The following is a 56,664-nucleotide window of genomic DNA, read 5'->3' as shown; positions in this document are numbered from 1 at the left end:
AGCTGGTACGCCAGCCCCGGATCATGCTCAAGGGCCTTGTTGCCCGCATGCTCCAGTTCCGCAGCCACACGCGGATCGGCCAGGCCGCCCCGGGCCAGTTCCCGGGCGAAATCACCCAACGGCTGGCCCTCATCGGCATAGACGGATACGAGCTCCCGCTGGAGCGCGTGCACCTTGGCGGTGGGAGTCACGGTGAGCAACGCATGCTGCGCCGGCCCCACCACGGTGCCGTCAGCGGTCAGCAAGCCAGCGGATTCTGCCCTTTGCACCAAGGCATCCAGGCCGTCTACCTCGCCGCCGTCAATCCTGCGCTGCAGGTCCGCCGGCAATGGTCCCGGCAGGGCAAAACCCACCGACAGCGCCAGCAGCAGTTCCCGCACTGCGGCGTTCTCGCCCTTGAGCTGCCTGGCCATGAGCTCTGCGGCGTGGGGCAGCTGCCCCTGGTGGTTCAATTCCCCATGGAGGTAGGCAGGCTCCTGGTCTCCGGTCTGATGGCCCACCATGCTAGGCCACCGGTCCCGTCGTCGTGGCCGTCTCCGACGGAGCAGGATCAGCTGGCGGTGCAGGCGCTGGTTGCGGGTCTTGCGTCACTGCCGTCGGCTCCGGCTCAACCACCGGGGGCGGGGTCCCGGTATCCGTCGGCTGCGGCTCAACCACCGGGGGCGGGGTCCCCGTGTCCGTCGGCTGCGGCTCAACCACCGGGGGCGGCGTCCCCGTGTCCGTCGGCTGCGGCTCAACCACCGGGGGCGGCGTCCCCGTATCCGTCGGCTGCGGTTCCACTACAGGCGTCGTCGGGTCGGTGGTGCCCGGCGTCGTCGGCTCGGTGGTTCCGGAGCCCAGGGTCGGGGTTCCGGTGGGATCAGTGGTGCCACCCGCCGCCGCGCCTCCCGTCCCCGTGCCCGGAGCCGCAGCACCCGTGCCGGTGTCAGAACCAGCGGCGCTGCCCGTGGACGTTCCGCCCCCGGCGCTTTTCTCCGCGGTTGCACTGGCCGACGGCCGGCTGGTGGGCGAGGCCTCGACGTCGAGCCCTGCCTTCTGCGACGCTGCCGGCTTCTTCACTCCGGCTTCAATGCCCGCCAGCGGCGCCTGGGCATCGCCTGCTGTTCCTGCTGCTGCGGCCCCGGCTCCGCTTCCTGTGCCCCCGCCCGAGCCGGCCGCAGCTTTGCCGTCGTCAGCGCCCGCCTCCGGGACGAAGATGGACGTCAAGTTGTTGAAACCATCGGGGCTTTGGGCGGCGGTGGCCGTCAGCACGGTGAACATGGCTGCGGCGGCCGCGATGGCAGTCAGCCGCACCGTCGGCCTCGGAGCATGCGCCCCGCCGTGGTGTCCGTGCCCGGGCCCATGGACCCCAGCGGCACCGGCCGCCGTCGAGCCCTTGCGGGACCAGCTGGCCAGCCGGACCGGGACATGCCCGTCCTCCGTGGCAGGATCCGGGACGGAATCCGTGGCTGGGGCAAGAGCCGCCGCGGCGCCGGCGTCCGCCTCCGCAGGAGCATCGTCGGGCTGTGCCAGTACGGCAGACACGGCCGCGCCCAGGCAGATGGATGACTTGGGATCGGCGTCGACGGCGATGGGCCGGTCAAGCTGCTCCGAGATCAGCTGCGCTACCAGGGGGATCCGGGAAGATCCGCCAATGAGCAGGACGGCGGTGAGATCCGCGGGCTCCAGCTCCAGCTGCGCCAGCGACTGTTCCAGGGCGTCCACGGTATCGCGGATGGGTTCCTCGATCAGCGCCTCGAACTCGGAGCGCACCAGGCGGACCTGCTGCTGGATGCCGGGAAGGAGCACAGAGATGCTGGCCTCGCTGTCAGAGGAGAGTGCCTCCTTGGCTTCGACGCACTCCCGCCGCAGCCGGGCCAGCGCCGCAAGGACACCCGGGTCTTCGGCATCAAGGCCTGCCAGTGCTCCGCCGGTGTTCCCGACCACGTAGCGGAACACGGCGGCGTCGAAGTCGGCGCCGCCCAGGTCCTCAATGCCTTCCGGCCGTCCCAGCGCCTCAAACCGGTTGCTGCCTGATTTGCGGAGGACAGCGGTGTCGAACGTTCCGCCTCCGAGGTCGTATACGGCTACCGTGCTGCCATCCTCCACACGGACCTGCGAGGCGTAATGCAGCGCTGCCGCTTCCGGTTCGGTCAGCAGCGTGACGTTCTCCAGCCCTTTGGCGGCGAGGGCGTCCCGGATGACGGACGTCCGGTGGCTGCCCCAGGCGGCGGGGTGCGTCAAGATGATTTCCGACGGCGGCGCCCCCTCGCGCTCTGCCGCGCGGTCCACCACCCAGCGGGCCATGGTGGCGAAGACGTCCTCGGGCGGAAGGGAGAGCGTGCCTACCGAGATGGGCACGGAGTCGCCGACGCGGCGCTTGAACTCACGCACAACGCGCCCGGGGAAATCGAGACCGCGGCGTTCCGCAGCCTCCCCCACCAGGATGGGTCCTTCCTCGGGGTAATACACCACGGAGGGCACGGCTGATCCGCGAAGACCCAGTGGCAGGCACTCCGGGACTGGCTTGACTCCTTGGTGAAAACGGACAACGGCGGCTGCCGTGAAACTGGTCCCGACGTCAACGGCGAGCACGTAGTTCATGGGGTACCTCAGGAAAACTTGCGTTTCGCCTGCAAGCTTCATCACGGGCGAACGTCACCAACGTAGCATCACCGGCGGACCGGGAACACCCCCATTGCTACACCGATTTGTTATTTACCCAAGGCACCCCGGGTGTTCAAGAGAATCCCCTGCTCAGAGGCCCGAGTACGAGTGGAGACCGTTGAAGAACTGGTTCACGATGGTGAAGTTGAAGATGACGCACAGGTATCCGACGATCGAAAGCCAGGCGGCCCGGTTGCCGGTCCAGCCACGGGTTGCCCGGGCATGCAGGTAGCCGGCGTAAACCACCCAAATGACGAAGGTCCAGACTTCCTTGGTGTCCCAGCCCCAGAACCGGCCCCAGGCCTTCTCCGCCCAGATGGCGCCGAACATCAGCGTGAAGGTCCAGCCAATGAAGGCGATCGCGTTGATGCGGTAGGAGAGGTTCTCCAGGCTGAGCGCGGACGGCACCAGGCGCATGAAGCCGAGCTTGTCCGCGCCGCCTGCTGCAACGGTCTTCTGTCGGTGGGACTGGACCAGCTGCAGGGCGGACATGGCGAAGGTCAGCGTGAACAGCGCGGAGGAGAGCACGGCGATGGAGACGTGGATGATCAGCCAGTAGCTCTGCAGGGCGGGAACCAGGTGCCCAACCGGCGTCCAGTAGGCCACGGAGGCGGCCACCAGCATGATGATGGCCAGGCCCACCACGAAGGTTCCCAGGAACCGGAGGTCACGCCGGATCAGCACCAGGAGGAACACGGCAACCGCCACGAACGCGCCGGTGGTGAGGAACTCGTACATGTTGCCCCACGGAACGCGTCCGGCGCCCAGGGCGCGGGTCACCACGCCTGCGCCGTGGATCAGCGCACCCAGGACCGTCAAGGCTACCGCCACCCGCGCCGGCGCCCGGCGTTCCGCCGCGTACTTCATGTCGGCGTCGGCGGTAATCACGCCCCCGGCCGCCTTGACCGTGGACGACGACGGCCGCTCGGCCCGCCCGGCCGGCCCGCCAAGGCGGGACTCGGCCGGGCGGGATCCGGCGGTCGCGGACTCTGCCCCTGCCCCGGCTGCTACCGGAACCTTGACGGCCTGTTCGGCCTGCGCGGCCTTGAGGTCGATGGCCCGCAGCGCCTTGCTGCTCTTTGCAAGGTCCCAGGCGAAGGCGATGAAGGCGACCGTGTAGGTGCCCGCCGCGAGCAGCATGAAGAGCTCGCTGAACTGGCCCATGGTCTCGTTGATTCCAAACGGCATTACTGGTCCTTTTCGGGCCCGAAGGGGCCTGCTGGGGTGGTGGGGGAAGTAGTTTCTGCGGGCGGATCCGGGGTGAGCTGCCACTGCTCGGACAGCAGCTTCCGCAGTGCGGCTGCTTCCGCAGCCAGCCGGTGGTCCTCCCCGCGGGCCAGGAGCCCATACTCGACCATGGTCCTGCCGTCTTCGTGGGTTCCGGTGCGCACCCACGCGCGGCGGCGGTTGACGTAGAGGGAGAGGATGAGGCCGGCGACGGCGAGCAGCGCAAAGATCAGGGCATAGAGCTGGCCGGGGTTGTGGTGGATGTCCACGCCGATGTACCGCTTCACGCCGTCGAAGCTGATTGAGCCCTTGCCGTCCGGCAGGGTGTACGACGTGCCGGGCGCCAGGGTGATGCCCCCGGCGTCAAGGTTCCGGGCGTTAAGCGGCGTGAGGTCCTCTACATCGAGTTCGAAGACGTTCTGCGGGGCGCCGTCGTCCAAGCCAAGGTTTCCGTAGTAGGAGTTCAGGGTCAGCTGCGGGTTGAAGAGCTCGGGGTCGCCGCTGAAGGACACACCCTCGTTGCTGACGAAGGCCGTGGGGAGGAAGAAGCCGGCGAAGCCCAGCTGGTCCGGCCTGGCATCGGGAACCTTGATGACCACGGACGAGTAGTAGTTGTCCCCCTGCAGCTTGGCCACCACCGGCCCCTGCATGGCGATGTTGCCGTCGCCGTCCCGGATGGTCACCACCGGCGCGTAGCCGTTGCCCGTGAGGTAGATGCTGGTGCCGCCCAGGCTGACGGGTTCGTTGACCTTCAGGGTTTCCTTTTTCGCTGGCGCGTCCGGGTTTTCCTTGGTGGTCACCGCGGCAGCGAAGTCGATGGGCTGGCCGAACTTCCCTTGGGACTCCCGGTCAAAGGTGATGTCGAACTTATCCAGCTGGATGGAGTATGGCTGCAGCTGGCTGGGCTGGAAGTTGGTGCCCGGATTGAACTGGTCGTAGCCCACCAGGGTGTTGACGAAGGTGTCACCCTCGACGAGGATGCGCTGGCCGCTGTAGCCGAACAGTCCGCCGGCGGCTACGGAGACCAGCACGCCGATCAGCGACGTGTGGAAGACAAGGTTGCCCACTTCCTTCAGGAAGCCCCGCTCGGCACCCAGGGACGGCCGCGCGCCGTCGTCGTCCCTCACCTCAACCCGGTAGCCGCGCTTCCGCAGCAACCCGGCGGCGCTGTGGATGGCGTCCGGCGCCGGGATGCCGGCCGAGGCGGGAATCACCAGTGTGCCGTACTCGGGGAGGCGGGAGAGACGCTTGGGGGTACGCGGCGGGTGGGAACGCATCGCTTTGTAGTGGGCGATGGCGCGGGGCACGACGCAGCCGATCAGGGAGATGAACAGCAGGAGGTAAATGGCCGAGAACCAGGCCGAGGAGTACACGTCGTACAGCTGCAGCGAGTCCAGCAGCTTGCCGTAGTCGGGGTTGTCCTTGATGTACTGGGTCACCACGGCGGGGTTGGCCGGGCGCTGCGGGAAGAGTGAGCCCGGGACCGCAGCCACAGCAAGGAGCAGCAGCAGGAACAGGGCCGTCCGCATGCTGGTCAGCTGGGTCCACGCCCAGCGCAGCATTTCCTTGGGGCCAAGGGCCGGCAGCGCCGCGTCAGCCTTGGCCTCTGACACTGTGGTGCCGGCCGGGGACTTCTTCTCTACGTTCACACGCTCGCTCATCAGATAGGCAACTTCACGTCGGTCTGGAACCAGTACTGCAGCTCCGTCACCCAGGTCCCCCACACGCCGCTGGCCATCAGCAGGCCCAGCACCACCAGGATGCCGCCGCCGATGCGCTGGATGGCCAGGCGGTGCTTGCGGAAGAACGCCATCACGCCCATGCCGCGGCGCAGCGCCAGGGCGATCAACAGGAACGGGATGCCCAGCCCCAGGCTGTAGACGAAGGCCAGGAACGCTCCCTTGGCGGCGGAGGAGCCCCCGGAGAGGCTCAGCAACTGGACAGCGGAGTAGGTGGGCCCGATGCACGGCGCCCAGCCCAGCCCGAAGGTCAGGCCCAGCAAGGGGGCGCCCCAGAGGCCGGCCGGGGGTTTGGCGTGGATTTTGGCGTCGCGCTGGAGCCAGCTGAAGCCGCCCATGAACACCACGCCCATGACGATCACCAGCACCCCAAGGAGCTGGGTGATCCAGGCGTTCTGCGAGCCCGTGATCAGGGTGCCGAGCTGTCCGAATGCGCCGCCCAGGAGCACGAAGATCACGGAGAAGCCCAGGACGAACAGCCCGATCCCCACCAGCATGCGGCCGCGCTTCTGCTTCTGCAGGTCCACTCCGCTGAGACCCGTGACGTAGCCCAGGTAACCGGGAACCAGGGGCAGGACGCAGGGCGACAGGAAGGAAACCAGCCCGGCCAGCAGGGCCACGGGAATGGCCAGCAGCAGCGAACCGTTCAGGATGGCTTCGGCGAAGGGACTGTTCACGGCGCGCTACTCTGCCACGGCAGCGGTAATGAGGGCCTTCAGGGTGCCCTTCTGGATTTCCCCCAGGACGCGGGACGCCACACGTCCCTGCTTGTCCAGCACCAGAGTGGTAGGCACGGCGCCGGGCGGGACCAGTCCGGACACGGACAGCAGGACGCCGCCGTCCTTGTCGTCGAAGCTGGGGTAGGTCAGGTTGAATGTCTTGTCGAAGGCCTCGGCGGTTGCCTTCTCGTCGCGGAGGTTGACGCCGAAGAACTGGACGCCCTGGTCCTTGAACTCCTGGTGAAGCTCCTCCAGGATGGGCGCCTCCACCCGGCACGGCGCGCAGGCCGCGAACCAGAAGTTCAGCACTGTCACCTTGCCCTGGAAGGCAGCCGGGGCCACCGCGGTCCCGTTGAAAAGCGTGCCGTTGATCTGGACGGGGGACTTGCGGTCAGCAGCGGCGAACTCCGTGACGGAGCCGTCCCCGGCCACGTAGTTCTTGTTGTCCCCGGCCTTGGCCTGCTGCGCCAGCGCGTCTTCTTGGGCACAGCCGGAAAGTCCCATGGTCAGCGCGGTGAGGGCCAGGCCGCCGGCAGCGAGGAGGCTGCGCCGGGAACTGACGGGCCCTTTGCCTGCCGCGGTATTCCTGAAATTGCTGTCGGTCACTACTAGGCTCCAGGGGTGCTTGCCGCACCGGGAAGAAGGGACGCCGCAGGCTCGCTGTACTGGACGCGCACGAGCGTGCCGGCGTCGTCGAATACCAGCGACGTGATGGATGTCAGGGTGCATTCGCGTTTCCGCGGGTCATGCCACAGCGGCTTGCCCTCAGCGTTGAGGCGGGTTGCCCAGATGGGAAGCTGGTGGCTGACCATGATTGCCTCGGGTCCGGCGGCGCCGAAGTCCCCGTCCGCCAGTTCGATGGCCCGGAGGCGCGCTTCCTGGACCGCTTCCATCACCCGCGAGGCCTGCTGCTTGTACGGCTCGCCCCAGGACGGGCGCAGGGGGTTGACCAGCCGCGGCCAGTGCTTTGGCCGGCGCAATTCGGCCTTGGTGACCTTCATGCCTTCGAAATAGTTCTCAGCTTCGATGATCCGCTCGTCAGTGTGGATCTCCAGGTGAAGCGCCTCAGCCGTGGGGGCCGCCGTTTCCTGCGCCCGGTCCAGGGGCGAAGCTGCCAGGTAGGTAATCCGGGCGCCATTGGCGGCGCACTGGCGGAAGTGCTCGGCGAGCATGCGGGCCATCTCCCGCCCCAGCTCGGAGAGGTGGAATTCGGGCAGCCTTCCATACAGGACGCCGTCCGGATTATGGACTTCGCCATGGCGGAGCAGATGGACAGTGGCTTGGGGCATGTTTACCAGTTTCTCAAAGATGGCCTGCGATCCGAAATTTTCTACATCCAGTAGAACTGAAGTTTTTGAAGAAATGTTCCGAAGGCGGGAACAAAAGATGCAAATGCATGTTTATACTGGATGCAGCAAGATAGTTGAGACTTCAACAGATGAAGGTTCAACGGACATCGTCAACCGGCACGCAGAATCAAGGAGCACACCATGGCACTTCCCACAGACATCACCACCGGCACCTGGACCCTCGACAACTCCCACAGCGAGATCGGCTTCACTGTCCGGCACGCAGGCATCAGCAAGGTCCGCGGCCAGTTCACCGAAGCAGCCGCCACCCTGGAACTCGGGGAGGACGTGGCTGATTCGAAGATCGCCGCCACCATCAACACGGCCAGCTTCGATTCCGGCGACGCCAACCGCGACGGCCACGTAAAGGGCGAGGACTTCTTCGACGTTGAGAAGTTCCCCGAGATCTCCTTCGTCTCCAACGGGCTGGTGGCCAAAGGCAACAGCTACGAGCTGAACGGCGACCTCACCATCAAGGGCGTCACCCGCCCGGTAACCCTGGAGACCGAGTTCAATGGCGTGGCCGTTGACCCGTTCGGCAACACCCGCGCCGGCGTCTCCGCCGAGACCACCATCAGCCGCAAGGACTTCGGCCTCACCTGGAACGCGGTCCTCGAGACCGGCGGTGTCCTGGTCAGCGACAAGGTTGCCATCAACCTTGAACTGGCCTTCATCGCCCCGGCAGCGTAACCAGTTTCCCGGGAAAACCTCCTGCATCGGCTCAGGCCGGCGCCGGAGGTTTTCCTTTAAAGCGCACAGACTTTCCTGTACCCGCAAGCCTGCCCCTGCCCCTGCCCCTGCAGTCCGGGACTACAGTGAACGGCATGAGCAACCCTTCCCCGCAGCCGCAGGGCGGCCTGGGCGCGCTGTTTTCGGTGGCGGGCCGGCCGACCGAACTCAAGGTTTCGTTCTGGATCTGGTTCGTCGGGGGCCTCCTCGGCCTGATGGGCGGACTGCTGGCGATGCTGGCGTCCCTGGTGCTCTTTGCCGCCGCGCCTGGCACCGCTGCAGCCGTCCTCGCACTGATGTTGCTGGCCGCTGCCGTGGGGGCGGCGCAAATGGTTTTCGCCGTCAAGATGAAGGCCGGCAGGAAGTGGGCGCGGCTGGCCCTGACAGTGCTGGCCGGCATCACCTTGGTCCTTGCCGGGATTAACACGGCGTCGGGCCTTGGGCAGGGCGCAGGTAACTGGACCGCTTTCCTTATCAGCCTGGGCGCAACGGTGTTGATGTGGGTGCCGAAGGCACAGGCGTGGTTCGCCGCCGCCCCGGCGCGGAATACCTCCCCAGAATGACCCACAAGGCGGCAGCCCGGGGGTACGGTGGACTTAAGCCATGCTGGGGGTCGGCACAGGACCGCTCCCGGAAGCCTCCCTGGAATTCGACCTGCAGAAGGACCGCTCATGAGCACTCCTCCAGTCCCGCCTCCCGTACCCAATGACGACCAGTCCGGTAACCAGCCCGGCGGCCAGCCCCGCTACGGCGAAAACGCTCCGCAGTACGGCCAGCCGTACGGACAAAACCCTCCGCAGTACGGGCAGAATCCGCCCGAGTACGGTTCCCAGCCGCCGTCGGCCCCGCAGTACGGGCAGAACGCCCCGCAGTACGGGCAGAACCCGCCGCAGGCCCCCGGCTACGGCCAGCAGCCGTTCGGCCAGTCCTCATACGGCCAGTCGCCTTATGCCCAGTACCCGTCTGAACAGCCGCAGGCGACAGGGGCCAACGGTGTCCCGCAGCTCGTCAACATTTCCTTCTGGCTGCTGATTGCGTCCGCGGTGATTTTCGTGGTCTCACTGCTGACAGGCCTCGGCCAGCTGGATGACCCGATGTTCCGCCGGACGTTTGAGGACCAGATGGAAGCGGGCGGCGCCACCGGCGTCACCTACGAGGACATCAAGGGCGTCATTGCCGGCACGCTGGTGGTCTTCGCCATCCTTGGGGCCGGGCTGTACCTGCTGGTGGCCTTCTTCATCCGTAAGGGCAAGAACTGGGCGCGCATCCTGGGCACGGTCTTTGCGGCCCTGTCCATCTTCGGACTGTTCGGCATCCCCACCATCGGAACCCTGGGCACCCTGCTGGGGATCGCCGCCATCGTGCTGCTGTACCTGCCGGCCGCCGCTCCCTACTTCCGGAAGCAGCAGCCGTTCGCCAACCCGTACGGCGGCGGGTTCGGCAGCCCCTACGGCCGCTAAGCGAAAAACCCCACTCTTGCGGGCGTGGGCCCCGGAACTGCGAAGGAATCTAGGCAGTCTGCCCCGGGGCCTGCGCCCGCTGTGCGTGGTAGGCCAGGATCTGCAGCTCTGTGGCCATGTCCACCTTGCGCAGGTTGACCCCTTCCGGAACCTGGAGCATGACGGGGGCGAAGCTGAGCACGCTGCGCACGCCGGCAGCCACCACCCTGTCGCAGACGCCCTGGGCCACGGCTGCCGGCAGCGCCAGCACCACCATGTTGGCTCCGGTGCGATGCAGGACCGTTTCCAGGTCCGCGACATCGCTGACCCGCAGCCACCCCACTTCGTTGCCCACTACCATCTGGTCGGCGTCAAAAATGGCCACGACGTCGAACCCGCGGGACTCGAATCCGCCGTACCGGGCCAGGGCCTTGCCCAGGTTGCCGGCACCAACGATCGCCACTTTCCAGTCGTGGGTCAGTCCCAGTGCGGCGGCAATGTGGCGGCTGAGGTACTGCACCTCGTACCCCACACCGCGGGTGCCGTAGGAGCCCACGTGCGACAGGTCCTTGCGCAGCGTGGATGAGCTGACACCTGACGCTTCGGCAAGGGACTCGGAGGAGACCCGCTCCACTCCGTCGGCAAGCAAAGTGTTGAGAGCGCGCAGGTAGAGCGTCAGCCGGGCCACCGCTGCGGGTGGAATCTGTTTGGCCGGCGTGCCCGTGGTGCCCGGAAGATCCGGGACAGCCCGGGGAGTTGAGTCCAGCGAAGTCACCAGCCCCTCCCTTGAGTCGCGTTGTGACTCCACTCTAGAGCCCTCCCGCCAGTGGCAACAAAGCAGTTGCCATCAACGGAAATGCTTCCCTGTCATTGCGCCATCGCGCGCTGAAGGACACGTGCCAGCCGGATCTCGTCAATCTTCCAAAAATCGCGCTGCACCCCGTCCACCAGCACCACCGGAATTTCCTCTGCGTAGCGTTCCCGGAGTTCCGGCTGGTGGTCAACCAACTCTTCCGTCCACCCAAGGCCCAATGCGGCGGTCACCCGCCCAACGGCGTCGCGCGCTTCCTCGCAGAGGTGACAGTTCGCCTTGGTGAGGAGGACGACGCTGGGTGTGGCCATGACTTAACCGTAGCCCCGTTCGCGGTGCCCGGCACGCTGACGGCTTCGACCGGGTGGATTGACTAGACTCGAGTCCATGCCCGAGGAGAAGTACGTCGCCGTAGTCACCAAGCCGGTTGCTGCGCCGCAGCCCGGCGAGGCGGCGTTCTTCGATGTGGACAATACGCTGATGCGTGGCGCCAGCCTCTTCCACGTGGCGCGCAAGATGCACCAGCGCGGCGCATTCACCATGGCCCAGGCGGCCGGCTTCGCCTGGAAGCAGTTCAAGTTCATGGCACGGGGCGAAAACATCGACGACGTCCATGCGGTCCGCGATTCTGCCCTGACCCTGGCCGCCGGCATTACCGTTGACGACATCAAGGCACTGGGCGAAGAAGTCTATGACGAGATGATCGCTTCACGGATCTGGCCCGGCGCGAAGGCGCTGGCCGAGCAGCATCTCCGGGTGGGCCGCCGCGTCTGGCTGGTAACGGCCACCCCCATCGAAGTGGCCAAGGTGATCTCCACCCGGCTGGGGCTGACGGGCGCCCTGGGTACCGTGGGGGAAATTTCGGAAGGCATGTACACGGGCCGCCTTGTGGGCGACATCCTGCACGGCTCCGCCAAGGCCGTAGCGGTCAGGGCCGTTGCCGACGCCGAGGACCTTGACCTGAAGCGCTGCTGGGCCTACAGCGATTCCTACAACGACATCCCGCTGCTCACGCTGGTGGGCCACCCCGTGGCAATCAATCCGGATTCCCGGCTTCGCCGACATGCCCGCGACCACAACTGGCCGGTCTACGACTTCCGGGCGGGACGGCGCGCCGCAACCTTCGGCCTCAAGGCAGCCACCGCCGGCGGCGCGGTCTACGGGCTCTGGAAGGGCTTCGCCCGCATCCGCGGCCCCCGCGTCTAGGTAGCAGCAGATGTCGTTATGAGCGGTCATAACGACATCTGCTGCTACCTAGTTGGGTCCGGACACTGGTTGGTTCCGGAAACAGCAATGCCCGCCACCTCGAAAGGCGACGGGCATTAAACGCTGTTCGAAGTATTACTACTTCTTGTTGCGGCGCTGGTGACGGGTCTTGCGAAGCAGCTTGCGGTGCTTCTTCTTGGCCATACGCTTGCGACGCTTCTTAATTACTGAACCCACGAAAGTTCCTTACAAACTAGATGCAGTACCTGCCTGCTGGAACGGGTCCGTGGACGAAGCTACGAACTGAACAACTGACAGATTCTTACAATGACGTAAATCGTTCCTTAACAGGGTACCGCCTATCCGGAGCGGCCTTTGACAGGCCTCCTCAGGCGGTCTCGGTGTTGCCCTCCACCACAGCACCCTTGAGGTACTGCTCCACCGCGTTTTCCGGAACCCGGTAGGAGCGGCCAAAGCGGACTGCGGGCATTTCACCCGAGTGCACCAGACGGTACACGGTCATCTTGGAGACCCGCATGACCTGGGCTACCTCAGCCACGGTGAGGAACTTCGCGTTGGAGAAGTTCTGTTCCGACATTTCCCTATTCCTTTGCTGACGGATGGACAACAGTGACCCCAGGTACATGCCAATGCGGTGTTCCGATGCTGAGCCATCCACCAACCACCTATCTGGATACTCTAGATGTTCCTGTGGCAGATGTGAAAGTAGTGTGCTCCCCTATTTCGCTCCCTACCCAGCAGTCCGGCGTTTACGCGCAGACGCGGCCAGCTGGTCCAGCACGGACACGGAAACGTCCCAGTCCATGCAGGCATCCGTCACACTCTGGCCGTAAACCAGCTCCGACCGGCCGGCTGCATGCTGGGCAACATCCAGGTTCTGGGCACCGCCCACCAGGAAGCTTTCCAGCATGACGCCGGCGATCGCCTTCGCCGAGGCGCCACCGTCCTCAAGCTGCGCCCCGATCTCCAGGGCCACCTCGGCCTGCCGGTGGTGGCTCTTGCCGCTGTTGGCGTGGCTTGCGTCCACGATCAGCCGGGGATTCAGCTGCTTGCCGGCCAGCTTGCCCGACGCAGCCTCAACGTCCGCCGCAGAGTAGTTGGGCCCCTTCCGCCCGCCACGGAGGATGAGGTGGGTGTCCGGGTTGCCGGCAGTGGCCACCAGTGCGGCGCGGCCGTCGCCGTCGATGCCCAGGAACGCCTGCGCCGCCGCGGAAGCGCCGCACGCATCGATGGCCACCTGCAGGTCGCCGTCGGTCCCGTTCTTGAAGCCGATGGGCATGGAGAGTCCCGAAGCGAGCTGCCGGTGGATCTGGCTTTCCGTGGTGCGCGCTCCGATGGCGCCCCAGGAGATCAGGTCCGCCATGTACTGGGGGCTGATGGGCTCCAGGAATTCGGTGGCGGTGGGCAGTCCCAGGGCAGTGACCTGCTGCAGGAAATGCCGGGCCGTCCGCAGGCCGGTGACCATGTCGTGGCTGCCGTCCAGGCGGGGATCGTTGATCAGGCCCTTCCAGCCCACGGTGGTGCGGGGCTTTTCGAAGTAGGTCCGCATGACGATGAGCAGGTCTTCCTTGTGCTTCTCAGCCTGGCTGACCAGCCGGCGGGCGTACTCCAGCCCGGCCTTGGGATCGTGGATGGAGCAGGGGCCGACAATGACCAGCAGGCGGTCGTCCACGCCGTCCATGATGGCGCGGACTTCATCGCGTCCGCGTTCGACGACGTCTGCGGCCCGGGCGTCCAGGGGCAGTTCGGCAAGGAGTTCTGAAGGAGTGGGCAGCGGGGTGAATTCGCTGACCCGAAGGTTCGAAGTGGATTTTGCTGCTGAGGCTGTTGCGGTGCTCATGTTCGGGTCCTGTTCCAGATGGGAAGCGGGCCCGGTTCAGAACCCGCCGGAGAAACGGCGAAGGGCAGAGAATGATCTCTGCCCTGTTGGCTCTGAAGGAATGTTGGATGCGTGTCAGTTAGACGCGGGCCCCTCCAGAGCCAACGAAAAATACGCATACCAACGGTTAGTCATGGGAAAGACCATAACCCCGTGCAGCGGACCTGCAAAATCGGTTGCGTCACATTCCCGGGACAGGCCCTTGTCCGCGGCTCCGAACCGCCAAGGTTCGGCGGTTTCCCGGGCACCGCTAGGAACAGTGGCGCGGCGGCTACTTGGACTCCTGCAGGCCTGCCACCAGTTCGGCGTGCTTTTCGTCCGTGAGGCGGTACCAGTACATGGTTGCGGCTGCTGCCAGCACCAGGGCACCGGGAAGCAGGCCCGCGGCGGCCCTGATGGCCACGAGGGCGGTATCCGCCTGGGCCGCAGCCGCCGACGCGTAACCGCCCCACGCCAGCGAAAAGGCCACCACTCCCCCGCCGAATCCCATTCCCAGCTTCCGGGTGGCTGCCAGGAGCGCATAGTTGATGCCCTGCACCCGCACGCCGGTCTTCCATTCGCCGTACTCCACGGTGTCCGCGATCAGCGCCCAGGTCACAATTCCCACCGAGGCGGACGAAAGCATGGCCAGCACGATGCCCGCGACGGCAAGCCACGGCAGGTTTGCCGGAACCATGAAGACCACCAGCCCGCCCAGCCCCCCCGTGCAGCCGCCGGCAACGTAGACGGCTCTCTTGCCCCACCTTGCCACGATGCGGGGCATCACGACGGCGAGCACCAGGGTAATTGCCACCTGCGCCGCTGCCATCACCGAAAACAGGTCCACCCGGGACAGGACGTCGCGCAGGTAGAAGAACTGGGCGGCACCGGTGGCACTGGCTCCGGTGACGAACAGGACGGAACTGACGCAGAGGACCACCAGCGGGGAGTTGGCTTTCAGCGCGTCGACACTTTGCCGCATGGTGATGGTGGGGACGCTGCTGACGATCTGTTCCCGGCAGACAATCCCCGTAAACAGGTACAGCCCGGACCCGATAACTGCGAAGATCAGTGTCATGACCGTGAAGATCTGCTGCATGTTGCCCCCGGCGCCCAGCAGCGGAGCGATGAAGAAGCCCAGGGTTGCCCCTACCGACAACCCGCCGATGGTCCGCGCCCCGGCCAGCCGGGCCCGTTCCCGCGGGTCCTGGGTCATCGCCCCCACCAGGCACCCGTACGGTACGTTCACCAGGCTGTAGGCCAGGCACACCAGGCCGTACGTGCAGTAGGCGTAGAGCAGTTTCGTGGAGGGTTCGGCGTCGGGCACATGGAACACGGCAGCTCCAAGCAGGAGCGGAATGAAGCCGAACATCAGGAAGGGCCGGAACTTGCCCCACCGCCTGCTTTGCACGCGGTCCACGATGCGTCCGGCCGCAATATCCGTGAAGGCGTTGAAGACGCGCGCCACCACCAGCAGCGTGCCGGCCGCGGCCGCCCCGATTCCCGCAACGTCCGTGTAGTAGACCAGCAGGAACATGTTCGCCGTGCTGATGATCATGCTGTTGGCCGCGTCGCCGGCGCCGTAGCCCACAATGCTGAGCCTGCTCACTTGCTTTATTTGTCCCTGCTCCTGCGGCCAGAAACCGTTTTCTCGGGGCCGCAGGTAGGAACTTACCCCAAAAACTTGCGGAGAAACAGGAGCTGCCGGATCCAGTGGTGTTCCTGGCCGCCCTCGTGGTTGTTGAACCTGTAGACCTCGATTTCCTTGGCGGCACCGGTACCGGAAGAATCCGCCGTCCCCGAGCCGTAGGCGTTGAAACTTGCGAACACGGTGGACGGCGGGCAGATGTCGTCCATCTGGGCTGCGGAGTACAGGGCGGGGACGGTGGCCAGGCGGGCCAGGTTGACGCCGTCGAAGTACCGGAGGACGTCCAGCACGTGCTCGTAGCGGTCGCGGTGGCGCGCCAGGAACTGGGCGATCTCCGGGTACGGGCCCCGAGGGGTGATGTCGATGGCCCGGGGAAAGTCCTGGAGGAAGGGGACGTCGGGCAGCGCGGCGATGACGCCGTCGAGCCGTCCTGCAGCCAGGCCTGCCGTGGCCACGACGATCCCACCGCCCTGGCTGACGCCCGCCAGCACAACTTTGGCGGCGTCGACGTCGGGGTGTGCCTGGGCGGCCTCCACCGCGCGGAAAGCGTCCACATAGACCCGGCGGTAGTAGTAATCCTCCCGGCTTGCGATGCCCCGGGTCATGAGGCCTGCGTGCGCCACGTCCCCGGCGGACGGGTGCCGGTCGGGCGTCTCGCCCACGGTGCCGCCGTAGCCCTGGCCGCGCGTGTCCGTAATGAAGTGGGCGTACCCCGCCTGCGCCCACCGTGTGTCCTGGTTGACCAGGCCACGGCCGCCCGAGTACCCGACATACTGGACCACCACCGGGAGCCGGGCACCGGCGGCGCGGTTTGCCGGCAGGTGCAACCACCCCTTGACGGGCGCGCCGCCGTAGCCGGCGAAGGTCACGTCGTACGTGTCGATGACCGAAAGATAGTTCTCCACGGGTTCGAAGGCCACGCCCAGTGGATATGACCGGGCTTCCGCGATGGTGGCATCCCAGAATGCGGTGAAGTCCTCCGGCGGCGTCACGTCCGAGGTGTAGCCGCGGAGCTGTTCAAGGGGAAGGTCGAAGAGGGGCATCAGCTATTCCAGATCTGGCTTTCAAAGAAAACGGGGGGTGCAGGACCTACAGGCGCGACAGCTCCGGCACGAAGACCTGCAGTGGGCTGCTGGCCGCAACCAGTGCGCGGAGCTCGGCCAGCCCGCCGGAGACAGCCCCGGCAGCGCGCGCCTGTACCAGGACATTACCCAACGCGGTGGCTTCCACCGGCCCGGCAACCACTTGTCTTCCCGTCTTATCTGCCGTGAGCTGGCAGAGCAGCTGGTTCTGGGAACCGCCGCCCACTATTTGCACCACATCCACTGACCGGCCTGCAAGACGCTCTGCATCGCGGATTGTGCGAGCGTAACCGGTGGCGAGGCTGTCCATGATGCAGCGGGTGATGGCCGCCGGATTGTCGGGCAGTACATCGCCGGTGCGGCAGACAGCGGCCCTGATCCGCTCCGGCATGCTGTCCGGGGCGATGAAGTACGGATCGTCAGGGTTGATCTGAGGCCCGCCCGGCGGCAGCGCGCCGGCAGCCTGAAGCAGTGCCGGAAGCTCGGGCCGGAACCCTTCCGCCGCCCACGTCCGCTGGCATTCGCTCAACAGCCAAAGCCCGCCCATGTTGCGCAGGTATCGGATGGTGCCGTCCACCCCGCGCTCGTTGGTGAAGTTCGCCTCCCGGCTGGCTTCCGTGAGGATCGGGTGCTTCAGTTCGAGCCCCACCAGGGACCAGGTGCCGGAGGAGATGTAGGCGAAGTCCTCTTCCTGGGCGGGGACGGCGGCGACAGCGGACGCGGTGTCGTGCGAGCCCACCGCCACCACCATGGTGTCCTGCGGCAGGCCTACCTGCGCGGCGATCTCCGGCAGGAGGGTCCCAACCGTTTCACCGGGCTGGACCAGCGGCGGGAACAGGTCTTTCCGCAGGCCCAGGGCGGTCAGGAACTCCGTGGCCCATTCCCCCGCAACAGCGTCAAACAGGCCGGTGGTGGAGGCGTTCGTCGCCTCGGTCCGCCGGACGCCGGTGAGGAGGAATGCGATCAGGTCCGGGATCAGGAGCGCCTGCAGGCCGTCCAGGTTCTTCTCGGTGGCGAGCTGGTAGATGGTGTTGAACTGCAGGAACTGCAGCCCGGTGGTCCCGTAGAGGCGGGCCGGGTCCAGCTTGCGGTGGACCGGTTCGACGGCGGTGCGGCTGCGGTCGTCGCGGTAGCTGAAAGGCTGGGCGGTGAGCTCACCGGCCCTGTTGACCAGGCCGTAGTCCACGGCCCAGGTGTCGATGCCGATGCTGGTAATCTCCTCGCCCTGCACGGCGGCGACGGTAGCCGCCGCCCGGAGCCCTTCAAGCACCTCCGCGAAGAGGGCGTCGAAGTCCCAGCGGAGGCCGCCGTCGATCTCCACCACGCCGTTGGGGAAGCGGTGGACCACCTCAAGATGCACACCGTCACCGGAAACGCGGCCGAGGATGACGCGGCCGGAGGAGGCGCCGATGTCGACGGCGGCGAACACGCCGCCGTCGACATCTGAAACATGCGCTGTCACCGCAGGAAGGCTGCGGCCACTCCGGCGTCCACGGGGATGTGCAGGCCGGTGGTGTGGGACAGTTCGTTGCTGGTGAGTACCGCGGCGGCGTTGGCCACATGCTCGGGCAGGACTTCGCGCTTGAGCAGGGTGCGCTGGGCGTAGTACTCGCCCAGTTTTTCTTCGTCCACGCCGTACACGGCGGCGCGCTTGGCGCCCCAGCCGCCCGCGAAGATGCCGGAGCCGCGGACCACGCCGTCGGGGTTGATGCCGTTGACGCGGATGCCGTGCTCACCGAGTTCGGCGGCGAGCAGGCGCACCTGGTGGGCCTGGTCTGCCTTGGTGGCGGAGTAGGCGATGTTGTTGGGGCCGGCGAACACGGAGTTCTTGGAGGAGATGTAGATAATGTCCCCGCCTAGGCCCTGCGCGATCATGACCTTCGCGGCGGCCTTGGCCACCAGGAACGAGCCCTTGGCCATGACGTTGTGCTGCAGGTCCCAGTCCTTTTCGGTGGTTTCCAGCAGCGGCTTGGAGATGGACAGGCCGGCGTTGTTGACCACCAGGTCCACACCGCCGAACGCAAGGACAGCAGCGTCGATGGCGGCGGCGACCTGGGCTTCGTCGGTCACGTCGGCCTGCACGCCGACGGCGACATCGGGCCCGCCGAGTTCCTCGGCCACCTTCTGCGCGTTTTCGAGGTTCAGGTCAGCGATGACAACGCAGGCGCCTTCCGCGGCGAGGCGGGTGGCGATGGCCTTGCCGATGCCGGAAGCCGCGCCGGTCACCAGCGCAATCCGGGTGGCGTGGGACTTGGGCTTGGGCATCCGGGCCAGCTTGGCTTCCTCCAGCGCCCAGTACTCGATTTGGAACTTTTCGGATTCCTCGATCGGGGCATACGTGGAGATTGCCTCTGCACCGCGCATCACGTTGATGGCGTTGATGTAGAACTCACCGGCAACGCGGGCGGTCTGCTTGTTGGCACCGAAGGAGAACATACCCACACCTGGAACCAGCACGATGGCCGGGTCCGCACCGCGCAGGGCGGGGGAATCGGCGTCCGCGTGGCGGTCGTAGTAGGCCTGGTAGTCCTCACGGTAGTCCGCGTGCAACTCGTGCAGCCGGGCAATCGAGTCCTCGATCGAGGCGCCGGCGGGCAGGTCCAGGATCAGCGGCTTGACCTTGGTGCGCAGGAAGTGGTCCGGGCAGGAGGTGCCCAGGGCGCCCAGCCGCGGGTGCTCGGCTGCTTCGAGGAAGTCGAGGACGACGGCGTCATCGCTGAAGTGCCCCAGCTGCGGCTTATCCGTGGAGGCCAGGCCACGGATCACCGGTGCCAGGGCTGCAGCCTTGGCACGGCGCTCCGCCTCGGGCAGGGCACCGTAGCCGGGCAGCTTGGGCCCGAAGGGCTCGGCCTTGCCGTTTTCGCGGATGTACTTTTCGGCCTGTTCGATGATCCACAGCGAGTTCTGCTCCGCTTCCTCGCTGGTGGCGCCCCAGGCGGTGATGCCGTGCCCGCCCAGGATGGTGCCGATGGCCTGCGGGTTGGCTTCCTTGATCGCTGCGATGTCCAGGCCCAGCTGGAACCCGGGGCGGCGCCAGGGAACCCAGACCACCTTGTTGCCGAAGATCTTTGTGGTCAGCGCCTCGCCGTCCACCGCCGTGGCAATGGCGATGCCGGAGTCCGGGTGCAGGTGGTCCACGTGCGCGGCGTCCACCAGGCCGTGCATTGCGGTGTCGATCGAGGGAGCTGCGCCGCCCTTGCCGTGCAGGCAGTAATCGAAGGCGGCCACCATCTCGTCTTCACGCTCGACGCCTGGGTAGACGTTCTTGAGCGCATTCAGCCGGTCCAGGCGCAGCACCGCGAGGTTCTCCGCCTTCAGCGTGCCCAGGTCGCCGCCGGAGCCCTTAACCCAGAGCAGCTGGACGTCCTCGCCCGTCACCGGGTCCTTCCCTGTGCCCTTCGCGGAGGTGTTGCCGCCGGCGAAATTCGTGTTCCGTTTGTCCGCACCCAGGCGGTTGGAACGGGAAATCAGGTCTTCGACAGTCTTGTTGCCTATGTTCTGCATGTCTGTGTTCTGCATGGTCATGCTTATGCGCCCCATCCGGCTTGCTGGCCGCCCACGCGGTCCTCGTTGATCTTCTTCTGGTAACCGCTGGCCTTGAACGCGGCCAACGGGTCCGCGGGGAGGCCGCGGGATTCACGCCACCCGGCCAGGACCGGCCGGACGTCGGTGTAGAACGCGTCATTGAACACAGCGTTCGCCGCCAAAACGTCCCCGGCGCGCTGCGCTTCGGACAGGGCCGCGGTGTCCACCAGCAGGGCCCGGGCCGTCATTTCCTGGACGTTCAGCACCGAGCGGATCTGGCCCGGGATCTTCTCTTCCAGGTTGTGGCACTGGTCCAGCATCAGTGCTACGCCGGAGTCCTTGCCGTAACCGCCGCCACGGATCACCTCGAACATGATCCGGAAGAGCTGGAACGGATCCGCGGCACCCACAATGAGGTCGTCGTCGGCGTAGAAGCGGGAGTTGAAGTCGAAGGAACCAAGCTTGCCCAGGCGCAGCAGCTGCATCACGATGAACTCAATGTTGGTGCCCGGAGCATGGTGACCGGTGTCCAGGCAGACAAACGCCTTCTCCCCCAGCGCCAGGGTCTGGGCGTAGGAGGTGCCCCAGTCCGGAACATCGGTGTGGTAGAAAGCCGGCTCGAAGAACTTGTACTCCAGCACCAGGCGCTGCTCATCGCCCAGGGCCGCGTAAATTTCCTGCAGCGACTCAGCCAGCCGGTCCTGGCGGCCGCGCATGTCGTCCTGGCCCGGGTAGTTGGTGCCGTCCGCCAGCCAGATCTTCAGGTCCTTCGAACCCGTGGCGTGCATAATCTCGATGCAGTCCAGGTGATGCTCGATAGCCCGGCGCCGGACCGCGTCGTTCGAAGAAGTCAGGGAGCCGAACTTGTACTCGTCATCCTGGAACGTGTTGGAGTTGATCGTGCCCAGACCGACTCCCAGCCCCGCCGCGTACTCCTTCAAAGCGGCGTAATCGTCCACCTTGTCCCACGGAATGTGCAGCGCCACGGTGGGGGCAAGGCCAGTCAACTCGTGCACCTTCGCCGCGTCAGCGAGCTTCTCCTGCACGGTCCGGGGCGTGCCGGGGGTGCCGAACACCTTGAACCGCGTGCCTGAATTTCCATAGGCCCACGAGGGGACCTCGATGGCGAGCTCCTCGAGCCTGCCCAGCGCCGTTGCTACGTCATTCATGATGATTCTTCCCGGTGTCTTGTTCGTTTGTGGTCTGTTGCTGCGGCCCCGCTGCCGGAGCTGCCTGTAGCGGGCTGCTTCAGGAAGCCGAGGTCCCTGCTGCTGCGAGCTGGCTGTCCAGGTTGAAGACTTCCTCGAGGACCTGGAACCCTTCGTCGGGTGCCTGGCCGGAGTTTTCTGCGTTGTCGAACAGCAATGCCATTTCCGCCTGCCAGCGGGTGTTCACGTCAGTGAGGGCCATGCGGGCCCGGGCTGCGTCGAAGTCGTCGCATTCCAGGTAACCCACCAGCAGCCCGTCCTCCGCGAGGAACAGGGAGTAGTTGTTCCAGCCTGCGTCTTTGAGGGCGCGGAGCATCTCCGGCCACACGGCGGCGTGGCGCCGCTTGTATTCGGCCATCAGCGCCGGCTTCACCGAGGAGCGGAAGCACACCCTCATTTGGAACTCTCCTAAACTCGCGAATCTTTGAATCGTTTCATTGTTACGATTCAAAGTACTCTTGACGGAAGGAGGTGTCAAGCATTCCGCAACCCGGATTACCGGCGGTGGAACGCAGTGCACTTGGACCACCAGCTTGGAGGATCATGAACCGCTCAGCCAGCATCAAGGACGTCGCCACGCACGCCAGCGTTGCGGTAGGAACCGTCTCGAATGTGCTGAACTACCCGGACAGGGTGTCCCAACGCACCAAGGAGCGGGTACTGAAGGCCATTGATGAGCTGGGATTTGTCCGCAATGACGCGGCACGGCAGCTCCGCGCCGGCCACAGCCGTACGGTAGGGCTTATCGTCCTGGACGTGGGTAACCCCTTCTTCACCTCGGTGGTCAGGGCCGCCGAGGACGCCGCGGCGCTGCAGGGCAGCGCCGTGCTGCTGGGCGACAGCGGCCACGACGCCGGCCGGGAGGCCAACTACATCGACCTGTTCCAGGAGCAGCGGGTCCAGGGCCTGCTGATCTCCCCCGTGGGTGACGTGACTGAGAGGCTGGACCTGCTGCGCGAACGCGGGGTCCCCACCGTACTGGTGGACCGCCTTGCCGACGAGTCAAAGTTCAGTTCCGTTGCGGTGGACGACGACGCTGGCGGATACCTGGCCGCCCGGCACCTGCTGGACACCGGCCGCCGCAGGCTGGCCTTCGTGGGAGGCCACACCTCCATCCGGCAGGTGGCCGACCGCCTGCAGGGTGCACAGCGCGCCGTGAAGGAGGAACCGGGCGCCACACTCGAGGTGCTCACCTCCGAGGGCATGACCGTCCTGGCCGGCCGCAGCGTGGGCAACACCCTGGTGGAGCGGGGCCGGAAAGAATTGCCGGACGGGATCTTCTGCGCGAACGACCTCCTGGCCCTGGGCGTCATGCAGTCACTGACCATGACGCACACGTTCCGCATCCCCGAGGACGTCGCACTGATTGGCTACGACGACATCGATTTTGCGGTCTCCGCCGTGGTTCCGCTGTCCTCCATCCGACAGCCCACCGAGGCGCTTGGACGCACCGCCATCGAACTCCTTTCCGAAGAGGTGGAGTCGCAAAACCCCACGCACCGCTCCGTGGTGTTCACGCCGGAGCTGGTGGTCCGCCAGAGCACCGGAAAGGCGGCAGGTTCGCCGGAGCCGGCACAAGGCGGTGCCGCGTGACGGGTGCTTCCACGCCCGGCCACAAGGAATCCGACGGCGTGCTCACCGGAACCGGCGCAAGCCCAGGTTTCGCTTCGGGCCCGGCAAGGCTTATCCATGGCATCGACGAGTTCTCCCTAGTGGAACCCGGGGACATCCTGGTGTGCCGGACCACCGACCCTGCCTGGACTCCGCTGTTTGGTGTTGCTGCTGCGGTGGTTACCGAAACCGGCGGAATGCTGTCACACGCCGCGATCGTAGCGCGGGAGTACGGGATTCCGGCCGTCCTTGGCGTTTCCGGCGCCCTATCCAGCGTTGAGAGCGCCACGATTTTGGAAGTGGACGGAACCCGGGGACTGGTGACCGCTGCTCCGCCTCACCTGGAACAAGCAACGTGACGGGTACGCCCCAGGCAGCTGCGCTCACTCTTCACGCTGTCCGGCTGCTTGGCTTCGCGGACGTGGAAGCGGTGGCGGAACGCTTCGGCCAAAGCCTGGAGGATGTGGAGGCATTCCTTCTTGAAGCTGGCGCCCGGGGATGGGATGTCCGCTCGACCTTCGGCGGGACGCGCGGCTGGTCCCTGACGGAGGCCGGCAGGCGGGAGAACGAGCGGCTCCTTGCTGCTGAACTGGACAGGACCGGGGGGCGCGCGGCAGTGACAGCCGCCCACCATGCCTTTGAACCCGTGAACGCTGACGTCGTCGCCGCCTGCAGCGTTCTCCAGTTCCGGCTCCTGGGGCTGCCGGAGGAAGCTTATGCGGCTGGGCAGGACGCGGACCAACCGGTGCAGCAAACCTTCATCCGGGGCCTCGTATTCGTCAGCGGCCTTGAGTCCCGCCTGTCCACGGCATTGCCACGGTTCAAAGGTTACGGACCGCGCCTCGAGCACGCACTTGCACGTGCTGTGACAGACCAGGCTTGGTACACCGCGACGGATCGCGATTCCTTCCACCGCACCTGGTTCGAGTTGCATGAGGACCTCATCGCCACCCTTGGCCTGCGCCGAAGCTAGGTCCTTCTTACCACCGGGCGGCCAGCAACGGACTCAGGCGCGTCCCGCCGCCGTACGTCCTGCCCCGCCTGCCCGCGCCGGGGAGGCGGTTTCGGGACCGAAGCCAAGCCGCGCCAACTGCCGGGCAACTTCCCCTGCCACCAGTGCTGCACCCTTCTGTGAGAAGTGGGTGTTGTCCGTTAGGCCGTCCGGCCAGTGGGCATGCTCGCCCGGGCCGAAATGGCAGAACAGGCTCATGGACGCACCGCGGCCCAGCCCCACATAGAGGCTCCGCGTCCAGGTATTGAGGTCGATCAGCGGAACGGCCAACTCCAGGGCAACCTCGCGGACCACCTCCGGATAGTCCTCAAGGCTTTCCTCCAGGACAGCGTCCGACGTCGGCGTGTCCCGGAAGTGCCGCCGCTCCACCGAGGTGCACAGCACCGGAACCGCCCCCGCGTCCCGCACTTCCCCTACCATGGCGCGCAGGTTGGCCGCATAGCCGGTGCGGGCGGCCAGGTGCTGCTTTTTCTGGTCGTTGTGGCCGAACTGGATGAGCACCAGGTCACCCTCGCCGGCCTGGGCCAGCAGGCTGCCCCACAGCCCTTCGTCCCGGAAGGACTCGGTGCTGGCGCCGCCCTTGGCGAAGTTGTGTACCGCAGCCCAGGTGTGGGTGAGCGGCGCGAGCCGCGCTCCCCACCCGCTCATCGGGAATTCTTGCGTTGGGCAGTTTGCGACGGTGGAGTCTCCGGCGAGCAGGATTTTCATGGTGTGCTTTCTGGTCGGCCCCGTAGCGCGCGGCCGGACTGGCGCTGTCGCGCGGTAATCGGTTTCTGCAAAATCTAGACCAGCCCTCCGGGCCGGGTCAACCGCCCTTTTGAATCGTTACACTGCTGGACGACGGGGCGCCGCATAGAGCAAACTTGTTTCTGGAAAGCGTTTGCCACTGATGCCGACGCCAAGGAATCGTGCCCCCGGGCAGAATGGAGAACCATGGGAACGCCAGCTGGCACCCGCGTGCCGGACTCACCCGAAGCGCATGCACCGGAAGGAACTCCGACCCCCGGGGAACTGCCACTTACCGCAGCCAGCCAGGGCGTGAATCCCGCGCGCGTGGCCTTGGTAGGGGTGCACGGCTTTGGCACCCACCACCTGCGCAACCTTGAACGCCTCCAGGCAGCGAACGCCGTCGAACTCGTCGCCGTGGCAGACCCGCAACCGCCGGCACCCGGCTCCGTACCGGCGTCGGCCGTTGTTTTTCCGGGGCTCAGCGAACTGCTCGCTGGCACCCAGGCGCTTGACGTGATCATCGTTGCCACCCCCATCCAAACCCATGCCCCGCTGGCACTGGCAGCCCTGGCCAGCGACGCCGACCTCTACCTGGAGAAACCGCCCGTCGCCTCGCTTGCCGACTTCCACACTCTCCTTGGCGCTGCCGCCGCCTCCGGAAGGAGTGTGCAGATCGGCTTCCAAAGCCTGGGCTCGCACGCCCTCCAGGCCATTGAAGACATGGTGGCCGCGGGCACGATCGGTACCCTGCAAGGCATCTCGGCCACCGGCCGCTGGGTGCGCGACAGAGCCTATTACAAGCGCTCGCGCTGGGCCGGAAAGCGCAGCATCAACGGCGTCGACGTGGTGGACGGCGTGGCCACCAATCCCCTGGCACACGCGGTGGCAACTGCCCTCCGGATTGCCGGTGCCCGCACCACGGCCGACGTGGCGTCCGTGGAGACCGAGCTGTACCGCGCCAACGAGATTGAATCGGACGATACGTCGGTAATCCGCATCCGCACCACGTCCGGGCTCCCCATCACCTGCGCCCTGACCATTTGCGCCACCGAGTCCGTGGAACCATACATCACGCTCCTGGGCTCGGCCGGAACTGCGGTGTTCCACTACACGGAGGACCGCCTCACCATCGAAACGCCGTCCGGCCGCTCCGAGAAGACCTACGGCCGGGACGACCTAACCCAGAACTTGCTGGCGCACCGGGCGGGCGGCGTTCCGCTCATCAGTCCGGCCGTGGACAGCGGCGCCTTCATGCTGGTCCTGGAGGCCATCCGCACCGCCCCGGCGCCCGCACCCATCGATGCCGCCTACATCCGGTGGGAGGGCGACGGCGAAGCAGCCCATGCGGTCGTGGTTGACATCGAGGAGGCGCTGGAGCGGGCGGGCACACAGCACGCCACCTTCAGCGAACTCGGGCTGCCCTGGGCCGGATCCTCCCCCACCAAATTCGCCCTCCCGTCCGCCTAGGGGCCCCGGGTTGAACCAGGCTGTCATGGCGTCTGCCAGGTCAGCCCGGAGGCCCCGGAGGCCCGGCGACCGCTTACAGCGTGCGGGACCGCCTGGCGTGCAGCCACAGGAGCAGGCCGATGACGACGGCGGACAGCATGCCCAGGGCGCCCGTGACGACCAGCCCCGCACGGACGCCGAACTCCTCCGTTAGCCACCCGGCCAGGAGCCCGCCCAGGGCATGCCCGCCGAGCAGCAACGGCAGGTACAGCGCCATGATGCGGCCGCGGATGGCCGGGCCGGCCTCGAGCTGGACGGCGGTGGCGGCACTGGTGAGGAAGAGGAGCGTCATGAGGCCAACCACCACCAGCATCGCCGCGAACAGGACGAGGCTGGGCATCAGGGCAGCCACCAGCTGGGACAGCCCGAAGAGACCGGCCGCCGTCACGATGCCCTTGCGGCCCATGTTCCTGAGCCGGGCGGCGAGCAGGGCTCCGGCGAGTGCCCCGACGGCGCTGACGGTGTTGAACAGGCCGAAGCCCTCCACGCCGGTGTGCCACACCCGGTCGGCGAAAGCTGCCAGGACCACCGGCCCGTTCATGCCGAAGGCACCCAGGAGTCCGGCCAGCAGCATCAGGAGCAGCAGGCGCGGCCTGTCCCGGACGTAGCGGAAGCCCGCGAGCAATTGCCCGCGGCCCCGTTCGGCAGGAGTGCTTGGATGCAGCTCCGAAGTCCGCATGCCGATAATCAGCCCCAAAACCAGCAGGCCGATCAGCGAGTTGGCAGCGAAGGCAGCCGCCGGTCCGGCCTGGGCGATGAGCACCCCGCTGAGGGCAGGCCCGGCCATGGCTCCCAGCTGGGCAAGCGCGTTGTTCAGCCCGATCGCAGGGCGTAGGGCGGCGTCACCCACGACCTCATTGACGAACACCTGCCGCGCGGGCTGGTCGATGGCGGCGGTGATTCCCAAGGCCACGCAGCTGGCGTACACCACCCAGACAGTGATGGCGCCACTGGCCACCCATGCCGCCAATCCCAGGGCGAGGAGAACGATCAGGGACTGGCAGACCATCATGATCCGGCGCTTGGGAAACAGGTCCACCACCAGACCGGCGAGGGGCCCCACCACCAGCATGGGGAGGAATTGCAGGGCAACGGCAACACCCACGGCTGCCGGGCTTCCGGTCAGCTGGAGCACAAGCCAGTCCTGGGCCAGCCGCTGCATCCAGACTCCGACGCTTCCCGCCAGCTGCATGCCCAGGAAGAGCCGGTAGTTGTGTTGTTTCAGCGGGTGGTACCAGCGGGCCTGGGATTCGGAGGGGCGGATGGACTGTTCGGAACGCGGGCGCTCGGAAGGCACGTCGGGACTCAACTCGGTAGCTGGGAAGGGTTGGGGAAATGATTCCGGCGCCGGTAGGAGGCCGGCGCCGGTGATGCTTGGAGGAAGGCTCTTTAGGCCCGCTGTGACCGCAGCTTTACAGCGGCGGCTGCGAGGATCAGCGTGCCCGGAACCACGACGAACAATGCCGCCAGCATCCAGACGAAGACCACCGCCCCGAAGAGCGCGGCGGCCAGCAGAAGCGACCCTGACCAGTCCCGGAGGGAGAGGGCCTTTCCGGTTTCCAGCGCGGCGGACCAGGCATTCTTTGGATCCTTGCCGGGCCCGCGGGAATCGGACCAGGCAGCCGTGGCGCGCAGGAGCAGGATGGCGCCGCAGCCGGCGAGGAGCAGGGTTGCGGGCAGGACCACCTCCCGGCCGGGCAACTGGCCCACCCAGGCCAGGAGGAGATTGAGGACAATCACGACGGCGGCTGCCGCGGTGATGAAGCCCAGCTTCCAGCTGCCGGGAAGGGCACCTTTGAACGTACCCCAGAGTCCGCGGACCGAATCGTCCCGGCCCGAGAGGTGCCGCTCCAGATGGGCGATCCCCGCCGCGTAGGCGGCGGGGATCGTGACCAGCGGAATGGACAACACCAGCACCAGGACCCCTGCCAGGAGGGTCTCGGAGAACAGCGCGAAGCGGTTTACCGGGACGGGTTCGTGGTGGTTTGATACGGGCCTGGTGCTGTCCATGATGCTCATTCCTGCCTCCGTCAGCCCTTCAGGCCCTGGGTGGAGACGCCTTCAACAATGTACCGCTGGAACACCAGGAAGAAGATCAGTACCGGCAGCAGGGCCAGCACTGACATGGCGATCATGGCGCCGTAGTCAGAGCTCTGGGTCTGGTCCACGAAGAGGCGCAGCGCCAGCGGCAGCGGGTACTTTTCCGGGGTGTTCAGGTAGAGCAGCGGGCCCAGGAAGTCGTTCCAGCTCCAGATGAACGAGAAGATCGAGGTGGAGATCAGGGCCGGCTTCATCAGCGGCAGCATGATGGAGGTGAAGATCCGTACGTGGCCGGCGCCGTCGATCCTTGCTGCCTCGTCCAGTTCTGCCGGCAGGTTGCGCATGAACTGGACCATGAGGAACACGAAGAACGCGTCGGCGGCCAGGAATTTTCCGATCAGCAGCGGCACATACGTGTCCACCAGGCCAAGCTGCTGGAACACTATGTACTGCGGGATGATCACCACGTGGAACGGCAGGAGCAGGGTGGCGATCATCATGCCGAAGAAGATGCTGCGGCCGGGGAACTTGATCCTGGCGAACGCGTAGGCGGAAACACTGGCCGAGAGGATGGTTCCCACCACGGCGCCGATGGCCAGGACCAGGGAGTTGGTGAAGAACTGCAGGGTGGTCACCCCGCCGATCCCGTCCATCGCGGTGACGAAGTTGTCGAAGCTGAAGTTGCTGGACCACAGCGAGGTGTTCCCGCCGCCGATCTCGGAGTTCGGCTTGAACGAGGAAGCGATCATCCATAGGCCCGGGTAGAGCACAATCGCGGTGAGGAAAAGGGCTACGGCATGGAAGGCCAGGCTCTTGGTCCGCTTCGCACCCGCAGACTCAGCTTTGGGGTTGTAGACCGGCGCCGGCGCGTCCGGAGCAGACTGCGTGGGGGTTGCCATGGTTGTCATTTTGCATCACCGCTGTAGTGGACCCAGGACTTGGACGTGCGGAAGATGATCAGGGTCAGGATGCCCACGACGATCAGGAGGAGCCAGGCCATTGCCGAGGCGTAGCCCATCCGGAAGTCGCTGAAGCCGCGCAGGTACAGGTAGAGGGTGTAGAAGAGGGTGGAGCCGGCCGGGCCGCCTTCACCGTTGGAGATGATGTACGCCGAGTTGAAGATCTGGAACGCGTGGATGGTTTCCATCAGCAGGTTGAAGAAGATCACCGGGGAAAGCATGGGCCAGGTGATGTTGAAGAACTTCCGCACCGGGCCGGCGCCGTCCATCGACGCCGCCTCGTAGAGCTCGTTGGGGATCTGCTTCAGGCCGGCCAGGAAGATCACCATCGGTGCGCCGAACTGCCACACCGTCAGCAGGATGAACATCGACATGGTCATGGCCGGGTTGCCCACCCAGCCGCCCAGGTTGACCCCGAAGAAGGACAGGCCCTGGTCCACGGGACCGGAATCGCCGAACATGGCCTTCCAGACGATGGCGATGGAGACGGAGGCACCGATCAGGGAGGGGGCGTAGAACGCGGAACGGTAGAAGCCCTGGCCACGGCGCTTGCTGTTCAGCAGCATGGCCACTGCCAGCGCGGCAGCTAGCTTGAGCGGGGTACCGAACACAACATAGCTCACCGTCACCCCCACCGACTGCAGGAACCGTTCGTCCTGGAAAAGGGAGGTGTAGTTGTCCAGGCCGATCCACTTGGGGGGCTCGAACAGGTTGTAGTTGGTGAAGGAAAGGTACAGCGAGGAAATCATGGGCCCAACAGTGAGGGCGATGAATCCCAGCAGCCAGGGCAGCAGGAAGGTGTAGCCGGCGCGGGCGTCCGCCCCCCGCTGCTTCGACTTGCGAAGCTGCGCGGGGGCGGACGTGGCCTGACGCCTGCTCAGGGTTGGGCTTTGAGTCACGAGTTCAATCCGTCAGTCATGAAGCAAGAATCAGACATTGGGCCTGAATCAGGCGTTCTGCTTGATAAGGTCTTCGGCTTCCTTGAACCAGGCGTCGGTGGCACCGTTGATGTCCAGCTTGCCGTAGTTCAGGTCGGAGGCGATGCGCTTGAAGGAGGCTTCAAGCGTGCCGAAGCCGACGATGGGCGGCTCGGGAGCGTCCTTGAGGTACTTTTCGATGGACTTTTCGTAATCGACAACCAGCTTGTCGGTGCCTTCGAAGGTGGTGCCGTCGCGCTGGGTCTTGGATGCGGGCACGCCGCGGGAGGTCTTGAAGATCTGGCCTACCTCGGGGTCGTTGACCATGAAGTCGATGAAGCGGGCAGCGGCGTCCTTGAACTTGGTCTTGGCGCTGGCAACCATCAGCATGGACGGCTTGAGGAACAGGCCCAGGTTGTCAGGGTCGTCGGACGGGACCGGCACCAGCTTGAGTTCCTTGGCGCCGCTGTCTGCGAGGTAGCCGGCCATGAAGTTGTCCCAGGTGACCTCGGTGGCCGTGACGTTGGAGCCGAACGGCGACTTTGGTGCCAGCTGGGTGACGCGCTCTTCGGGAACGATGGCCGGGGTGCCGCGCAGGCTGGCGGGGAGGTTCCACCACTTCTTCAGGTCGTCCTTGGTAAAGCCGAGTTTGCCGTCCTCGGTGAAGGCCTCGATGTTGTTCTGGCGGAGCCAGATGTTGAACATCCACCACACGCCCGTGTAGTCGGTGCCGCCGAAGAGGGCGCCGTTGCTCTTGGCGCCCACCTCGGTCAGGAATTCGTTGAACGCCTTGTAAGTCCAGTTGCCCGTGGGCTCGGGAATGCCCAGGGAGGCGAGCTTGGCGGGGTCGTAGTAGACGGCGAACGCGTTGGTACTGGTGGGGATGCCGTAGGTCTTGCCCTTGATCTGGCCGGAGGGCAGGAGGGACTTTTCAAAGGCGTCCGTATTGATGTTGACGGTACTCAGGTCCAGGAGCTGGTTGCGCTGGCCGTAGTCGCGGAGGTAGGACAGGTCCCACTGCATGACGTCCGGAAGGCCGCCGCCGGCGGCCTCGGTGGCGCGCTTCTGCCAGTAACCGGCGAAGTCGGTGAAGTTTCCGTTGACCTTGATGTCCGGGTTCTTCGATTCAAAGAGGGCGATGGCCTTGCGGGTGCGCTCGGCACGGTCGTCGTTGCCCCACCAGGTGTAGTTGATGGTGACGGGGTTCTCGGCGGAACCGGTCTGTCCGGAAGTGCCGGACCCGGTGCCGCACGCAGCCAGTACGCCGGCAGATGCTGTGCCGACGGCGACGGTGGTGAGGAAATGCCTTCTGTTGATCACGGGAGCCTCCTTGCTCAATGTGTGCAATCCCTGGTCTCATCTACAACGAAAGTAGTGAGCTGGCTTACACGGCTTCTGAAACGATACAATATAGGCATTCCCGAATTTGGGCAAGCGTTTTCCAAACACCTGGTGTTCCCAAAGGTTCCATCCCGCGCAGACATAGGAGTCCCATGACATTGCAGGCAGCTTCCGGCCCGGCCAGCGTTTGGAACAACATCGAAGGCATCGCCTTCGGTGGCGACTACAACCCCGAGCAATGGCCCGTCAGCGTCCGGCTTGAGGATCTGGACCTGATGAAGGAGGCCGGGGTGAACTTCCTCAGCGTCGGAATCTTCTCCTGGGCGCTCCTGGAGCCGGTTGAAGGCCAGTACGACTTCGGCTGGCTCGACGACGTAATGGACAACCTGGCCGGCATCGGCGTCAAGGTGGCCCTGGCCACTGCCACAGCGGCCCCGCCGGCCTGGCTGGTCCGCAAGCATCCGGAAATTCTGCCGGTCACGGCTGACGGAACGGTGCTGGGACCGGGCTCCCGGCGGCACTATACGCCGTCGTCGGCCGTTTACCGGCGGTACGCCAAAGGCATCACCCGTGCGCTCGCCGAACGCTATAAGGACCATCCCGCATTGGCACTATGGCACGTGGACAACGAGCTGGGCTGCCACGTTTCAGAGTTCTACGGCGAGGAGGACGCCGCAGCCTTCCGTGTGTGGCTGGAGCGGCGCTACGGAACCATCGCCGCACTCAACGCCGCCTGGGGCACGGCGTTCTGGAGCCAGAATTACGCGTCGTTCGAGGAGATCCTGCCTCCCGGCGTTGCTCCCAGCACGTTGAACCCGGGCCAGCAGCTGGACTTCCAGCGGTTCAATTCGTGGGCGCTGATTGACTACTACCGCGACCTCGTGGCCGTCCTGCGTGAAGTGACGCCGGACGTTCCCTGCACCACGAACCTCATGGCATCCAGCGCCACCAAGGCCATGGACTACTTTGCCTGGGCCGAGGACCTGGACGTCATTGCCAACGACCACTACCTGGTGGCCGCAGATCCGGAACGCCATATCGAGCTCGCGTTCAGCGCGGACCTCACCCGCGGAATTGCGGGGGGCGACCCGTGGATCCTGATGGAACATTCGACGTCGGCCGTTAACTGGCAGCCGCGCAATCAGCCGAAGATGCCGGGTGAGATGCTGCGCAACTCGCTCGCCCACGTTGGGCGCGGCGCCGACGCCGTGATGTTCTTCCAGTGGCGGCAGAGCTTTGCGGGATCCGAGAAGTTCCACTCGGCCATGGTGCCCCACGGCGGACGCGACACGCGCGTCTGGCGTGAAGTAGTGGACCTGGGTTCGGCCCTGAAGCGCCTGGAGCCCGTCCGGGGATCACGGGTGGAATCCCGTGCGGCCATCGTATTCGACTACGAGGCCTGGTGGGCAAGCGAAATCGATTCCAAGCCCAGCATCGACGTCCGCTACCTGGACCTGCTGCGTGCCTTCCACCGCTCGCTGTACCTGCGGGGCGTTTCCGTCGACCTGCTCCACCCGTCGGCGCCGCTCGGGGGCTACGACCTGGTACTCGTCTGCACGCTGTACTCGGTAACCGACCAGGCGGCCGCCAACATCGCAGCCGCCGCTTCCGCCGGTGCCACCGTACTGGTCAGCTACTTCAGCGGGATCGTGGACGAGAAAGACCATGTGCGGCTGGGTGGCTACCCGGGTGCCTTCCGGGACCTGCTGGGCGTGCGGGTGGAGGAGTTCCATCCTTTGCTTGAGGGTTCGCAGCTGAAGCTGAGCGACGGCTCTGTCTCGTCTGTCTGGAGCGAGCACGTGCACCTCTACGGTGCGGAAGGGGTGCAGGCCTTTACGGAATACCCCCTTGAGGGCGTGCCGTCCCTGACCCGGCGAAGCGTGGACAAGGGCGCGGCGTGGTACCTGGCTACTTTCCCGGACCAGGACGGCATCGAGGCCGTGGTTGACCGGCTCCTGGCCGAGTCCGGGGTTGCGGCCGCTGCGGTTGCCGATGTGGGTGTGGAGGTGGTCCGGCGGCGTTCGGCCGACGGCGCGGGCTTCCTGTTCGCGATCAACCACACCCGCGCCGATGCTTCCGTGAAGGCTGCGGGGACGGATCTGCTGACGGGCCGCCCGTTCTCCGGCGTTGTGGCTGCAGGGAGCGTGGCGGTGATCGCCGAGGGCTAAGGAGTCCTCCTGCGGCCTGCCAGGTGCACCGATGATTTTCCGCCATCGCCGACCCCGGCGGATCCTCACCCCCGTCGTTGTGAAGAATGCGGTCCAGGTGATGCGGCGCGTCGATCAACCGGCGTTGTACCGGCGCCGGACTACGGCTGGCCGCATGAGGCCCTTGCAACGCACGATGAACTGCGCCGATTCGGCCCTCAGTTTTTCTTGAGTTCCTCGGCGAGCATCACGATGATGCCGCTGGGGCCGCGGAGGTAGGTGAGCTTGTAGACGTCCTTATAGGTCGCCACCCCGCGGAGCGGACGGCAGCCGTGCCGCACGGCTATCTCCAGGGCTTTGTCCATGTCGTCGACAGAGAACGCGACGCGATGCATGCCAATCTCGTTGGGGCGGGTGGGCTCCGATTCGATCGCTTCAGGGTGAATGTACTCGAAGAGCTCGAGCCGACCGTGACCATCCGGTGTTTGGAGCATTGCTATTTTGGCGTGGTTGCCGTCAAGGCCGACGGCAGTGTCGGTCCACTCGCCACTGACCGTGTCGCGTCCGACGACCGTGAGTCCGAGGTCGGTGAAAAAGGAGATCGTTGCTTCGAGGTCGCGGACGGCGATGCCTACGTTCTCAAATTTGATGGCCATGCGTTGCACGTTACCGAGCCGGGCCGCATAGCTCCAGTAGCGGCAGGGACCCCGTCCCGGCGGCAGCAGTAAGGAACACGCGTTAAACAGCTCCGTCCCGGGAGGAACCACTGGTTCCTGCCGGGACGGAGCTGCCACCCGCCGTCGGACGTTATGGGCGGAGGAGGCGTCCTCCCAAGTCGTCCAGAGCCGTGCTGGCGGTGTGAAAACTAACTGCTGATGGCCGCCGCCATCTCAGCATGCGCCTTCTTGCCGGCTTCGTCAGTGGAAAGCCGCTCGAAGAGAACCTCTGACGTGTAGCGCTTGACGATTTCCTGGATTGCACCTGCACCCTTCGGCGGCGGAGCCGGAGCCTCGCCGAGCTCATCCTTGATCTGGTCAATGAACTTGACCACCTTGACGTCGGCCGGGGTCAGCTTGGACTCGATGGCTGCGCGGACGTCCGAGTTCGGGTAGACGCCCCGGTCCGCCAGGAGGGCCTCGCCGGCTTTGACGTTGTTGGTGAGGAAGTTGATGAACTTCGCGGTTTCCTCAGGGTGCTTGGTGCGTGAGGAAGCGGACCAGAACTGCGATGCCTTGTACCAAAGCTGGGCATCTGCGGCGGAGCCCGTCTTGGTGGGGAACCGCAGGATCTTCAGGTCGCTGCCGGAAGCCTTTTCGAGGGCAGGAGCCTGGTTGGACCACCAGAACGCCATGCCGTTCTTGCCTGTGGCGAGTCCGCTCTGGTCCAGGGGGGCGGCCTCGGCTTCAACCACCTCGGAGGCCGACGGAACGGCCTTGTTCTCGCTGAGCTGTTTCAGGAAGGCCCACCAGTCGGCAATGTCGCTCGGCTCGAAGCCCAGCTTTCCGTCCGAGGTGTAGAGGGACTTGCCGTTCTGGCGGAGCCAGACGCCGAGCGACGCCTCATCAGTTCCGTAGGCTGCGGCACCGTAGGTACCCTTCGGAGACTTGGCGGTGATTTCGGCTGCGATGCGTTCGAAGTCCTCCCAGGTCCAGGTGGAGTCATCCGGCAGCGGGACGCCGGCGGCCTCGAAGACAGCCGGGTTGGCCAGGATGGTGGCCGCATTAATTCCGGCCGCGATTCCGGTCAGCCCGTCCTCGCTCTCGCCGGCGTTGAGGGCCGCTTCGTCGAGCTTGGATGTGTCGATGTCGTATTTCGACAAGTCCAGGAGGGCGCCGCGGCTGGAGTACTCGGTGATGTACTTCTCGTCCATCTGGATGATGTCCGGGGCGTCATTGGCCGCGACCTGGGTGGCCAGCTTGTCCCAGTAGCCGCTCCAGTCGCCAAACTCCGGGTTGATCTTGATGTTCGGGTTTTCGGCTTCGAACTGCTTAATGGCTTCCTGGGTCAGCTGGGCGCGCTTGTCGCCGCCCCACCAGGAGAAGCGCAGTTCAACGGGGCCGTCGGCACTTTGCGGGGAACCTCCCCCGCCGCATGCGCTGAGGGCCATTACGACGGCGGCCGCCGCGGCTACCACGCCTGTCCTACGTATGCGGCGGGCTGCGCCGGGGGCGGAAGTTCCTGCATGCTGCCTGTCAGCAGATGCAGTACGGGGGAAAAACGGCACTGGGTACTCCGATCTTCTTTGATCTTGGTGCTGGGGACTTTTCGCTTATTACTGCGAAGGGCGGGAGGTGTTGGGACAAAATTCGGGAAAGCGCTTTCTACTTCTCATGCTACAAGTGAAGAACTTGTAATACAAGATGCTGTACCGCGAGTTTTCCTTCGCCCGGACAGCCGGACGGCCCGCCGCCAGGGACGGGCCGTTCGGGAGTGCGGGCTACTTGATGCCGGTGGTGGCGATGCCCTTGATGAGGAACCGCTGGCCGAACAGGAACACCAGGAACACTGGCAGCAGGGACACGATGGACATGGCGAACAGCGAGCCCCAGCTGGTGGCGGACTGGGAGTCGACGAAGGCGCGCAGTGCCACCGGAACCGTGAACATGTCCGGATCCGTGAGGTAGATCAGGGCGCCGAAGAAGTCGTTCCAGGTCCAGATGAACGTGAAGATGGTTGTGGTGGCCAGGGCCGGCACCATCAGCGGAAGGATGACCCGCAGGAAGATGCGGGGGTGGCCGGCGCCGTCAATGCGGGCAGCCTCGTCCAGCTCGCGCGGGATGCCGCGGATGAACTGGACCATCAGGAAGACGAAGAACGCGTCCGTGGCCAGCAGCTTGGGCACCAGCAGCGGCCAGAAGGTGTTCACCCAGCCGATCTGTGAGAACAGGATGTACTGCGGAACGATGACCACGTGGAACGGAAGCATGATGGTCAGCAGCATGATGCCGAAGAACAGCTTCTTCCCAGTGAACTGCAGGCGCGCGAAGGCATACGCCGCCATGGAGCAGGAGATCAGGTTCCCCAGGATCGAGCCGATCACCACGATGGCGGAATTGAGCATGTAGTGACCGAACGGGTGGGTCAGGGCGGACCAACCGTCGGTGTAGTTGCTCATTTCCAGGCTGTTCAGCCACAGCCCCGGCTCGCGGAAGATCAGCTCGTTCGGGCGGAGCGAGGACACCACCATCCAGAGGAGGGGATAGATCATCAGACCGCCGGCCAGGATCAGGATGCCGTGCTTCATCAGTGACTTGCCGCGCTGGGCCCGGCTGAAGGCCAGGGTACCGCGCGACTCGCGGGGCTTGCGGCGGTTCGTAGGCTTACCGGTTCCTCCGGACTTCTTGTCCGAGGCGGGCAGCGTCTCCAGGTTAGTCGTCATAGAAAACCCAATACTTAGAAGCGATGAAGTTGATGGCGGTGAAGACACCGATGATGACCAGCAGGAACCATGCCATGGCGGAGGCGTAGCCCATGTCGAACTGGCCGAATCCCTTTTGGTAGAGGTAGAGCGTGAAGAACATCGTGGAGTCCGAAGGCCCGCCGTTACCGCCGGAGACGATGAACGCCTGGGTGAACGACTGGAACGAACCGATGATCTGCAGCACCAGGTTGAAGAAGATGATGGGGCTCAGCATCGGCATGGTGATCCGCCAGAACTGCTGCAGCGTGGTGGCGCCGTCCACCTTGGCGGCCTCGTAGTACATATGCGGGATCTGCCGCAGGCCGGCGAGGAAGATGATCATGGGCGCCCCGAATGTCCACACGTGCAGCAGGATGATCGAGCCCAGCGCCGTGCTGGGATCCGAGATCCAGCCGGGGCCCTGGATGCCGAACATCGCAAGGACCTGGTTCACAAGGCCCGTGGTACCGAAGATCTGCTTCCACAGGATGGCCACGGCCACTGATCCGCCCAGCAGGGACGGCAGGTAAAACACCGAACGGTAGAACGGCAGTCCGCGCAGGCCCTTGTCCAAAACCAGGGCGATGAGCAGCGCCACCGCCAGCTGCAGCGGAACGCCGATAAAGACATACGTGAATGTCACGCCAAGCGAGTTGTGGAGCCGGGCGTCGGTGAGCATGCGGGTGAAGTTGTCCAGCCCCGTCCATTCCGGCGGCTGCAGCAGGTTGTAGTCCGTGAAGGACAGGTAGAGGGACATCAGCATGGGGCCAATGGTGATGGCCACCAAGCCCACCAGCCACGGCAGGAGGAAGATGTAGGCGGCCTTGTTGTCCCGGCCGTTGGCCTTCTTCTCCTCGGCAGAAAGCTTGCCCTTCCGACGGGAAATTGAGCTCAGTTCACTGATGGCGCTCACTGCAGCTGCCCCGTCCGGTGCAGGCCCGCAACGGCCGGCACGGATGCCGGGCACACTGTCCTGGGTATGTGTTTTGCGGCCATGTGGTCTCCTTTGGTCATCGTGGCCTCCACGTTTGGTCATCGCCGGGCGATAGATTCGAGTACCTGCGTGCCGGGACTGCCCAACCGTTAGAGTCGTAGTGCTGGTCCCGGCGCCGCCGGTAGTGCAGGTGGGAAAGCGGCTCCGTACCAAAGTAAACGGTTTCTTGACTCCTGTACAGCCCTTTGTTAGTTTTTGAGAAAACGCTTTCTGTAACGCGGATCACTTACCACTAGATCACACAACATGAGGGGCAGGACAATGCGGTTTCGTCTCAAGAAGTCTGTAATGGGGGTCGCCGGCGCAACGGCGGCCCTTGCCATAGTCCTGACCGGTTGCGGCAGCAACCCGGAAGCCGGAAAGGTTGGGACCGTGGATGACCCGGTCACGATACGCTTCGCCTGGTGGGGTAACGACTCCCGGGCCAAAACGACCCTGGAGGTCATCAAGGACTTCGAGGCCGCCAACCCCACCATCAAAGTCCAGGGCGAGAACACCGAGTTCAGCTCCTACTGGGACAAGATGGCCACCCAGATCGCCGGCGGCACCACCCCGGACGTTTTCGCCATGAGCGGTTCCTACCCCAGCGAATACGCAAGCCGCGGCGTGCTGCTGGACCTGGACAAGGTCAAGGACCAGATTGATACGTCCAAGTTCGCGGAGGGGACGGTTGACCTGGGCAAGATCGACGGGACGCAGTACACCATCACGGCCGGCGTCAACTCTATGTCCATGGTTGTTGACCCCACCGTTTTCGAGGCAGCAGGCGTGGAACTGCCGGACGACGAGACCTGGACCTGGGACGACTACGCGGACATCGCCGCCGAGATCACCAAGAAGTCCCCCGCCGGCACCTTCGGCACCACCCCCATGGCAAACGACTCCTTCCTGGCCGTCTGGGCGCGCCAGGCCGGCGAGGACCTCTATACGGACGACGGCAAAAGGATGGGCATCAGCGAGGACACACTCACCCGCTGGTTCGAACTCAACAAGAAGCTCATGGAAACCGGCGGTGCACCTTCGGCGTCGCAGACCGTGGAGGACGGCGCCGCCCAGCCCGAAATGACCCTGATGGGCCAGGGCAAGCAGGGCATGAAGATCTCCTGGAGCAACCAGATGACGTCCTACTCCGGCGCACCGCTGGTCATGATGAAGCTACCGGGTGAAAGCAAGACGCCGGGCGCCTGGCTTCGCTCCTCCATGGAGTACGCCATCTCCTCCAAGTCGGCCCACCCCAAGGAAGCCGCGCTCCTCATCAACTACCTGGTCAACAACATGGACGCTGCCAGCAAGATCAAGAGCGACCGCGGCATGCCCGCCAACACCGAACTGAAGGCCGGCATCACGCCGCTCCTGAAGGACACGCAGCAGAAGGAAGCGGCGTACCTGGACCGCATCGCGGAGATGAAGATCGATCCGCCGAAGCCGTTCCCGGCAGGTTCCTCCGCCACCATGGAAGTTTTGAACCGATACAACACCGATGTACTGTTCGGAAAGATCTCCCCGCGTGACGCCGCCAAGGGCATGATCAACGAAGTCAACCAGAACCTGGGCTGACCGCGCGGCGGGCGTCAGCCTGCGGATGATCGACACTACGACAGGAGGTAGGCCAGTGAACCACTCTGCACGGCCCAGCGCCATCGCCGGTTATGAGGACTGGCCTGCCTACGTCCGGAACCACCCCCGCTACGCCGCGGCAACACCAGCGGGCCAGGAGCTCTCCGATGCGCTTGGAGTTCCCACCGCGTCACCGCTTCCCCCGGTGAGGGTCCACTGGGAAAAAACGTACGACGGCGTCACCACCTCCCAGCTGAGCTGGCAGGTGGGCTTCGGCCCCAGGACCACTGGCTGGCTGGTCAGGCCGGCCGGCGAAACCGGGCGGCTGCCCGGGGTCCTCGCGCTGCACTGCCACGGCGGCAACAAGTTCGGCGGCGCGGACAGGCTGGTGGAACTTCCCCCGGACCATCCTTCGGCAGGGGCGGCACGCGCCGGTTATGAAGGACGGTCGCTGGCTACCGAGACCGCACGGAACGGGTTTTCCGTACTGGCCCACGACACCTTCGCCTGGGGCAGCCGCCGGTTCGACCTCTCCACTCCCCCATGGCGGACCGCGGCCGCGCTTGAGGCGCGGCGGGCACAGTGGCGGCAGGACGGCGTCGAACCTTCCGAGGCAGACGACTACAACGCCGCGGCAGGCTTCCACGAAGATACTGTTGCCAAGACCGCGGGCCTGCTGGGCACCAGCCTTGCCGGCATGGTTGCCCACGATGACCTCGTTGCACTCGACATCCTGGCAAACCTGCCCGGAGCAGACCCGGAGCGGCTGGGGTGCGTGGGGTTCTCCGGCGGCGGCGGCAGGTCCCTGGCCCTGGCCGCCCTCAGTCCCCGGATCCGGGCATCGGTGGTGACCTGCATGATGACCACCTTCCAGTCACTCCTGCCCGCATACCTGGACGCCCACTCCTGGCTGCTCCAGACACCCGGGATATGGAAACTCGGTGACTGGCCCCAACTGGCCACCCGGTCGAACGCCGCCTTCCTGGTCCAGTACGCCCTGGCCGACGAGCTCTTCCCCGAAGACGGGATGCGGCAGGCCCACCGGATACTGGAATCGCTGCACAGCACCCACCAAAACAGCAGCTTCAACCGGTACACCGGCAGCTTCTGGCCGGGCGGCCACGTGTTCACTGCCGCCATGCAGGAAGAAGCCGTGTCCTTCCTGGCTGCCGCCCTAGGGGTCAGGACTCCATCCAGCACCGCCCCCTAATCCTTCAACAACCAACACAGCCTGCAAGGACCCTTGATGACTCAGCAATCCGCCACCGCAGAACACGGCAACGGCCCAAGCGCCGCACCTGTTCCGGCCGCCGTTCCGCGCATCGCCCTGGTGGGCCTCCACGGCTTCGGCGAGCGGCACCTGGCCAACCTCGCCCGGCTGGAAGCAGCCGGGCGCCTGGAACTTGTGGCTGCGGCCGACCCCAACCCTCCGGAGCCGGGCCGGCTCAAGGACTCCGTGGCCGTCTTCCCCGACCTGGACCAGCTGCTCGCAGCCCGGACGGATGCCGACGTCGTCATCCTCGCCACCCCCATCCAGACCCACGCGCCGCTGGCGCTCGCTGCCCTGGCCGCGGGGATGGATGTCTACGTGGAAAAGCCACCGGTTTCTTCCCTTGCCCAGTTCCAGGAGGTAATCGCCGCAGCGGACGCCGCAGGAAGGCTGGTGCAGGTCGGTTTCCAAAGCCTTGGCTCGCATGCGCTGCCGGCCATCCGCAACCTGGTTCACTCAGGTGATATCGGGGATGTCCTTGGCCTGAGCGCGAAGGGCCAGTGGGTGCGGACCAAGGGCTACTTCAAGCGTTCCCGGTGGGCTGGAAAGCGTAGCCTTGACGGCGTCGACGTGGTGGACGGGGTGGCGACAAACGCGCTGGCCCACGCCGTGGCCACGGCGCTGCACCTGGCCGGGGCGCTCACTGTGGCCGACCTCGCGTCCGTGGAAACGGACCTGTACCGGGCCCATGCTACGGAAAGCGACGACACGTCGGTGATCCGGGTCCGCACAGCCCACGGAGCCACCCTCATGTGCGGCCTGACCCTGTGTGCGCCCGAACAGCTGGACCCCTCGGTGACGGTGCATGGCACCCGTGGCGACATCACCCTCTACTACACCAAGGACGAAGTGGTGGTCAGCACGCCGGACGGCGAGCGCCGGGAAAGCTACGGCCGGACGGACCTGCTGGAAAACCTCCTGGAGGCCCGGGCCACGGGCGGCGCGCTGCTTTGCCCGCTGCAACACACTGGCGCCTTCACGCTGGTCCTGGAAGCCATCCGCACGTTACCGGCGCCCCAGGCAATCGGCCCAGAGCACATCACCTGGGAGGGCGAAGGCGACGAAGCCCATCCTGTGGTGCATGGCATCGCGGACCTGATCGAACGGGCCTGCAAGGCGCAGGCAACCTTTGCCGAACTCGGCGTCCCCTGGGCCCGCGCGCTGCCGCCGGTCAGGTCACTCACCCTGGACGGAACGCCGGTGGCTGACTACCAGGACGGCAGCCACATCCGTGCCGTTTCCTCCCCGCGACCCTACCTGCACCCCGTCCGGACCCTCGGCGGCACCGCGGTGACGGACCACCAGCCGCTGGACCACGTCTGGCACCTGGGCGTCGGCGTGGCGCTGCAGGACGTGGACGGGGTCAACTTCTGGGGCGGCCGCACTTATACCCGGGAGGCCGGCCAGTACGTCTGGCGGCCCGACCACGGCAGCATCACCGTCACTGAAACCGTGCTGGAAGAGACCGCCGCTGCTTCCGGCAGTACCGGCAGGCTACAGGAACGCCTCAGCTGGAACGGCCCCAACGGCGCCCCCGTCCTCACCGAGGACAGGACCTGGACCTTCAGCGGCGTCAGCCCCACCGTGTGGAGGTTGGGCATCGACTTCGCCCTGTCCCCCGCCGGCGGCCAACCCGTCAGCCTCGGCAGCCCGGGCTCCAATGGCCGCCACGAGGGCGGCTACGGCGGCTTCTTCTGGCGCCTGCCGGAATGCGATGGCGCCGCTGTGTGGACGCCCGCGGGCAGCGGCGAATCCGAGGTGCACGGCAGCGTTGCGCGCTGGCTCGCCTGGGCCGGAACGTTCGACGGCGGGACAGGCGGCGGTGCTGCCACCCTGGTTTTTGTGGCTCCCGTGGATGCCACGGACCCTTGGTTCATCCGGGTGGACGGCTACCCGGGCGTGGGCCAGTCACTGGCCTGGGATTCGCCTGTCATCGCCGAACCCGGCATACCGGTCCGCCGGAAACTTACCGTCTTTGTGGCCGACGGCATCCTGGGCACAACTGATATCGACGCTTTGATCAACCAGCAGGGGGACCTTTCATGACCCGGACAACCGCCGCAGCAGCCCCGCCGTCAGTCCCGGCATCCGCCACCGGACCCGCAGGTTTTACCGCCGCCCCCGTCCGCGATGTCCGGGTGGCTCCCGCGTCCGCCGCTGACCGGGAGGCCAAGCGCCGCCGGGTGCTGGGCATCCTTGACGCCACGGGGCGCGAATCATTGCTGCTGACCACCCACACGGCACTGGCCTGGTACCTGGACGGCAGCCGCGTCCACATCAGCCTTGCCGGTGACCCCATCGCTGCGGTGCTGGTGGACCGGAGCGGCGACCACCTGGTGACGTTCAACAACGAGGCCGGACGCATCGCCGCTGAAGAGCTCCCGGCAGGCGTCTCCCTGCACATCGTCCCCTGGTACGGGAATCTTCACCAGGCGGCCGCCGCCATTGGCACGTCCACCGCTGCGGGCCAGGCGCCGCTGGCCGAAGCGGAGGTGGCGGCCGAACTCCGCGCGGCCCGCCAGCAGCTGCTGCCGGGCGAAAGCGCCCGTTACGCCCGCCTGGGCGGCGAACTGGCGGCCATCATGACCGACGTGCTGGCCATCGCACGGCCTGACACCACGGAGTTCGGACTGGTGTCGCAGCTGGCCGCGCGTGTGGTGGCGGCGGGGGCCGAGCCGCTGGTCCTCCTGTGCAACGGCAGCTCCCGCAGCGACTTCCGGCACCCGCTGGCCACCCATGCCCCCCTCGGCCGCCGTGCCATGGCCGTGGTCTGTGCCCGCCGCGACGGCCTGGTTGCCAACATCACCCGGTGGGTACGGTTCGACGCCGGCACCCCCGAAGAGCGCGACGCCGAGTCCCGGATCGCCGCGGTGGAGGCGGATATCTTCGACGCAACGGTTCCCGGCGCGCAGCTGGATGCGATCTTCACCGAGATCAAGGCTGCCTACGTCCGCCACGGCTTCGGAGCGGACCAGTGGGAACAGCACCACCAGGGCGGACCCGCCGGTTACGCGGGCCGTGACCCTCGGGTCACCGCCTCCGCAACGGACACGGTGGTCCTGGGCCAGGCGTTCACCTGGAACCCGTCCGGCCCCCGGGTCAAGATCGAGGACACGGTGCAGCTCACGGAGGCCGGCCTGCAGGTCCTGACGGTCGATTCCCGCTGGCCGGTGGCCACGGTGAACGGGCTGCAGCGTCCCGTCACCCTCCAGCCCTAGGCCAAACGCTCTCGCAGATCCTGCACTAAAACGCCAAACGCTCTCTCAGTTGTAGCCGTAGTTGCGGCAGCGACTGAGAGAGCGTTTCGGTTAAACCAACATCATCTGAGAGAGCGTTTTGGTTAAACCAACATCATCTGGGAGAGCGTTGCTAGGGAAGCACGAGTTCCCCGTCCACCCGGCGCGGGATGCGCAGCGGGTTGTCCTCGTGCAGTGCGGGGTGCAGTACCGTTTCGGGGGCGTCCTGGTAGGCGACCGGACGCTGGAACCTGCGGACCGCCGTCGCGCCCACCGAGGTGAACAGTGACGTGGTGGCCGGGTACGGGCCGCCGTGCTGCTGGGCCCAGTTGACCGCAACACCGGTAGGCCAGCCGTCGAACAGGACGCGGCCTGCCAGGTTGGACAGCTGCTCGACCAGCGCGGATACATCCTCACCGGGCTGGGCGTGCACGGTGGCGGTCAGGCTTCCCGGTACCTCGTCAAGGACTGCGGACAGCTCCTTGTGGTCCGAGTATTCAATCAGCATGGTGGTGGGGCCGAAGCACTCCTCCAGCAGTTCCTTCGGGTTCTCCAGTGCCTTGGCGGCAGTGGTGGAGAAGACCACCGGCGCAGCCCCGTTGGAGACGGCGTCCTGGTCCACGCTGCCGCTGACCACGTCCACGCCTTGCACGGACGCAAAGCTCCGCAGGCCCTCCGGGTAGGCCTTGGCAATGCGGCTGGTGAGCATGCCCAGGGCGGGCTTGTCCTTGCTGGTCTCCGCCACTTTAGCTGCGAAGTCCGTTCCTGCCGGAATGAAGACGAGCCCGGGCTTGGTGCAGAACTGTCCGGCGCCCAAAGTGAAGGATCCCGCGAGCCCTTCCGCAAGCTGGCCCGCACGCTCCGCCAGTGCCGCCTCGGTGACCACCACCGGGTTGAGGCTGCCCAGCTCGCCGTAGAACGGGATGGGATCGGGCCGGGACGTGGCCAGGTCGAAGAGGGCGCGCCCGCCGGGGATAGAGCCGGTGAAGCCGACTGCCTTAATGGCCGGATCCTGGACCAGCGCGGTTCCCACCTCGCGACCGCTGACAAGGGCAAACAAACCCTCCGGCGCCCCCGCGCCACGCAGGGCAGCGGCAACAATCTCAGCCGTCCGCTCCGAGAGCCGCAGGTGGCCGGAGTGGGCTTTGACGATGACGGAGCAGCCCACGGCCAGGGCCGAGGCCGTGTCGCCTCCGGCCACGGAGAAGGCAAACGGAAAGTTCGAGGCTGAGAAGACAGCCACCGGGCCGATGGGCCGCAGGATGCGCCGGAGGTCGGGTTTGGGAGGGGTCGAGCTGGGATCCGCGTGGTCGATCACGGCCTCGAGGTAGGAACCCTCGGTGATGACGCGGGCAAACAGGCGCAGCTGTCCGGTTGTCCGGGCCACTTCGCCGGCCAGGCGGGTCGCGCCGAGGCTGGTCTCGGAATCGGCGATCTCAACCAGCTCTGCGGAGTTGGCATCGAGCGCATCAGCCACTGCCGTGAGCCAGGCGGCGCGCTCGGTATCGGAGGCGGCGGCGGAGATCTTGGCTGCTTCGGTTGCGGCGGCCGTGAGCTCGGACAATGAAAGGGTTGCAGTTGTCACTTCAGGTACCTGTTCTTCGTGTCTGGATTCATCGTTCTGCATTGATCTGCCCTAGCCTGCGTCGTGAAAACAGAAGCCGAGCCCCGGCTGGCCGGTCAGGGCAATCCGGCTGTCGCTGAACCGCACCGGTGACGGCCCGGCCAGGATGCCCAGCTGTTCGAAGGATGCCTCCTCGACGTCCTCCACGAGTGTGGGCTCGGCCAGGGTGAGCGCCAGCTGCCCGGACAGTTCCGGGAGCAGATGCGGCATCACTTTGATGCTGTTGGTCCGGGCCAGTTCAACGATCCGGCGGAACGGGGTGATCCCGCCTACCCTGACGATGTTGGGCTGGATGATGTCCACTGCTTCCGCCTCTATGAAATCGCGGAAGCGGTAAATGGTGTGCAGGTTTTCACCGAGGGCTATGGGCACCGGCGACTGTTTGCGGAGCCTGCGGTACGCCCACAGGTCGTCGGCGCGGATGGGTTCCTCCAGCCATTCCAGCCCGAATTGGGACAGGACGTCGAGCGCGCGGAAGGTGGTGGGCAGGTCCCAGCGCTGGTTGGCGTCGATCATCAGCTTCCGGTTCGGTCCGAGGACTGAGCGGACCGCCTGCACACGTTCGTAGTCTTCGCGGAGGTCCGGCTTGCCCACCTTGATCTTCACGGCCCGGTGCCCGGCTGCCACCCACCGTTCAGTCTGCGCAACGAGCTCTTCCAGGGTGTAGTGCAGGTTCACCCCGGACCCGTAGACCTCGGCGGATTCCTGCCGCTGGCCCAGAAGGCCGGTGACGGACGTCCCGGCACGCCGGGCCTGCAGGTCCCAAAGGGCGAGGTCGACGCCGGCCATGGCGATGGTGGTGAGTCCTCCCCCGCCGGCCTCGTGCAGGCGCTTCCACAGCGCGTCCCACACCGCCTCCGGTTGTGCGGGCAACCCCCTGAGGAACGGTGCGATGTCGTAGTCGAGCAGAGCTTTCACGGCCTGCGGGCCGATGGTCGGGGTCCAGGAGAAACCATGCCCCGCACCGCCGTCGTCCGTATGGATTTCGGTGACGATTACGTGGTTTTCCGGCGCCTCCACGCCCCAGTGCCGGCGCAGGGGTACGGTGAGGAGCCTGCTGCTGAGGCCCGTGATCCGGGGAACGGTTCGGACGGCCTCGGCCGCGGGCGCGCTCATCAGCGGCCGGCCAGCTCGTAGCCCTTGGCGAGGATGGCCTTCAGCTGTACCAGCTGCTCCTCGGTGGGATCCACCAACGGCGGACGCACCGGGCCTACTGGCAGGCCGCCGAGGCGCAGCCCGGCCTTGATCAGGGAAACGCCGAAGCCCGGGGTCTGGTCGCGGAGGCGGACCAGGGGCGAGTAGAAGCCCTCGAGCAGGGCGTTGCGGCGTTCCTCGTCACCGGAAACGTAGGCGTCGTAGTACGCTTTGGCGATTTCCGGGGCCATAGCGAAAGCGGCCGAGGAGTAGAGCGGGATGCCAAGGCCGCGGTAGGCGCCCTGCGTCAGCTCGGCGGTCAGCAGCCCGTTGAAGAAAGCGAAGTCCTCGCGTCCGGTAGCCCTCACGGCGGACACGATTTCCTGGGCCAGGCCAACGTCCCCCAGTCCGTCCTTGAAGCCGATGACTTTGGGGTTGGCGGCCAGGCGGGTCATGGAGGCGGCGGTAAACTTGGCGTTGCCGCGGTGGTAGACGATCACCGGCAGGCTGCTGGCTCCGGCCACAGCCTCGATGTACGCCACGAGCCCGTCGCTGGGGCCGGTCACCAGGTAGGGCGGCAGCACCAGGAGTGCGTCGGCACCGGCTTCTTCCGCCACCCGGGCGGCTGCAATGGCGTGGCCCAGCGGACCGCCGGCCCCTGCGACTACCGGAACCTTCCCGGCCACAACCTCGACGGCGGCCCTCACCACGGTGCGGACCTCTTCGATGCTGAGGGCGTGGAATTCACCAGTGCCGCAGGCAGGGAACACACCACCGGGGCCGAAAGGCAGCCGTGAGCTGATGTGCTCCTTGAGCAGTTCCGTGTCTACCGTGCCCTCGGGCGTGAACGGGGTGACGGGGAAGAACAGGACGCCGTCGAATTTCATGATGTCTCCTTGGCTCCGCTGCCGGCAGTCGCCAGCGCGGAGGTCTCGTCGTTGAGGGTGGAACGGGACTTCAGTTCTGTGCGCCAGCTCCGCTTGGGCTGCCAGCCCAGGAGCTCCTGGGCTTTGGCGATGGAGAACGCGGGGCTGGTGCCGGTGAGCCCCGCGCTGAGGGCTTCGCTTCCGGGCAGGAATTTCGGCATCAGTTCTGCAAGGGGTGCCGTGGCCAGTGCGTCTGCAGCCCCAACGAAAAACGTTTCCCCGTTCGGGATGGACGGCATCTTCTCCAGCAGCAGGTCCAGGAAGTCCGCCACGTCCCGTGCATCCACATAGTTGAACAGTGCGGGTGCGGACAAGGCGGGATCGGCCAGCCGATCGGCAAGGGTATGGCCCTGCTGCGTCGGTGCGCCCGCCCATTCCTCGGGCGAAATCACAAAGCAGGGGCGGAACGCCGCGTAGCGGATGCTCTCACCCTGGGCGGCTGCGAACGTCTGCACTGTTTGTTCCGCGATCAGCTTGGACAGCGCGTACGCGTTCCACGGCCGCGGCGGGGTCCGTTCATCCAGCGGGAACGACGGCGGCAGCCAGCCTGCGGGTGAACCGTAGCCCAGCACCGTGGGGCTGCTGGCGGTCACGATCTTCGGCACGCCAACTTCCGTCGCCGCACTGACCACGGCAAAGGCGAGCCGGGTGTTCGTGGCGAAGATGACGTCCTCGGGTGCGCTGAACGGTACCGCTATCGCCGCAAGGTGGATGACGGCGTCGGGCTTTAATTCCCGGAGCAGGCGCAGGGCCTCACCCGGCGCCAGGAGGTCCGCCGTTTCCTGGACGGCACCGGCGGGCAGCTGCTCCGCGGGCACTGCGTCGCGGTCCACCGAGATGACGTGATGGCCGGCTTGTGCGAGCCCCGCCACCACGCTGCGTCCCAGCCGGCCGGAGCCGCCGGTGACAAAGATCCTGCTCATGGTTGTTCCTTAGGTTGAGGGCGGTGGCTAGGCGCCGCGGCGGAGGTCGACGCCGAGGTCAAGTTCCTCGATGCGGACGGGCAGGGATGATTCAAGGGAAAGGTTGCCGGCGATGCCCACGGACACGGAGCGCAGTCCATCGAGGTAACCCGACGGCCGGCCCAGCGGGTCGTCGCCCGGGCCGTTGAAGAGGTCGGAGAGCAGGAGTTCGTCGCCTCCGCCGTGGCCGCCTTCGCCGTTGACGATCGGCACCTCGTAGGCTGCTTCCCAGTGGCGCTGGACCACCAGGCGTTCGCCGTTGCGCCGGATGGCGTCCTCTTCCTCGATGGGGGTTGCGCTGGGGTCCACCACGGTCTTCTTGTCCGTGCTGCTGGTGACGGCGGCGCGCTCCACGACTTCCAGTTCGGCGCGTCCTTCGGTGCCGTTGACTGCCACGCGGTAACCCTCCCAGGGGCTGTGGGCGTTGAGCGAGTAGCTCAGGCGGGGGCCTCCCTGGTACTCGACCACCAGTGCGAGGTTGTCCTCGATGGTGATGCCGCTGGTGAAGACGTCCTGGTCGCGGCGGTAGCCGTCGTAGTGCTCGTTGTCCAGGAAGAGCGCCTTGAGCCGCTCGTCCTCACGCAGGTCAAGGGTGAACGGATCCTTCTCTGCGGCGGCTGGTGCATCGGCGTCGGGGGTGCCGCGTTCCGGGCGGGGGCCCAGGCCACGTTCCGCTGCGTTCTTGTCGCCGTAGAACTTGAGTCCGCCGGAAGCGAAGACGCGCTCCGGCACGTCGTCGATCCACCAGTTCACCAAGTCGAAGTGGTGGGAAGCCTTGTGGATCAGCAGGCCGCCGGAATTCTTCTTCTCGCGGTGCCAGCGGCGGAAGTAGTCGGCGCCGTGCACGGTGTCCAGGACCCAGCTGAAGTCGATGGACGTGACCTTGCCGATCACGCCGCTCTGGATGATTTCCTTGAGGGCGCTGTTGCGTGGCGAGTAGCGGTAGTTGAAGGTGACCACCACGTTGTGGCCGGTCTCGTGTACAGCCCGGGTGATGCGGCGACAGCCCTCGGCGTCGATGGTGAGGGGCTTTTCAACTACAACGTCCGCGCCTGCGCGGAGTGCCTCCACAATGTAGTCGGCGTGGGTGTAGTCCGGCGTTGTCACCACCACGCGGTCGATGCTGTTGGCCTGGATGAAGGCGGTCAGGTCCGCGGGATCGAACGAGGCAACCGGGCCGGGCGCACCCAGCTCCTGGATGAGTTTCTGGTAGAACTCCACGCGCCCCGGGTTGACGTCGGAAAAGGCCACCAGTTCCGCCGTGTGGGCATAGTTGCCGAAGATTGCCCGGATGTACATCTCCGAACGGCCGCCGGTGCCGATCAAGGCGATGCGGGCCTTGGCGCCGTTCGCAGCGGGAGTTGGGGCGGTGGCTGTGGCGGCGGCAGCACCGGATACCGCTGCTGCTGAACTCGACTCGGCTGTATTGACCATGTGGGTCCCTTTCAAAGACGCGGCCGTTCTGGTGGCCGGCGGCGGGTATGGGCCGGCGGTCTGCTGGCACCGCCGCGAGAAAGCGTTTTCTCGGTTCGCTATATGATTTGTATCAACAGCAGCGGGCATTCGTCAACCATTATGGACTCTGGCAGAAAGCGTTTTCTAGCGCGTCTCCGCAGTACCGCAGGCGACGTACCGGAAAACGGGTGGGAAAACGCAGGAAAAGGATAGAAATCGCTTTCCCGCTGCGTTATATGCTGTCACTCAGAACACCGCCACCATCGGCCGGAACCTGCGGCCGTCAGCCGGAGGCCGGCTTCGGGCCACAGCCGGCCCGTGGCGCTAAGGAAGGGTCGCTATGGTCAGGAAATCTGCAACCGGCAGGATCGGCATCGCGGATGTCGCCGTCAAGGCCGGGGTTTCGCATGCCACGGTTTCCCGCGTCATGAACGGCAACTTCACAGTGGACCCGGATATCGCGGCCCGCGTGCGCGCGGCTGCCGCCGAGCTGAAGTACCAGCCCAACCCCGTGGGGCGCAGCCTGGCCCTGGGCAAAACGGACACCATTGGGATTGTGGTGCCTGACCTTGCCAACCCCACGTTCCAGGCGATCCTGCGCGGACTCAGCCGGGCAGCAGCCCAGGACGGCTACCGCGTCCTCATTGCCGATTCCTTTGAAGTCTCCAGCGAGGAGGCCATCCTGGCAGGTGAGGCCCGCCGTCGTTGTGACGGGCTGGTCCTGTGCGCGCCCCGCATGACGGACGCCGAACTCGAGGAAATCGCGCCCTCGCTGCATCCCCTGGTCCTGATCAACCGCACCACGGCAACCGCCGGCGTGCCCAGCCTGGTGGTTGACTACGGCCAGGGCGTCCAGGACATGGCGGAACACCTGGTGGAACTGGGACACACCCGCCTGGCCTTCCTTGCCGGACCTCCCCGCAGCGCGTCCAACGGACTCCGGCTGCAGGGGCTGGAGGCCTTCAAGGCGGCCCACCCCAAGGTGGACGTCATCATGCTGGAGGGCGGCTCGGACTTCGACACCGGACACGAGGCCGTGGACGCCGTCCTGGAAAGCGGCGCCACGGGCATCCTGGCCTTCAACGACCTGGTTGCGATGGGGCTGATGAGCGGACTGCACGAACGCGGACTCGATGTTCCGAACGACATCTCCGTCACCGGCTTCGATGACATCCCCTTCGCCAAATACACGACGCCGGCCCTCACCACTGCCGCGGTCCCCATCACCGAGCTGGGCGAGCAGGCCTGGCAGCAGCTGCGCGCGCTCATCCGCAAGGAGGAGAGCGACGCCCCGGGCAGCCGGTACCAGCCCCGGCTGGAAGTCCGCGCCAGCACCGGACCGGCCAAGGCAGCCCGCACCACAGCCCACGGCTGACATCCGGCTAGGGGCGCAGCCCGGCCTCTTTGTAGTACCCCTCGATATGGGCGGCCACCAGCTTGGCCGCCAGGCCGCCGTCGTTGTTCCTGATGGCCGCCAGAATGCCGTGGTGCTCGTCCCGGAGCCGGGACGCCGTGGCGGCCCAGTCGGGAAGGTTGGAGGTTAACTCCGCCGCGTAGCCCTGGATGGATTCCCGTAGCGAGCCCATCATCGCGCTGACCACGGCGTTGCCCGCGGCGTCGGCCAGGGCCAAGTGGAACCGCACGTCCAGAGCCAGGAAGTCAGCAACCGCAAGATCCCCGGCAGCCATGCCCTCAAGGAGCGCCGCCGCCTCTTCCAGCTGTGGCGCATCCGGGCTTGCCTTCGCCACGGCCCAGGACTCCAGCAGCACGCGGGTCTCCACGATGTCCGCCACCGGAAGATGCTGGGTGGCCACGTGCAACCGGAGGGCGGAGCCAAGTGCCGCCGTCGGATCTGAAATAACCACGGTGCCCGCCTCGGGGCCGGACCCCACGCCCGCCCGCACCACTCCCAAAGCTTCAAGGATCCTGATCGCCTCCCGGACGGAGGTCCGCGATACCTGCAACTGTTCGGCGAGGCTGCGTTCCGCGGGGAGGCGGCCGCCCACGGCCAGCCTGCCACCGGAGAGCTCATTCTCGATCCAGGACAGGACAAGCTGGTGGGTGCGCATAGTCCCATGGTACTTGATGTGGTTGGACCACATGGCCTACAGTGTGGTTAGACCACAGGAGGTTCCGGACCCGGACCTGCCGGCCCAACGGAGGACGCCATGACCCACACCATCCAGCCCCACAACCCGGAGACCACTCCCGCACCGGATGCCACTGACATTCCCGCCGCGGCACGGACTCCCGCGCCGCCGTCGTCCGGCGTCCCCGCGGCCCTGAAGCGCCGCATCCCCAAGTACTCCGACCTGGCCCCCCTCATGCAGTTCAAGAAGCCGGAATTCAGCAGGGAAGCCCGGCTCAAGCGGGCCAGCACCATCTGGGAACTCCGCGACATCGCCAAGCGCCGCACACCGCAGGCCCCCTTCGACTACACGGACGGCGCGGCCGAAGAGGAGATCACGCTGCGCCGGGCACGCCAGGCGTTCCTGGACATCGAATTCCGTCCCGGCATCCTGCGCAACGTCTCGGCCATCGACCTCAGCACCGAAATCCTCGGCAAGCCCTCCCGGCTGCCGGTGGGCATCGCCCCCACCGGCTTCACCCGGATGATGCAGTCCGAAGGCGAATATGCGGGCTCGCAGGCAGCCGAAGCCGCAGGCATCCCCTACACCCTCTCCACCATGGGCACGGCCTCGATCGAGGACGTGGCCGCCGCCGCCCCCAACGGCCGCAACTGGTTCCAGCTGTACCTGTGGACGGACCGCGACCGCTCGCTCGAACTGATCGAGCGGGCCGCCAAGGCCGGAAACGACACCCTCATGGTCACCGTGGACACCGCCGTGGCCGGCGCCCGCCTTCGCGACGTCCGGAACGGTATGACCATCCCGCCGGCGCTGACCCTGAAGACCGTCCTGGACGCCTCCTACCGCCCGGCCTGGTGGTTCAACTTCCTGACCCACGAGCCCCTGACGTTCGCGTCGCTGTCCCGCTACACCGGCACCGTAGCCGATCTCATTAACTCGATGTTCGATCCCACCCTGACGTTCGAGGATCTCGACTGGCTGCGCGAGACCTGGAAGGGCAAGCTGGTGGTGAAGGGCATCCAGACCGTCGAGGACGCCCGCAGGGTGGTGGACCACGGCGCGGACGCCGTGGTCCTTTCCAACCACGGCGGACGCCAGCTGGACCGCGCACCCATTCCGTTCCACCTGCTGCCCGAAGTCAAGCAGGCCTTCACCGCGGACAACACCGACGCAGCGATCATGCTGGACACCGGCATCATGAGCGGCGCGGACATCGTGGCTGCACTGGCCCTGGGTGCGGACTTCACCCTGATCGGCCGCGCCTATCTCTACGGCCTGATGGCCGGCGGCCGCGCCGGTGTGGACCGCACGCTGCAGATCCTGGAAAAGGACATGGCCCGCACCATGGCGCTGCTCGGCGTGAGCAAGCTTTCCGAGCTCACCCCGGACCACGTCCGCCTGCTCAACACATAAGACCCCCAACCAGGTAGCAGCAGGTGTCGTTTTGAGCCTTCAAAACGGCACCTGCTGCTACCTACTTCTATTAGGAGCTACTTTTTCCGGCCGAACTTAGGGAGGTTGGGGAGGTTGGCGAGCAGGTCGGCGGCGCGGGTGGCCGCGCGGCCCACGGTGCGGCCGATCTGCTGGGGAACGCTGTCGTCGCTGAGTGGGGCAGTGGTACCCCCTGGAATTACGACGGCGGGACTCAGCTCAGCGCCGTCGGGCGCCAGTACGCCGTCGGAGACGGCGCCCGCCGCCACGGCTTCGGGCGTCCCGCCGGCAGCGGCGGTGATGCTTTCACGCGGTGCGGTCGAATCCGCGGCCGCCTGGCCTGCGGCACCGCCTCCAGGGGCAGCAGCCGCAGCGGCAGCCGGGGACCCGACGTCGAATGTCTCCAACCAGCTGGCGATACCCTCCAGCGGCTTCCGGTTCAGCGCGTAGTAGCGCTTCTGTCCCTGCGCCCGCATACTGACGAGCTGGGCTTCCCGCAGGACCTTCAGGTGCTTCGAAATTGTGGGCTGGCTCGCTGCCAGTTCTTCCACGAGTTCCCCCACGGCCTTGTCTCCGGAACGGAGGGAGACCAGGATGTCCCGCCGGGTTGATTCCGCAATGACGGCAAATACGTCGTCTGTCACCATGCCTCCCACCCTAGCGACATATACGCCGAAAGGCATCAACTATTTCGCGCCCTCGGCGGCCTGTTGCTCGGCGCGGTGTTCCAGACCGAAAGGACCACACCTGATGCCTGCCTAGTCGAACCAGGGATCAAGCCCGTGCAGGGGGAACACGGCTTTGCGGGTGGCCATGATGGTACGGTCCACGGCGTCATTGGGGTCGAAACCGACCTCCCAGGACCGCCACCACAGCTCCACGTCGTCGCCCATCAGGGCCGGTGCAGCTGCGCCGAACTTCTGCTCCACGTACTCCCGCCACTCCTGGGGCACAGCGGTGCGCAGGGGCACAGGCCGCCCCGCAGCGATGGCCACCAGATGGCTCCATGCCCGCGGAACCACTTCCAAAACGCTGTAGCCGCCACCGCCGGTGGCAATCCAGCGGCCGCCGCAGTGGCGTTCGGCGAGATGCCCGACGGCGCTGGCCGCCTCCCGCTGGCCATCCACGCTCAGATTGAGGTGCGTCAGCGGATCGGCGCGGTGTGAGTCGCAGCCGTGCTGGCTCACGATCACCTCAGGCTCGAAGGCGGCCACCAGCTGCGGCACCACCGCATAGAATGCGCGGAGCCAGCCGGCGTCGCCTGTTCCCGCCGGCAAGGCAAGGTTGACCGCCGTTCCCTCCGCCCGCGGGCCGCCGACCTCGTTGGCGAACCCGGTACCGGGAAACAGGGTGAGGCCTGTCTCGTGCAGGGAAAGCGTGAGGACCCGCGGGTCGTCCCAGAAGATGCTTTCCGTTCCATCGCCGTGGTGGGCGTCGACGTCGATATACGCCACCTTGCGGATGCCGCCGTCGAGCAGCCTTTGCACTGCAAGCGCGGCGTCGTTATAGATGCAGAAGCCGCTGGCGCTGTCCCGGGCGGCGTGGTGCATACCGCCGCCGAAGTTGACGGCGTGGAGGGCTGATCCGTCCAGGATCCGTGCAGCTCCCAGGAGCGAGCCGCCCGCCAGCCGCGCGGCGGCTTCATGCATGCCGGCAAAAGCGGGATCGTCCTCGGTGCCCAGGCCGCGGGACTCGTCAGGCTCGGACGGGTCCTCGCTGACCCTCCGCACGGCCGCTACGTACTCCGGCGCATGGACGGACTCGAGATCGGCGTCGCTGGCCACCTCCGGGGCGTCCACCGACACATGCTCCAGGTCGAAGAGCCCCAAACTGCGTGCCAGGCGTGCGGTGAGGTCCATCCGCTCCGGCGCCATGGGATGGCCCGGGCCGAAGTTGTAGGCGGTCATGTCAGGACTCCACGCCACCGTGGTTGGCGGCGCGGGCTTGCTGAGACCGGGCAGGTATGTCATCAATCACAGGCTACCGGAGCACAGGCCCCGTCCCGCCCGGCCATTACGCGGGCATTAGTGGTTTACTACTGAGGGAAGCAGATTCAACCGAGGAAAAGCCACACATGACGCAAAGCCAGTCGAGGCCCCGGACCCCGGCCAGCTGGCACCCCGCACAGGAGCGGGAGGGCCTCTGGATCTTCACGCGGCTGCGCGACTTCATTGACGACATTGCGAACACCTCACCCGCCCGGCTCGCGCTGAGCGCGTTCGCCGGTGTCTGCCTGGTGTTCACGTTCCTGCTGTCCCTCCCCGTCTCGTCCGCCAGCGGCACGGCCACCCCGATACACCAGGCCTTGTTCACCGCTGTCTCGGCCGTGTGCGTCACGGGCCTCACAGTCGTATCGACGGCGGTGCATTGGTCCTTCTTCGGCCAGCTGGTGATCCTGGTGGGCATCTTCATCGGCGGCCTTGGCACCCTGACCCTTGCCTCACTGTTGGCGCTGATGGTGAGCAAGCGCCTGGGCGTCCGCGGCAAGATCATCGCGGCCGAATCCATGAACAACGCCGGCCGCCTCGGTGAAGTGGGCGCCCTGCTACGCATCGTCATCACCACGTCCGTGGTCATCGAGGGCATCCTGGCACTGGCCCTGATCCCCCGGTTCCTCACGCTGGGCGAACCTTTTTGGCAGTCCGTGTGGCACGGAATCTTCTATTCCATCTCGTCATTCAACAACGCCGGGTTCACCCCCCACTCCGATGGCATCGTCCCTTATGAGACGGACCTCTGGATCCTGGTCCCGCTCATGCTCGGAGTGTTCCTGGGCAGCCTTGGCTTTCCCGTGGTGATGGTCCTGCAGCAGAACGGGCTCAACTGGAAAAAGTGGAACCTGCACACCAAGCTCACCATCCAGGTGTCCTTCATCCTTTTGCTGGCCGGCACGTTCCTGTGGGGACTGATGGAGTGGAACAACCTGCGCACCATCGGTTCCATGGACATCGGCGATAAGATCACCCACGCCCTTTTTGCCTCCGTGATGACACGCTCCGGCGGTTTCAACCTGGTGGACCAGAACCAGATGGAATCCACCACCATGCTGCTCACGGACGCGCTGATGTTCGCAGGCGGCGGGTCGGCGTCCACGGCCGGCGGCATCAAGGTCACCA

The 56,664-nt window shown here is 66.0% G+C and carries 52 protein-coding genes (2 of these 52 running past the window's edge); 16 read left to right on the top strand and 36 right to left on the bottom strand.

The features are described 5' to 3' along the window. From AC5RUU_RS16090 to AC5RUU_RS16060, 7 genes are all read right to left on the bottom strand, one after another. Positions 1–503, bottom strand: partial view of a LuxR C-terminal-related transcriptional regulator gene (locus AC5RUU_RS16090; protein WP_493976200.1) — the 5' portion only. It extends 1,567 nt beyond the left edge of the window; 503 of the gene's 2,070 nt are visible here — the first part of the coding sequence; it begins with the start codon at positions 501–503; its stop codon lies off the left edge, out of view. Between the two features lies 1 nt (position 504). Beyond that, positions 505–2,583, bottom strand: a complete 2,079-nt coding sequence (locus AC5RUU_RS16085) for an Hsp70 family protein (protein WP_493976293.1) — start codon at positions 2,581–2,583, stop codon at positions 505–507. Between the two features lie 153 nt (positions 2,584–2,736). Then, the gene (ccsB, locus tag AC5RUU_RS16080; protein WP_493976199.1) at positions 2,737–3,834 is read right to left on the bottom strand and encodes a c-type cytochrome biogenesis protein CcsB; all 1,098 of its coding nucleotides are present in this window, start codon (positions 3,832–3,834) and stop codon (positions 2,737–2,739) included. Continuing rightward, the gene (resB, locus tag AC5RUU_RS16075; RefSeq protein WP_493976198.1) at positions 3,834–5,534 is read right to left on the bottom strand and encodes a cytochrome c biogenesis protein ResB; all 1,701 of its coding nucleotides are present in this window, start codon (positions 5,532–5,534) and stop codon (positions 3,834–3,836) included. The genes ccsB and resB overlap by 1 nt, the downstream gene beginning before the upstream one ends. Beyond that, positions 5,534–6,289 (bottom strand): cytochrome c biogenesis CcdA family protein, encoded by a 756-nt coding sequence (locus AC5RUU_RS16070; protein ID WP_493976197.1) that lies wholly within the window; start codon positions 6,287–6,289, stop codon positions 5,534–5,536. The genes resB and AC5RUU_RS16070 overlap by 1 nt, the downstream gene beginning before the upstream one ends. 6 nt (positions 6,290–6,295) lie before the next feature. After that, entirely contained in the window at positions 6,296–6,835 is a 540-nt protein-coding gene (locus AC5RUU_RS16065) for a TlpA family protein disulfide reductase (protein WP_493976292.1), read from the bottom strand. 104 nt (positions 6,836–6,939) lie between these two features. Next, positions 6,940–7,620 (bottom strand): histidine phosphatase family protein, encoded by a 681-nt coding sequence (locus AC5RUU_RS16060; RefSeq protein ID WP_493976196.1) that lies wholly within the window; start codon positions 7,618–7,620, stop codon positions 6,940–6,942. Positions 7,621–7,821: 201 nt separating this feature from the next. On the opposite strand from AC5RUU_RS16060, the gene AC5RUU_RS16055 reads away from it, so the two are divergent. The 3 genes from AC5RUU_RS16055 to AC5RUU_RS16045 all read left to right on the top strand — a co-directional run bounded on the left by AC5RUU_RS16055 (position 7,822) and on the right by AC5RUU_RS16045 (position 9,869). After that, on the top strand, positions 7,822–8,370 hold the full coding sequence (locus AC5RUU_RS16055) for a YceI family protein (protein WP_493976195.1): 549 nt from the start codon (positions 7,822–7,824) through the stop codon (positions 8,368–8,370). Positions 8,371–8,504: 134 nt separating this feature from the next. Beyond that, the gene (locus AC5RUU_RS16050) at positions 8,505–8,972 is read left to right on the top strand and encodes a hypothetical protein (protein ID WP_493976194.1); all 468 of its coding nucleotides are present in this window, start codon (positions 8,505–8,507) and stop codon (positions 8,970–8,972) included. A 108-nt stretch (positions 8,973–9,080) separates the two neighbouring features. Further along, entirely contained in the window at positions 9,081–9,869 is a 789-nt protein-coding gene (locus AC5RUU_RS16045; protein WP_493976193.1) for a hypothetical protein, read from the top strand. A 49-nt stretch (positions 9,870–9,918) separates the two neighbouring features. On the opposite strand, the gene AC5RUU_RS16040 is transcribed toward AC5RUU_RS16045, so the two are convergent. After that, complete coding sequence (locus tag AC5RUU_RS16040) at positions 9,919–10,623, bottom strand: redox-sensing transcriptional repressor Rex (protein ID WP_493976192.1); 705 nt, start codon at positions 10,621–10,623, stop codon at positions 9,919–9,921. Between the two features lie 92 nt (positions 10,624–10,715). Continuing rightward, positions 10,716–10,970 (bottom strand): glutaredoxin family protein, encoded by a 255-nt coding sequence (locus tag AC5RUU_RS16035; RefSeq protein ID WP_493976191.1) that lies wholly within the window; start codon positions 10,968–10,970, stop codon positions 10,716–10,718. Between the two features lie 76 nt (positions 10,971–11,046). On the opposite strand from AC5RUU_RS16035, the gene AC5RUU_RS16030 reads away from it, so the two are divergent. After that, the gene (locus AC5RUU_RS16030; RefSeq protein WP_493976190.1) at positions 11,047–11,865 is read left to right on the top strand and encodes an HAD family hydrolase; all 819 of its coding nucleotides are present in this window, start codon (positions 11,047–11,049) and stop codon (positions 11,863–11,865) included. Positions 11,866–12,003: 138 nt separating this feature from the next. Here AC5RUU_RS16030 and AC5RUU_RS16025 read toward each other — a convergent pair whose 3' ends face one another. From AC5RUU_RS16025 to AC5RUU_RS15985, 9 genes are all read right to left on the bottom strand, one after another. After that, on the bottom strand, positions 12,004–12,102 hold the full coding sequence (locus AC5RUU_RS16025; protein WP_003792170.1) for a 30S ribosomal protein bS22: 99 nt from the start codon (positions 12,100–12,102) through the stop codon (positions 12,004–12,006). A gap of 151 nt (positions 12,103–12,253) precedes the next feature. Further along, positions 12,254–12,463 (bottom strand): helix-turn-helix domain-containing protein, encoded by a 210-nt coding sequence (locus tag AC5RUU_RS16020; protein ID WP_493976189.1) that lies wholly within the window; start codon positions 12,461–12,463, stop codon positions 12,254–12,256. Between the two features lie 153 nt (positions 12,464–12,616). Continuing rightward, on the bottom strand, positions 12,617–13,726 hold the full coding sequence (locus AC5RUU_RS16015; protein ID WP_493976188.1) for a 3-deoxy-7-phosphoheptulonate synthase: 1,110 nt from the start codon (positions 13,724–13,726) through the stop codon (positions 12,617–12,619). A gap of 310 nt (positions 13,727–14,036) precedes the next feature. Next, entirely contained in the window at positions 14,037–15,353 is a 1,317-nt protein-coding gene (locus AC5RUU_RS16010; RefSeq protein WP_493976187.1) for a glycoside-pentoside-hexuronide (GPH):cation symporter, read from the bottom strand. A 62-nt stretch (positions 15,354–15,415) separates the two neighbouring features. Next, entirely contained in the window at positions 15,416–16,435 is a 1,020-nt protein-coding gene (locus tag AC5RUU_RS16005) for an acetylxylan esterase (RefSeq protein WP_493976186.1), read from the bottom strand. Positions 16,436–16,481: 46 nt separating this feature from the next. After that, positions 16,482–17,936, bottom strand: a complete 1,455-nt coding sequence (locus AC5RUU_RS16000) for a rhamnulokinase (RefSeq protein WP_493976185.1) — start codon at positions 17,934–17,936, stop codon at positions 16,482–16,484. Next, on the bottom strand, positions 17,933–20,014 hold the full coding sequence (locus AC5RUU_RS15995; protein WP_493976184.1) for a bifunctional aldolase/short-chain dehydrogenase: 2,082 nt from the start codon (positions 20,012–20,014) through the stop codon (positions 17,933–17,935). The genes AC5RUU_RS16000 and AC5RUU_RS15995 overlap by 4 nt, the downstream gene beginning before the upstream one ends. Further along, on the bottom strand, positions 20,002–21,168 hold the full coding sequence (gene rhaI / locus AC5RUU_RS15990; RefSeq protein WP_493976183.1) for an L-rhamnose isomerase: 1,167 nt from the start codon (positions 21,166–21,168) through the stop codon (positions 20,002–20,004). Before rhaI ends, AC5RUU_RS15995 begins: the two co-directional genes overlap by 13 nt. Before the next feature lie 79 nt (positions 21,169–21,247). Then, entirely contained in the window at positions 21,248–21,604 is a 357-nt protein-coding gene (locus tag AC5RUU_RS15985) for an L-rhamnose mutarotase (RefSeq protein ID WP_493976182.1), read from the bottom strand. A gap of 146 nt (positions 21,605–21,750) precedes the next feature. Between AC5RUU_RS15985 and AC5RUU_RS15980 the strand changes: the two genes are divergently transcribed. Genes AC5RUU_RS15980 through AC5RUU_RS15970 form a run of 3 tightly spaced genes read left to right on the top strand, consistent with a single transcriptional unit; the run spans position 21,751 to position 23,791 of the window. Further along, entirely contained in the window at positions 21,751–22,800 is a 1,050-nt protein-coding gene (locus tag AC5RUU_RS15980; protein ID WP_493976181.1) for a LacI family DNA-binding transcriptional regulator, read from the top strand. After that, positions 22,797–23,177 (top strand): PEP-utilizing enzyme, encoded by a 381-nt coding sequence (locus AC5RUU_RS15975; protein ID WP_493976180.1) that lies wholly within the window; start codon positions 22,797–22,799, stop codon positions 23,175–23,177. Before AC5RUU_RS15980 ends, AC5RUU_RS15975 begins: the two co-directional genes overlap by 4 nt. Then, a complete protein-coding gene (locus AC5RUU_RS15970) occupies positions 23,174–23,791 on the top strand; it encodes a hypothetical protein (protein ID WP_493976179.1) in 618 nt (205 codons plus the stop codon). The genes AC5RUU_RS15975 and AC5RUU_RS15970 overlap by 4 nt, the downstream gene beginning before the upstream one ends. Before the next feature lie 33 nt (positions 23,792–23,824). On the opposite strand, the gene AC5RUU_RS15965 is transcribed toward AC5RUU_RS15970, so the two are convergent. Beyond that, positions 23,825–24,538 carry a rhamnogalacturonan acetylesterase gene (locus AC5RUU_RS15965; protein ID WP_493976178.1) on the bottom strand — a complete coding sequence of 238 codons (714 nt, stop codon included), beginning with the start codon at positions 24,536–24,538 and terminating at the stop codon, positions 23,825–23,827. A 225-nt stretch (positions 24,539–24,763) separates the two neighbouring features. On the opposite strand from AC5RUU_RS15965, the gene AC5RUU_RS15960 reads away from it, so the two are divergent. Beyond that, positions 24,764–26,026, top strand: a complete 1,263-nt coding sequence (locus AC5RUU_RS15960) for a Gfo/Idh/MocA family protein (protein ID WP_493976177.1) — start codon at positions 24,764–24,766, stop codon at positions 26,024–26,026. Between the two features lie 73 nt (positions 26,027–26,099). On the opposite strand, the gene AC5RUU_RS15955 is transcribed toward AC5RUU_RS15960, so the two are convergent. The 5 genes from AC5RUU_RS15955 to AC5RUU_RS15935 form a co-directional block, all read right to left on the bottom strand. Beyond that, a complete protein-coding gene (locus AC5RUU_RS15955; RefSeq protein WP_493976176.1) occupies positions 26,100–27,362 on the bottom strand; it encodes an MFS transporter in 1,263 nt (420 codons plus the stop codon). 92 nt (positions 27,363–27,454) lie between these two features. Further along, positions 27,455–28,084, bottom strand: a complete 630-nt coding sequence (locus AC5RUU_RS15950) for a Poxvirus protein I5 (protein ID WP_493976175.1) — start codon at positions 28,082–28,084, stop codon at positions 27,455–27,457. An 11-nt stretch (positions 28,085–28,095) separates the two neighbouring features. After that, positions 28,096–29,013 (bottom strand): carbohydrate ABC transporter permease, encoded by a 918-nt coding sequence (locus tag AC5RUU_RS15945; protein WP_493976174.1) that lies wholly within the window; start codon positions 29,011–29,013, stop codon positions 28,096–28,098. Next, the gene (locus AC5RUU_RS15940) at positions 29,010–29,963 is read right to left on the bottom strand and encodes a carbohydrate ABC transporter permease (RefSeq protein WP_493976173.1); all 954 of its coding nucleotides are present in this window, start codon (positions 29,961–29,963) and stop codon (positions 29,010–29,012) included. Before AC5RUU_RS15940 ends, AC5RUU_RS15945 begins: the two co-directional genes overlap by 4 nt. A 48-nt stretch (positions 29,964–30,011) precedes the next feature. Continuing rightward, on the bottom strand, positions 30,012–31,301 hold the full coding sequence (locus AC5RUU_RS15935; protein ID WP_493976172.1) for an ABC transporter substrate-binding protein: 1,290 nt from the start codon (positions 31,299–31,301) through the stop codon (positions 30,012–30,014). A gap of 173 nt (positions 31,302–31,474) precedes the next feature. On the opposite strand from AC5RUU_RS15935, the gene AC5RUU_RS15930 reads away from it, so the two are divergent. Further along, positions 31,475–33,490 (top strand): beta-galactosidase, encoded by a 2,016-nt coding sequence (locus AC5RUU_RS15930; protein WP_493976171.1) that lies wholly within the window; start codon positions 31,475–31,477, stop codon positions 33,488–33,490. A 197-nt stretch (positions 33,491–33,687) separates the two neighbouring features. On the opposite strand, the gene AC5RUU_RS15925 is transcribed toward AC5RUU_RS15930, so the two are convergent. From AC5RUU_RS15925 to AC5RUU_RS15910, 4 genes are all read right to left on the bottom strand, one after another. Beyond that, positions 33,688–34,125 carry a VOC family protein gene (locus AC5RUU_RS15925; RefSeq protein WP_493976170.1) on the bottom strand — a complete coding sequence of 146 codons (438 nt, stop codon included), beginning with the start codon at positions 34,123–34,125 and terminating at the stop codon, positions 33,688–33,690. Between the two features lie 209 nt (positions 34,126–34,334). Continuing rightward, positions 34,335–35,693, bottom strand: coding sequence for an ABC transporter substrate-binding protein (locus AC5RUU_RS15920; RefSeq protein WP_493976169.1), 1,359 nt, complete (start codon positions 35,691–35,693; stop codon positions 34,335–34,337). Between the two features lie 213 nt (positions 35,694–35,906). After that, positions 35,907–36,848, bottom strand: a complete 942-nt coding sequence (locus tag AC5RUU_RS15915) for a carbohydrate ABC transporter permease (protein WP_493976168.1) — start codon at positions 36,846–36,848, stop codon at positions 35,907–35,909. Further along, complete coding sequence (locus tag AC5RUU_RS15910) at positions 36,838–37,782, bottom strand: carbohydrate ABC transporter permease (RefSeq protein ID WP_493976167.1); 945 nt, start codon at positions 37,780–37,782, stop codon at positions 36,838–36,840. The genes AC5RUU_RS15915 and AC5RUU_RS15910 overlap by 11 nt, the downstream gene beginning before the upstream one ends. Before the next feature lie 369 nt (positions 37,783–38,151). On the opposite strand from AC5RUU_RS15910, the gene AC5RUU_RS15905 reads away from it, so the two are divergent. Genes AC5RUU_RS15905 through AC5RUU_RS15890 form a run of 4 tightly spaced genes read left to right on the top strand, consistent with a single transcriptional unit; the run spans position 38,152 to position 43,908 of the window. Continuing rightward, positions 38,152–39,420 (top strand): ABC transporter substrate-binding protein, encoded by a 1,269-nt coding sequence (locus tag AC5RUU_RS15905; RefSeq protein ID WP_493976166.1) that lies wholly within the window; start codon positions 38,152–38,154, stop codon positions 39,418–39,420. Between the two features lie 55 nt (positions 39,421–39,475). Then, positions 39,476–40,630, top strand: a complete 1,155-nt coding sequence (locus tag AC5RUU_RS15900; protein ID WP_493976165.1) for an acetylxylan esterase — start codon at positions 39,476–39,478, stop codon at positions 40,628–40,630. 36 nt (positions 40,631–40,666) lie between these two features. After that, on the top strand, positions 40,667–42,736 hold the full coding sequence (locus AC5RUU_RS15895) for a DUF6807 family protein (RefSeq protein WP_493976164.1): 2,070 nt from the start codon (positions 40,667–40,669) through the stop codon (positions 42,734–42,736). Further along, positions 42,733–43,908, top strand: a complete 1,176-nt coding sequence (locus AC5RUU_RS15890; protein WP_493976163.1) for a M24 family metallopeptidase — start codon at positions 42,733–42,735, stop codon at positions 43,906–43,908. Before AC5RUU_RS15895 ends, AC5RUU_RS15890 begins: the two co-directional genes overlap by 4 nt. Before the next feature lie 151 nt (positions 43,909–44,059). Here the strand turns inward: AC5RUU_RS15890 and AC5RUU_RS15885 are convergent, their stop codons facing one another. From AC5RUU_RS15885 to AC5RUU_RS15865, 5 genes are read right to left on the bottom strand one after another with little or no spacing between them, the layout of a single operon-like run. Next, positions 44,060–45,511, bottom strand: coding sequence for an aldehyde dehydrogenase (NADP(+)) (locus AC5RUU_RS15885; RefSeq protein ID WP_493976162.1), 1,452 nt, complete (start codon positions 45,509–45,511; stop codon positions 44,060–44,062). 51 nt (positions 45,512–45,562) lie between these two features. Further along, positions 45,563–46,666: a mandelate racemase/muconate lactonizing enzyme family protein gene (locus AC5RUU_RS15880; RefSeq protein WP_493976161.1), complete on the bottom strand. Its 1,104-nt coding sequence runs from the start codon at positions 46,664–46,666 to the stop codon at positions 45,563–45,565. After that, positions 46,666–47,571: a 5-dehydro-4-deoxyglucarate dehydratase gene (locus tag AC5RUU_RS15875; protein WP_493976160.1), complete on the bottom strand. Its 906-nt coding sequence runs from the start codon at positions 47,569–47,571 to the stop codon at positions 46,666–46,668. Before AC5RUU_RS15875 ends, AC5RUU_RS15880 begins: the two co-directional genes overlap by 1 nt. Then, the gene (locus AC5RUU_RS15870; RefSeq protein ID WP_493976159.1) at positions 47,568–48,533 is read right to left on the bottom strand and encodes an NAD-dependent epimerase/dehydratase family protein; all 966 of its coding nucleotides are present in this window, start codon (positions 48,531–48,533) and stop codon (positions 47,568–47,570) included. The genes AC5RUU_RS15875 and AC5RUU_RS15870 overlap by 4 nt, the downstream gene beginning before the upstream one ends. 27 nt (positions 48,534–48,560) lie before the next feature. Continuing rightward, complete coding sequence (locus AC5RUU_RS15865; protein WP_493976158.1) at positions 48,561–50,006, bottom strand: Gfo/Idh/MocA family protein; 1,446 nt, start codon at positions 50,004–50,006, stop codon at positions 48,561–48,563. A 361-nt stretch (positions 50,007–50,367) separates the two neighbouring features. Here AC5RUU_RS15865 and AC5RUU_RS15860 point away from each other — a divergent pair, with 361 nt between their 5' ends. Further along, a complete protein-coding gene (locus AC5RUU_RS15860) occupies positions 50,368–51,402 on the top strand; it encodes a LacI family DNA-binding transcriptional regulator (RefSeq protein WP_493976157.1) in 1,035 nt (344 codons plus the stop codon). A 7-nt stretch (positions 51,403–51,409) separates the two neighbouring features. On the opposite strand, the gene AC5RUU_RS15855 is transcribed toward AC5RUU_RS15860, so the two are convergent. After that, positions 51,410–52,096: a FadR/GntR family transcriptional regulator gene (locus AC5RUU_RS15855; RefSeq protein WP_493976156.1), complete on the bottom strand. Its 687-nt coding sequence runs from the start codon at positions 52,094–52,096 to the stop codon at positions 51,410–51,412. A gap of 99 nt (positions 52,097–52,195) precedes the next feature. Between AC5RUU_RS15855 and AC5RUU_RS15850 the strand changes: the two genes are divergently transcribed. Further along, entirely contained in the window at positions 52,196–53,530 is a 1,335-nt protein-coding gene (locus tag AC5RUU_RS15850) for an alpha-hydroxy acid oxidase (protein ID WP_493976155.1), read from the top strand. 77 nt (positions 53,531–53,607) lie between these two features. Here AC5RUU_RS15850 and AC5RUU_RS15845 read toward each other — a convergent pair whose 3' ends face one another. Both AC5RUU_RS15845 and AC5RUU_RS15840 read right to left on the bottom strand, forming a co-directional pair. Then, positions 53,608–54,195, bottom strand: a complete 588-nt coding sequence (locus tag AC5RUU_RS15845; protein ID WP_493976154.1) for an ArsR/SmtB family transcription factor — start codon at positions 54,193–54,195, stop codon at positions 53,608–53,610. A gap of 111 nt (positions 54,196–54,306) precedes the next feature. Next, positions 54,307–55,518 carry an acetoin utilization protein AcuC gene (locus AC5RUU_RS15840; RefSeq protein ID WP_493976153.1) on the bottom strand — a complete coding sequence of 404 codons (1,212 nt, stop codon included), beginning with the start codon at positions 55,516–55,518 and terminating at the stop codon, positions 54,307–54,309. Between the two features lie 104 nt (positions 55,519–55,622). Here AC5RUU_RS15840 and AC5RUU_RS15835 point away from each other — a divergent pair, with 104 nt between their 5' ends. Continuing rightward, a protein-coding gene (locus tag AC5RUU_RS15835) for a TrkH family potassium uptake protein (protein WP_493976152.1) crosses the window boundary here: on the top strand, positions 55,623–56,664 show its 5' portion. The gene runs 389 nt beyond the window's last position; the window shows 1,042 of its 1,431 coding nt (coding positions 1–1,042); its start codon is at positions 55,623–55,625; its stop codon lies off the right edge, out of view.

It is taken from the genome of Arthrobacter sp. K4-10C (assembly GCF_059090085.1).
This window is presented reverse-complemented; position numbering and strand designations above follow the sequence as displayed.

What these genes read in the sequence shown, in the direction of transcription:
- AC5RUU_RS16035 (WP_493976191.1), bottom strand. Translation starts at nt 10,970, where the DNA reads ATGGCCACACCCAGCGTCGTCCTCCTCACCAAGGCGAACTGTCACCTC.
- AC5RUU_RS15925 (WP_493976170.1), bottom strand. Translation starts at nt 34,125, where the DNA reads ATGGCCATCAAATTTGAGAACGTAGGCATCGCCGTCCGCGACCTCGAA.
- AC5RUU_RS16030 (WP_493976190.1), top strand. Translation starts at nt 11,047, where the DNA reads ATGCCCGAGGAGAAGTACGTCGCCGTAGTCACCAAGCCGGTTGCTGCG.
- AC5RUU_RS15985 (WP_493976182.1), bottom strand. Translation starts at nt 21,604, where the DNA reads ATGAGGGTGTGCTTCCGCTCCTCGGTGAAGCCGGCGCTGATGGCCGAA.
- AC5RUU_RS15995 (WP_493976184.1), bottom strand. Translation starts at nt 20,014, where the DNA reads ATGGGGCGCATAAGCATGACCATGCAGAACACAGACATGCAGAACATA.
- AC5RUU_RS16065 (WP_493976292.1), bottom strand. Translation starts at nt 6,835, where the DNA reads ATGGGACTTTCCGGCTGTGCCCAAGAAGACGCGCTGGCGCAGCAGGCC.
- AC5RUU_RS16020 (WP_493976189.1), bottom strand. Translation starts at nt 12,463, where the DNA reads ATGTCGGAACAGAACTTCTCCAACGCGAAGTTCCTCACCGTGGCTGAG.
- AC5RUU_RS15950 (WP_493976175.1), bottom strand. Translation starts at nt 28,084, where the DNA reads ATGAGCATCATGGACAGCACCAGGCCCGTATCAAACCACCACGAACCC.
- AC5RUU_RS15870 (WP_493976159.1), bottom strand. Translation starts at nt 48,533, where the DNA reads ATGAGCAGGATCTTTGTCACCGGCGGCTCCGGCCGGCTGGGACGCAGC.
- AC5RUU_RS15875 (WP_493976160.1), bottom strand. Translation starts at nt 47,571, where the DNA reads ATGAAATTCGACGGCGTCCTGTTCTTCCCCGTCACCCCGTTCACGCCC.
- AC5RUU_RS15855 (WP_493976156.1), bottom strand. Translation starts at nt 52,096, where the DNA reads ATGCGCACCCACCAGCTTGTCCTGTCCTGGATCGAGAATGAGCTCTCC.
- AC5RUU_RS15840 (WP_493976153.1), bottom strand. Translation starts at nt 55,518, where the DNA reads ATGACATACCTGCCCGGTCTCAGCAAGCCCGCGCCGCCAACCACGGTG.
- AC5RUU_RS16015 (WP_493976188.1), bottom strand. Translation starts at nt 13,726, where the DNA reads ATGAGCACCGCAACAGCCTCAGCAGCAAAATCCACTTCGAACCTTCGG.
- AC5RUU_RS15895 (WP_493976164.1), top strand. Translation starts at nt 40,667, where the DNA reads ATGACTCAGCAATCCGCCACCGCAGAACACGGCAACGGCCCAAGCGCC.
- AC5RUU_RS15945 (WP_493976174.1), bottom strand. Translation starts at nt 29,013, where the DNA reads ATGACAACCATGGCAACCCCCACGCAGTCTGCTCCGGACGCGCCGGCG.
- AC5RUU_RS16005 (WP_493976186.1), bottom strand. Translation starts at nt 16,435, where the DNA reads ATGCCCCTCTTCGACCTTCCCCTTGAACAGCTCCGCGGCTACACCTCG.
- AC5RUU_RS16055 (WP_493976195.1), top strand. Translation starts at nt 7,822, where the DNA reads ATGGCACTTCCCACAGACATCACCACCGGCACCTGGACCCTCGACAAC.
- AC5RUU_RS15960 (WP_493976177.1), top strand. Translation starts at nt 24,764, where the DNA reads ATGGGAACGCCAGCTGGCACCCGCGTGCCGGACTCACCCGAAGCGCAT.
- AC5RUU_RS16085 (WP_493976293.1), bottom strand. Translation starts at nt 2,583, where the DNA reads ATGAACTACGTGCTCGCCGTTGACGTCGGGACCAGTTTCACGGCAGCC.
- rhaI (WP_493976183.1), bottom strand. Translation starts at nt 21,168, where the DNA reads ATGAATGACGTAGCAACGGCGCTGGGCAGGCTCGAGGAGCTCGCCATC.
- AC5RUU_RS16060 (WP_493976196.1), bottom strand. Translation starts at nt 7,620, where the DNA reads ATGCCCCAAGCCACTGTCCATCTGCTCCGCCATGGCGAAGTCCATAAT.
- AC5RUU_RS15930 (WP_493976171.1), top strand. Translation starts at nt 31,475, where the DNA reads ATGACATTGCAGGCAGCTTCCGGCCCGGCCAGCGTTTGGAACAACATC.
- AC5RUU_RS15905 (WP_493976166.1), top strand. Translation starts at nt 38,152, where the DNA reads ATGGGGGTCGCCGGCGCAACGGCGGCCCTTGCCATAGTCCTGACCGGT.
- resB (WP_493976198.1), bottom strand. Translation starts at nt 5,534, where the DNA reads ATGAGCGAGCGTGTGAACGTAGAGAAGAAGTCCCCGGCCGGCACCACA.
- AC5RUU_RS15965 (WP_493976178.1), bottom strand. Translation starts at nt 24,538, where the DNA reads ATGAAAATCCTGCTCGCCGGAGACTCCACCGTCGCAAACTGCCCAACG.
- AC5RUU_RS16045 (WP_493976193.1), top strand. Translation starts at nt 9,081, where the DNA reads ATGAGCACTCCTCCAGTCCCGCCTCCCGTACCCAATGACGACCAGTCC.
- AC5RUU_RS15865 (WP_493976158.1), bottom strand. Translation starts at nt 50,006, where the DNA reads ATGGTCAATACAGCCGAGTCGAGTTCAGCAGCAGCGGTATCCGGTGCT.
- AC5RUU_RS15980 (WP_493976181.1), top strand. Translation starts at nt 21,751, where the DNA reads ATGAACCGCTCAGCCAGCATCAAGGACGTCGCCACGCACGCCAGCGTT.
- AC5RUU_RS15890 (WP_493976163.1), top strand. Translation starts at nt 42,733, where the DNA reads ATGACCCGGACAACCGCCGCAGCAGCCCCGCCGTCAGTCCCGGCATCC.
- AC5RUU_RS16050 (WP_493976194.1), top strand. Translation starts at nt 8,505, where the DNA reads ATGAGCAACCCTTCCCCGCAGCCGCAGGGCGGCCTGGGCGCGCTGTTT.
- AC5RUU_RS15915 (WP_493976168.1), bottom strand. Translation starts at nt 36,848, where the DNA reads ATGACGACTAACCTGGAGACGCTGCCCGCCTCGGACAAGAAGTCCGGA.
- AC5RUU_RS15850 (WP_493976155.1), top strand. Translation starts at nt 52,196, where the DNA reads ATGACCCACACCATCCAGCCCCACAACCCGGAGACCACTCCCGCACCG.
- AC5RUU_RS15880 (WP_493976161.1), bottom strand. Translation starts at nt 46,666, where the DNA reads ATGAGCGCGCCCGCGGCCGAGGCCGTCCGAACCGTTCCCCGGATCACG.
- AC5RUU_RS15845 (WP_493976154.1), bottom strand. Translation starts at nt 54,195, where the DNA reads ATGGTGACAGACGACGTATTTGCCGTCATTGCGGAATCAACCCGGCGG.
- AC5RUU_RS15860 (WP_493976157.1), top strand. Translation starts at nt 50,368, where the DNA reads ATGGTCAGGAAATCTGCAACCGGCAGGATCGGCATCGCGGATGTCGCC.
- ccsB (WP_493976199.1), bottom strand. Translation starts at nt 3,834, where the DNA reads ATGCCGTTTGGAATCAACGAGACCATGGGCCAGTTCAGCGAGCTCTTC.